Source organism: Paraburkholderia sp. UCT70 (genome assembly GCF_050434085.1).
Classification (GTDB): Bacteria; Pseudomonadota; Gammaproteobacteria; order Burkholderiales; family Burkholderiaceae; genus Paraburkholderia; species Paraburkholderia tuberum.
Map to the genome: position 1 here is coordinate 685,823 of NZ_JBNPVZ010000002.1, position 57,671 is coordinate 743,493.

General features: G+C 60.5%; 45 protein-coding genes and 7 pseudogenes (2 of these 52 running past the window's edge). 20 read left to right on the forward strand and 32 right to left on the reverse strand.

Going from position 1 to position 57,671, the window contains the following annotated elements:
- From OKW41_RS05415 to OKW41_RS05440, 6 genes and pseudogenes are all read right to left on the reverse strand, one after another.
- Positions 1 to 307, reverse strand: the start of a protein-coding gene (locus OKW41_RS05415) for a hypothetical protein (RefSeq protein ID WP_342963573.1). The gene continues 338 nt to the left of window position 1, outside the view; the window shows 307 of its 645 coding nt (coding positions 1-307); the start codon lies at positions 305 to 307; its stop codon lies off the left edge, out of view.
- Positions 308 to 396: 89 nt separating this feature from the next.
- The gene (locus tag OKW41_RS05420; protein ID WP_429571785.1) at positions 397 to 1,200 is read right to left on the reverse strand and encodes a hypothetical protein; all 804 of its coding nucleotides are present in this window, start codon (positions 1,198 to 1,200) and stop codon (positions 397 to 399) included.
- A 566-nt stretch (positions 1,201 to 1,766) separates the two neighbouring features.
- Positions 1,767 to 2,114, reverse strand: a complete 348-nt coding sequence (locus tag OKW41_RS05425; RefSeq protein WP_429445260.1) for a lipocalin-like domain-containing protein — start codon at positions 2,112 to 2,114, stop codon at positions 1,767 to 1,769.
- Positions 2,115 to 2,321: 207 nt separating this feature from the next.
- Positions 2,322 to 3,969 (reverse strand): annotated as a pseudogene (gene mqo / locus OKW41_RS05430) (malate dehydrogenase (quinone)).
- A 22-nt stretch (positions 3,970 to 3,991) separates the two neighbouring features.
- On the reverse strand, positions 3,992 to 4,282 hold the full coding sequence (locus OKW41_RS05435) for a hypothetical protein (RefSeq protein WP_429571786.1): 291 nt from the start codon (positions 4,280 to 4,282) through the stop codon (positions 3,992 to 3,994).
- Positions 4,283 to 4,605: 323 nt separating this feature from the next.
- A complete protein-coding gene (locus OKW41_RS05440) occupies positions 4,606 to 5,058 on the reverse strand; it encodes a hypothetical protein (protein ID WP_429573438.1) in 453 nt (150 codons plus the stop codon).
- 461 nt (positions 5,059 to 5,519) lie between these two features.
- On the opposite strand from OKW41_RS05440, the gene OKW41_RS05445 reads away from it, so the two are divergent.
- A complete protein-coding gene (locus OKW41_RS05445) occupies positions 5,520 to 7,250 on the forward strand; it encodes a methyl-accepting chemotaxis protein (protein ID WP_429571787.1) in 1,731 nt (576 codons plus the stop codon).
- Between the two features lie 549 nt (positions 7,251 to 7,799).
- Here OKW41_RS05445 and OKW41_RS05450 read toward each other — a convergent pair.
- From OKW41_RS05450 to OKW41_RS05465, 4 genes are all read right to left on the reverse strand, one after another.
- Positions 7,800 to 8,315, reverse strand: coding sequence for a hypothetical protein (locus OKW41_RS05450; protein ID WP_429571788.1), 516 nt, complete (start codon positions 8,313 to 8,315; stop codon positions 7,800 to 7,802).
- Positions 8,316 to 8,394: 79 nt separating this feature from the next.
- Complete coding sequence (locus OKW41_RS05455) at positions 8,395 to 9,372, reverse strand: IS5 family transposase (protein WP_429449359.1); 978 nt, start codon at positions 9,370 to 9,372, stop codon at positions 8,395 to 8,397.
- 66 nt (positions 9,373 to 9,438) lie between these two features.
- Complete coding sequence (locus OKW41_RS05460) at positions 9,439 to 9,840, reverse strand: tyrosine-type recombinase/integrase (RefSeq protein ID WP_429571789.1); 402 nt, start codon at positions 9,838 to 9,840, stop codon at positions 9,439 to 9,441.
- A gap of 34 nt (positions 9,841 to 9,874) precedes the next feature.
- On the reverse strand, positions 9,875 to 10,195 hold the full coding sequence (locus tag OKW41_RS05465) for a hypothetical protein (protein WP_429445274.1): 321 nt from the start codon (positions 10,193 to 10,195) through the stop codon (positions 9,875 to 9,877).
- A 1,039-nt stretch (positions 10,196 to 11,234) separates the two neighbouring features.
- Here OKW41_RS05465 and OKW41_RS05470 point away from each other — a divergent pair.
- A complete protein-coding gene (locus OKW41_RS05470; protein WP_429571790.1) occupies positions 11,235 to 12,815 on the forward strand; it encodes an RICIN domain-containing protein in 1,581 nt (526 codons plus the stop codon).
- A gap of 1,829 nt (positions 12,816 to 14,644) precedes the next feature.
- Positions 14,645 to 15,371 (forward strand): annotated as a pseudogene (locus OKW41_RS05475) (IS110 family transposase).
- Positions 15,372 to 15,528: 157 nt separating this feature from the next.
- Here the strand turns inward: OKW41_RS05475 and OKW41_RS05480 are convergent.
- Entirely contained in the window at positions 15,529 to 16,923 is a 1,395-nt protein-coding gene (locus tag OKW41_RS05480; protein ID WP_429571791.1) for a TniQ family protein, read from the reverse strand.
- Positions 16,924 to 17,052: 129 nt separating this feature from the next.
- Positions 17,053 to 17,469 carry a nuclear transport factor 2 family protein gene (locus OKW41_RS05485; protein ID WP_429571792.1) on the reverse strand — a complete coding sequence of 139 codons (417 nt, stop codon included), beginning with the start codon at positions 17,467 to 17,469 and terminating at the stop codon, positions 17,053 to 17,055.
- 245 nt (positions 17,470 to 17,714) lie between these two features.
- Between OKW41_RS05485 and OKW41_RS05490 the strand changes: the two genes are divergently transcribed.
- The 5 genes from OKW41_RS05490 (at position 17,715) to OKW41_RS05510 (ending at position 24,699) form a co-directional block, all read left to right on the forward strand.
- Positions 17,715 to 18,665, forward strand: coding sequence for a LysR substrate-binding domain-containing protein (locus tag OKW41_RS05490; RefSeq protein ID WP_429445283.1), 951 nt, complete (start codon positions 17,715 to 17,717; stop codon positions 18,663 to 18,665).
- A gap of 393 nt (positions 18,666 to 19,058) precedes the next feature.
- Positions 19,059 to 20,765 carry a 3-(methylthio)propionyl-CoA ligase gene (locus tag OKW41_RS05495; protein WP_429445284.1) on the forward strand — a complete coding sequence of 569 codons (1,707 nt, stop codon included), beginning with the start codon at positions 19,059 to 19,061 and terminating at the stop codon, positions 20,763 to 20,765.
- Between the two features lie 769 nt (positions 20,766 to 21,534).
- The gene (locus OKW41_RS05500; protein ID WP_429571793.1) at positions 21,535 to 22,803 is read left to right on the forward strand and encodes an ATP-grasp domain-containing protein; all 1,269 of its coding nucleotides are present in this window, start codon (positions 21,535 to 21,537) and stop codon (positions 22,801 to 22,803) included.
- A complete protein-coding gene (locus OKW41_RS05505; protein WP_429445288.1) occupies positions 22,803 to 23,897 on the forward strand; it encodes a phosphoserine transaminase in 1,095 nt (364 codons plus the stop codon). Before OKW41_RS05500 ends, OKW41_RS05505 begins: the two co-directional genes overlap by 1 nt.
- 175 nt (positions 23,898 to 24,072) lie before the next feature.
- Positions 24,073 to 24,699 carry a tyrosine-type recombinase/integrase gene (locus tag OKW41_RS05510; RefSeq protein WP_429571794.1) on the forward strand — a complete coding sequence of 209 codons (627 nt, stop codon included), beginning with the start codon at positions 24,073 to 24,075 and terminating at the stop codon, positions 24,697 to 24,699.
- Positions 24,700 to 24,843: 144 nt separating this feature from the next.
- On the opposite strand, the gene OKW41_RS05515 is transcribed toward OKW41_RS05510, so the two are convergent.
- The 4 genes from OKW41_RS05515 to OKW41_RS05530 form a co-directional block, all read right to left on the reverse strand.
- On the reverse strand, positions 24,844 to 25,029 hold the full coding sequence (locus tag OKW41_RS05515) for a hypothetical protein (RefSeq protein WP_429571795.1): 186 nt from the start codon (positions 25,027 to 25,029) through the stop codon (positions 24,844 to 24,846).
- Between the two features lie 274 nt (positions 25,030 to 25,303).
- Complete coding sequence (locus OKW41_RS05520; RefSeq protein ID WP_429571796.1) at positions 25,304 to 25,819, reverse strand: DUF2867 domain-containing protein; 516 nt, start codon at positions 25,817 to 25,819, stop codon at positions 25,304 to 25,306.
- A 36-nt stretch (positions 25,820 to 25,855) separates the two neighbouring features.
- Entirely contained in the window at positions 25,856 to 26,065 is a 210-nt protein-coding gene (locus OKW41_RS05525) for an SDR family oxidoreductase (protein ID WP_429445296.1), read from the reverse strand.
- Positions 26,028 to 26,603, reverse strand: coding sequence for a TetR/AcrR family transcriptional regulator (locus tag OKW41_RS05530; RefSeq protein WP_429571797.1), 576 nt, complete (start codon positions 26,601 to 26,603; stop codon positions 26,028 to 26,030). Before OKW41_RS05530 ends, OKW41_RS05525 begins: the two co-directional genes overlap by 38 nt.
- Before the next feature lie 188 nt (positions 26,604 to 26,791).
- Between OKW41_RS05530 and OKW41_RS05535 the strand changes: the two genes are divergently transcribed.
- Positions 26,792 to 27,430, forward strand: coding sequence for a glutathione S-transferase (locus tag OKW41_RS05535; protein ID WP_429446912.1), 639 nt, complete (start codon positions 26,792 to 26,794; stop codon positions 27,428 to 27,430).
- 261 nt (positions 27,431 to 27,691) lie between these two features.
- Here OKW41_RS05535 and OKW41_RS05540 read toward each other — a convergent pair whose 3' ends face one another.
- From OKW41_RS05540 to OKW41_RS05550, 3 genes are all read right to left on the reverse strand, one after another.
- A complete protein-coding gene (locus OKW41_RS05540) occupies positions 27,692 to 28,972 on the reverse strand; it encodes an IS110 family transposase (protein WP_429573353.1) in 1,281 nt (426 codons plus the stop codon).
- 495 nt (positions 28,973 to 29,467) lie between these two features.
- Complete coding sequence (locus OKW41_RS05545; RefSeq protein ID WP_429571798.1) at positions 29,468 to 30,214, reverse strand: SDR family NAD(P)-dependent oxidoreductase; 747 nt, start codon at positions 30,212 to 30,214, stop codon at positions 29,468 to 29,470.
- A gap of 804 nt (positions 30,215 to 31,018) precedes the next feature.
- A complete protein-coding gene (locus OKW41_RS05550; RefSeq protein WP_429445303.1) occupies positions 31,019 to 31,936 on the reverse strand; it encodes an AraC family transcriptional regulator in 918 nt (305 codons plus the stop codon).
- 103 nt (positions 31,937 to 32,039) lie between these two features.
- Between OKW41_RS05550 and OKW41_RS05555 the strand changes: the two genes are divergently transcribed.
- Together OKW41_RS05555 and OKW41_RS05560 are read left to right on the forward strand one after the other, a co-directional pair.
- Positions 32,040 to 32,789 carry an SDR family oxidoreductase gene (locus tag OKW41_RS05555; protein ID WP_429571799.1) on the forward strand — a complete coding sequence of 250 codons (750 nt, stop codon included), beginning with the start codon at positions 32,040 to 32,042 and terminating at the stop codon, positions 32,787 to 32,789.
- 63 nt (positions 32,790 to 32,852) lie between these two features.
- Positions 32,853 to 33,611: an SDR family NAD(P)-dependent oxidoreductase gene (locus OKW41_RS05560; RefSeq protein ID WP_429571800.1), complete on the forward strand. Its 759-nt coding sequence runs from the start codon at positions 32,853 to 32,855 to the stop codon at positions 33,609 to 33,611.
- A 219-nt stretch (positions 33,612 to 33,830) separates the two neighbouring features.
- On the opposite strand, the pseudogene OKW41_RS05565 reads toward OKW41_RS05560, so the two are convergent.
- The 8 genes and pseudogenes from OKW41_RS05565 to OKW41_RS05600 form a co-directional block, all read right to left on the reverse strand.
- Positions 33,831 to 33,983, reverse strand: a pseudogene (locus tag OKW41_RS05565) (IS30 family transposase); the annotation flags it as partial.
- Positions 33,984 to 34,051: 68 nt separating this feature from the next.
- Positions 34,052 to 34,636 (reverse strand): annotated as a pseudogene (locus OKW41_RS05570) (IS66 family transposase); the annotation flags it as partial.
- Between the two features lie 530 nt (positions 34,637 to 35,166).
- On the reverse strand, positions 35,167 to 37,314 hold the full coding sequence (locus OKW41_RS05575) for a molybdopterin-containing oxidoreductase family protein (protein ID WP_429571801.1): 2,148 nt from the start codon (positions 37,312 to 37,314) through the stop codon (positions 35,167 to 35,169).
- A gap of 830 nt (positions 37,315 to 38,144) precedes the next feature.
- Positions 38,145 to 38,333, reverse strand: a pseudogene (locus OKW41_RS05580) (sigma factor); the annotation flags it as partial.
- A gap of 28 nt (positions 38,334 to 38,361) precedes the next feature.
- Positions 38,362 to 38,505 (reverse strand): hypothetical protein, encoded by a 144-nt coding sequence (locus OKW41_RS05585; RefSeq protein WP_429571802.1) that lies wholly within the window; start codon positions 38,503 to 38,505, stop codon positions 38,362 to 38,364.
- 652 nt (positions 38,506 to 39,157) lie between these two features.
- A complete protein-coding gene (poxB, locus tag OKW41_RS05590; protein ID WP_429571803.1) occupies positions 39,158 to 40,879 on the reverse strand; it encodes a ubiquinone-dependent pyruvate dehydrogenase in 1,722 nt (573 codons plus the stop codon).
- A gap of 571 nt (positions 40,880 to 41,450) precedes the next feature.
- Positions 41,451 to 41,741: a hypothetical protein gene (locus tag OKW41_RS05595; RefSeq protein ID WP_429447010.1), complete on the reverse strand. Its 291-nt coding sequence runs from the start codon at positions 41,739 to 41,741 to the stop codon at positions 41,451 to 41,453.
- A gap of 40 nt (positions 41,742 to 41,781) precedes the next feature.
- Positions 41,782 to 43,065: an epoxide hydrolase family protein gene (locus OKW41_RS05600; RefSeq protein WP_429571804.1), complete on the reverse strand. Its 1,284-nt coding sequence runs from the start codon at positions 43,063 to 43,065 to the stop codon at positions 41,782 to 41,784.
- A 208-nt stretch (positions 43,066 to 43,273) separates the two neighbouring features.
- Here OKW41_RS05600 and OKW41_RS05605 point away from each other — a divergent pair, with 208 nt between their 5' ends.
- Complete coding sequence (locus OKW41_RS05605; RefSeq protein WP_429571805.1) at positions 43,274 to 44,221, forward strand: GlxA family transcriptional regulator; 948 nt, start codon at positions 43,274 to 43,276, stop codon at positions 44,219 to 44,221.
- A 26-nt stretch (positions 44,222 to 44,247) separates the two neighbouring features.
- Here OKW41_RS05605 and OKW41_RS05610 read toward each other — a convergent pair.
- A pseudogene (locus OKW41_RS05610) lies at positions 44,248 to 44,643 on the reverse strand (PLP-dependent aminotransferase family protein); the annotation flags it as partial.
- Here OKW41_RS05610 and actP point away from each other — a divergent pair.
- The 4 genes and pseudogenes from actP to OKW41_RS05630 all read left to right on the forward strand — a co-directional run.
- Positions 44,634 to 46,106 (forward strand): annotated as a pseudogene (gene actP / locus OKW41_RS05615) (cation/acetate symporter ActP); the annotation flags it as partial. The pseudogenes OKW41_RS05610 and actP sit on opposite strands and share 10 nt — an antisense overlap.
- Positions 46,107 to 46,256: 150 nt before the next feature.
- Entirely contained in the window at positions 46,257 to 47,441 is a 1,185-nt protein-coding gene (locus OKW41_RS05620) for a thiolase family protein (protein ID WP_429571806.1), read from the forward strand.
- A 212-nt stretch (positions 47,442 to 47,653) separates the two neighbouring features.
- On the forward strand, positions 47,654 to 49,105 hold the full coding sequence (locus OKW41_RS05625; protein WP_429573354.1) for an NAD-dependent succinate-semialdehyde dehydrogenase: 1,452 nt from the start codon (positions 47,654 to 47,656) through the stop codon (positions 49,103 to 49,105).
- 643 nt (positions 49,106 to 49,748) lie between these two features.
- Positions 49,749 to 52,217 (forward strand): glucose/quinate/shikimate family membrane-bound PQQ-dependent dehydrogenase, encoded by a 2,469-nt coding sequence (locus OKW41_RS05630; RefSeq protein ID WP_429571807.1) that lies wholly within the window; start codon positions 49,749 to 49,751, stop codon positions 52,215 to 52,217.
- A gap of 75 nt (positions 52,218 to 52,292) precedes the next feature.
- Here OKW41_RS05630 and OKW41_RS05635 read toward each other — a convergent pair whose 3' ends face one another.
- Complete coding sequence (locus OKW41_RS05635; RefSeq protein ID WP_429571808.1) at positions 52,293 to 52,445, reverse strand: hypothetical protein; 153 nt, start codon at positions 52,443 to 52,445, stop codon at positions 52,293 to 52,295.
- A gap of 583 nt (positions 52,446 to 53,028) precedes the next feature.
- Between OKW41_RS05635 and OKW41_RS05640 the strand changes: the two genes are divergently transcribed.
- Complete coding sequence (locus OKW41_RS05640) at positions 53,029 to 53,550, forward strand: hypothetical protein (protein ID WP_429571809.1); 522 nt, start codon at positions 53,029 to 53,031, stop codon at positions 53,548 to 53,550.
- 374 nt (positions 53,551 to 53,924) lie between these two features.
- On the forward strand, positions 53,925 to 54,803 hold the full coding sequence (locus tag OKW41_RS05645) for a dienelactone hydrolase family protein (RefSeq protein WP_429571810.1): 879 nt from the start codon (positions 53,925 to 53,927) through the stop codon (positions 54,801 to 54,803).
- Between the two features lie 555 nt (positions 54,804 to 55,358).
- Here the strand turns inward: OKW41_RS05645 and OKW41_RS05650 are convergent.
- Genes OKW41_RS05650 through OKW41_RS05660 form a run of 3 tightly spaced genes read right to left on the reverse strand, consistent with a single transcriptional unit; the run spans position 55,359 to position 56,838 of the window.
- The gene (locus OKW41_RS05650) at positions 55,359 to 55,835 is read right to left on the reverse strand and encodes a Fur family transcriptional regulator (protein ID WP_429571811.1); all 477 of its coding nucleotides are present in this window, start codon (positions 55,833 to 55,835) and stop codon (positions 55,359 to 55,361) included.
- Positions 55,832 to 56,659 carry a metal ABC transporter permease gene (locus OKW41_RS05655; protein WP_429445324.1) on the reverse strand — a complete coding sequence of 276 codons (828 nt, stop codon included), beginning with the start codon at positions 56,657 to 56,659 and terminating at the stop codon, positions 55,832 to 55,834. Before OKW41_RS05655 ends, OKW41_RS05650 begins: the two co-directional genes overlap by 4 nt.
- Positions 56,660 to 56,661: 2 nt before the next feature.
- Positions 56,662 to 56,838 (reverse strand): metal ABC transporter permease, encoded by a 177-nt coding sequence (locus OKW41_RS05660; RefSeq protein WP_429445326.1) that lies wholly within the window; start codon positions 56,836 to 56,838, stop codon positions 56,662 to 56,664.
- Between the two features lie 160 nt (positions 56,839 to 56,998).
- On the opposite strand from OKW41_RS05660, the gene OKW41_RS05665 reads away from it, so the two are divergent.
- Together OKW41_RS05665 and OKW41_RS05670 are read left to right on the forward strand one after the other, a co-directional pair.
- The gene (locus OKW41_RS05665; RefSeq protein ID WP_429445328.1) at positions 56,999 to 57,250 is read left to right on the forward strand and encodes a metal ABC transporter solute-binding protein, Zn/Mn family; all 252 of its coding nucleotides are present in this window, start codon (positions 56,999 to 57,001) and stop codon (positions 57,248 to 57,250) included.
- A gap of 411 nt (positions 57,251 to 57,661) precedes the next feature.
- On the forward strand, positions 57,662 to 57,671 hold the 5' end (the start) of the coding sequence (locus OKW41_RS05670; protein WP_429445330.1) for a CobW family GTP-binding protein. The gene runs 998 nt beyond the window's last position; 10 of the gene's 1,008 nt are visible here — the first part of the coding sequence; the start codon lies at positions 57,662 to 57,664; its stop codon lies beyond the right edge, outside the window.

The window sequence follows — 57,671 nt, forward strand, 5'->3', positions numbered from 1 at the left end:
CTTCGGGAAACTCGGTGACAACCTCGTTTTTACCTTCCCTCACCCACTTCACGCGCCATGCCCGGACCATCGCCTCGCGCATGCGAGACACCGACTCGTAGCCAACAGGCAACTCGATCGCCATCGGAAGCGTAATGAGGTTGTCTTTCCAGAGTTTGGTTTCGTCGTCGACGCGCTCGACCACGTCGAATGCTCCTGCTTCGAATGGGTTCTCGGGCCGGCCCGATACTCTCACGTTGCCGCCGGGCAATCCCTCGAAAAGGCGCTCAGCATCATGGCGGGTAAGTTTTGTCTTTCCTTTCTTCATGGGTCTTCCTACAGCAAGGTTGTTGTCTCGCTAACGCCTGGGCCCTCATGATTCGGCCACTGCCGGCCGCGCGTTTCCCGCCGACTTCGTCAGGGTTTCGCATCCTCCGGCTTGGGGCTCCAGGCCGCAGCCAAGCGGCTTTGTATAGCGACGAGTTGGTCATCGGTGGTCGCCACCAGCCACAAACGCGAGTGCTCCGCGATTTGGCGGTTGTGGTCCTTCAACGGTCCCATTGTGGCAGCGGACTTCCAGGCCACTGGGCCAATTCGGCTGCTCCGGCCCGAGGGCGCACCCACCAGCAGGCAGTAAGGTCCAAGAGGAAGCGAGACGAACGGAAGGGCCGGACTAGCGCGCACGCGCCAGTCGATGAACGGCGCCTCGTTGATGAGCAACGGAGTGGGCAAGCCGTAAAGCACACTGAAATCGTACAGCGACAGTTGCTCGCGCGCGCCCGCGTAGATACGCCGGATATCGTCGACAACCGCGGCGCGGATTTCATCGTCGAACATGGGCTCCTGCGCATAGCGTGCAGAGGCTTCCTGAGCGTCAATCTGATATGAGCTGAACAGGCCAAGTTCCACGCAGTCCTGCACTGCGCGCTGGACCTCCACCATAGAGCCGGCTTCCTCCGGCTTGCCCAACTGCGCTGCCCTCAAAAACCGGGCAAGACCCGCCTCCTGGATCGGAGGACCCTCCACAGACGCATCGTCGTCAGCATCCTTGTCGAGCGGCACGAAAATGTATTCTTCGGCCGCGAAGCGCGACTTCTTCCCTTCGTCAAACTTGATTCCGCCATCGATGCAGTCCAGATAGCGAGTACCGATTCGGCCATGCTCCCAAACCCAATTCTTCAGGAGCGGACGTAGCGGATGCAGCCTGTCGTGATTAGCCATGGGTGTCTCCAACTGCCCAAGTATAGATCCAAGTGGCCGCTTGCTCTGTTGGGGTCTAGTCTGGCAACGTTCGAACTAGACGGACAATCCAGAGATACTCTGCGCCTTCGTGTCATGGCCAGCGGCATCGCGAACGACAGCAATCAGCCGAGCAACGGCCGTTCATGCACCGTTCCGTGAACGGCTCTAACTGGCCGCACTCTGCCCTCATGAGGTGACGGCGCCCGCTCGCCACCGGCGGGCCTTTGGCATAAAGCGACCTTGGCAGTCCTTCAGCGTTCGTCAAGCCAGTCATTCGTCGACTGACGAGCGTGAACATCGGCTCCCTAATCACACCGAGCAGGGGCAGCCCAAAGGCCGCAACGAAGAGATACGCAGGTTAGCCCGAATTGCCGATGCTTGCAGGAACGCGTGCCGGCGTCGCAGGTCGAGGAAACTTACTTGTCGCGCTCGAAGGTTATGATGGACCGGGCGATGCCGGCCCAGTTCGGCATCTGTCGCCATGGGGTCAGCACCTGCAGACGGTCGCCGGCGACGTGGAACTCCCGTCACTGTGTCGTGCCGACCTACTCGGAATTCCAGGCGGCCTCAACCTTGGTGCACCACTGATTGTCTTCGGCGCGCTCGATGCCAGTGTACGCCACCAGGGTGTTCAACAGAGCCGCCTTCTCGGCGTCGCCCTTTCCGGGTTTGCGCCCGTCGCGAGTCAACATGAACGCCACCGGGTGGTCCGCGGTGAAAATTACGCGACCGCTCGGGTGCTCGCCCATTGCTGCGATCTTGCCGCCAGTGACTTTGGATTCGACCTTATAGGAGACCAAACGCCACGCCCCCGACAGCGGGGATTCCTGCGCCCGCGCGGCACCGGACGCCGCTGCAACAGCAATAAGGGCGGCAACGGCGCCATCGACCATGATTTCACCGTTTACCTATGTAAAAAATGCGTCCCGCTCGCGCCAGTTTCTCGTGTGTTCAGACAGACAGGATGGGATGCAGGGCTTTACGGGTGGCTGGCCAACCGCTGGCCAGTCGCGAAACTCGCCATCTGCCGCCGGCTGTCCATGCATACTCTGTTTCGACCAGCGGCGTGTGGCCCGCGGTCGCCCCCGGTCCGTCCGGGGCTATAGCGCCATGTCAGTCGCAGCCTTGGCCGGCCGCGGTGCCGTGGCCTCGGGCTTCGAACCCGGCGTCGTGGCGAGGTCGATCTGCGGCGGCGGCGTCAGCTGCAGCACGTCGCTGGTGTAGGTCCATTCCTGGTAGACCTTGGCCGGGCTGTCGTTGAGCCTGGTTCCGTAGCTCGGGACGATCTGCCGGATCTTCTCCTGCCATGCCGGCGTAGCCACCTTGTCCTTGAAGACCTTCTCGAGCAGGCTGAGCATGATCGGCGCAGCGGTCGAGGCGCCCGGCGACGCGCCCAGCAGACCGGCGATACTGCCATCCTGCGAACTCACGATTTCAGTGCCGAGCTTGAGGACACCGCCCTTCGCACCGTCGCGCTTGATGATCTGAACACGCTGACCGGCTTGCCACAGGCGCCAGTCTTCCTTCCGGGCCTGCGGGAAGTATTCCTTCAAGGCATTGAAGCGATCGTCATCCGACAACATCAGCTGACCTGCCAGGTATTCGACCAACGGAAACTCGTCGATGCCCACGTGCGCCATAGGCATGACGTTATGCACATTGGTGCTGGTCAGGAGATCGAAGTACGAGCCGTTCTTCAGGAATTTGGTCGAGAAGGTCGCGAACGGTCCGAACAGAATGATCTTCTTGCCATCGATGATGCGGGTGTCCAGGTGCGGCACCGACATCGGCGGCGAACCAACGGAAGCCTTGCCGTAAGCCTTGGCGAGGTGCCGGCTCACGACCTCCGGATTTTCCGTCACCAGGAACGAGCCGCCGACCGGAAAGGCACCATAGTCCCTGGCCTCCGGGATGCCCGAAGCCTGCAGCAGGTGCAGCGCGCCGCCGCCTGGCGCCGATGAACACGAACTTCGCGTCGACGTCCTGCTCGGAATCACCGGTCTGGGTCTTCACGTAGGACACCCGCCACGTGCCGTCAGCGTTGCGCTTGATGCCGCGCACTTCGCTGTTGAGCGAGAGATTGAAGCCGGGCTGGCTCTGCAGGTAGCCGACGAACTGGCGCGTAATCTCGCCGAAGTTCATGTCGGTGCCCACGGGGGACCAGGTTGCCGCGACCTTCTGCCTGGGATCGCGCCCCTCCATCATCACCGGAACCCAGTGCTTGATCTGGTCGAAGTCGTCCGAGTACTTCATGCCGCGGAACAACGGGCTCGCCTGCAGCGCATCGTAGCGTTTCTTGAGGAAACGGACATTGTCGTCACCCCAGACGAAGCTCATGTGCGGCGTCGAATTGATGAACGAGTGCGGATTCTTGAGCACATCGTTCTTGACCTGCCAAGCCCAGAACTGGCGCGACACCTGAAAGGCCTCGTTGATTTCGACGGCCTTCGAAATGTCGATTGTGCCGTCCGGCTTCTCGGGTGTGTAGTTGAGCTCGGCCAACGCGGAATGCCCTGTGCCGGCATTGTTCCAGCCATTCGAGCTTTCCTTGGCCACACCGTCCAGACGCTCGATCATCATCATTGACCAGTCAGGCTGGAGCTCATGGAGCCACACGCCCAACGTCGAACTCATGATGCCGCCGCCCACCAGCAGGACATCTACCTTTTTCGTGTCGCCGGCTTGCGCGGAAAACGCGGTCACGGAAAGAACCACGCCCAACAAAACTGCCGTTATCGTTTTGATCACAGTGACTAACCTTTCTGAACTTTCACAACATATTTGCTAGGACTTCCAGCCGAATGGCTTCGGCAAAGAGCCGTGAATCCACGACAATCTGATTCTCAAGCTTGCCGTCGGCGATGTGGTTTGCAACGTCCACCGCCTTATTCAGCGGAATTGATATGGCCCGCAACAGATAGACCGACGCACCGGCAGCAACAATGACGCCGATGCAACAAGTGGGCGGAAAGCCGCACGGCTCGAACCTGTCATTGCAGAGTTGGCCGCTGCCAGATCCTTCATGCCGGGAATCGCGCCGTTCTGCACGGCCTCGAAGCATTGCTGCGCCTGGTAGAGCTGCCGTAGGCCGTAGCTGCCGGTAAGGTCAGCGCCATCAGCGCCATCGACAGGGTAAAGACCAAGTGTTTGATAATTGTCATTCTGAAAATCCTGAACCCGAAAATAATTTTGTAATGTCGCGAGCCCGAAGCGAGCAGAAGCCAGTTGCGATGACCTGCGTGATGGGCCAACTGCAAGAATTATGCCATGCGTTTCGAAGCGCTCGAAGCATGCTCGACGCGCATTTGCACGGAGACAGGCGCAGGGGCGTTCCGGGTATCCGTAAAAGCCGGCCTCGAATCTTCTGAAATTCCAGACATCGCCTTACCCAAACTTTAATGAGTAGAATTGAACTTCACGCCTGATCCTGACCGATCGCGAACCTTCGGCACGTTCACGGCAATCGGGCCGTCGGCCATCAACACTTCGCGCTCCGGCAAGTAGCCGTTGCGCAGCACAGCGCGCATACATGCCCACCTGTGCTTCATAACTGAGCGGGACGACCCCATCGATGTCCTGACCGTTAAAGTTCAGCTCTGTCGTATCGGCAATGCAAAGCACCACCGGCAACTGTTCCATGCGTGCAAGTTCTCTCGCGCGGTTCGAGCGCCGTGCCTTCACGCGGCGCTGCAGGGTGCGCAACTGGGCATCGCCAAAGCCTCGATGAACGGCAGGCACGATGGATACCGGCGGTATGACGCGGCTGCGCGGATTGAATACGGCCAACACCGGCGCGCTGATGTGAGCCGGCGCGGCCAACCGGCCGTCGATGTGCAACGTTCCGCGCGAGAACCGATCCTCGCGATATAGGTATTCGGCCCCGGTCGCGTGGCGAACTTCCGTAGGCGATCCGTTTCTGCCCCTTCAGCTAGCTTCTGCGATTGTCACCGCCGCGCTCCAAAGCCGCTGTTCCGCCCGCGCCGCCCGGTCTGACTTTCTGGAGGCTGCCGATTCGTGTTCGCTCCCGTCCATGCTCACGAAGGACTCTTCTGGCCACGTTGGACGAGCCGGTTGTCGATCCATCGGCTCCTGGTAGCTTGTCGACGCCACCGTTATGTAAAGACGGGCTGATGCCGGGACTGACCACAGGCAGAACCTGCGCGAAAGCCTGATGATAAAAAAATCACTTTAGATTAAATATATCATTCGCGTTGCCGATAACAGACTGAACGACCTGCTGCATTTCCCGGCTGGCCGGTCGGGATCCGCTGCGTGATATAAATTCCAATGGGGCAATCGTGCAGTTTCTCAAAAACTTGAAGGTGTTTTCCCAGCTCATCCTGGGTTTTTCTGCTGTTGTCGTCCTGATGGTCGGACTGGGCGCAGTATCGCTATTCGAGGTGAGCGGCGAGAACAGTCACGTCGCGGAACTCCGCGACAACTGGTTGCCGAGCGTGCGCACCAGCCTGCAGATGCAGGCCGCCCTCCGCGCTATACGCCTCGGTGAATTTCGTGCTGTCGGCGCGCCTACCCCCGCCGAAATACAGCATGCGGAAACGGTAATCGCTGCCGGCATTGCCGACTACCGGCGCGTGTCAGCCGAATACGAGAAGCTCATCGGCGAACCGGAAGAAAAAGTTGCCTTCGCAGACATCCAGACGCTGATGCCGCAGTACCTCGACCTCGATCGGCAGGTTGTGACACTGGCGGAACAGAACAAGACAGGCGATGCAATGGACTTGATGCGCGGTCAGTCCAACACGGCCCGCAATGCCATCGAAAAAGACATCCAGACGATCGTCGACGTCAACGTGGCGGGCGCGGCCCGCGAAGGCGAGGCGGCGAGTCAGGCGTATTCACGGGCGATAGCACTCGTGATCGGACTGGTTATCGCTGCGGCGGCAGTCGCGCTGGGCGTGGCGCTGGTCATTGCCCGAGCCCTCACACGACAGCTGGGCGGCGAACCCCGGGAGGCGGCCGCACTGGCCAGCGAGATCGCGGCCGGCAATCTGCGCGTCGCGGTGCGGCTGAAAGCAGGAGACCGCTCCAGCATGATGTTTTTGCTGGGCGCCATGAAAGACCAGCTGACCGCCATCGTGCAGGGCATCAAGACCTCCAGCGAGTCGATCTCGGTCGCCGCAGACGAAATCGCGCAGGGCAATACGGATCTGTCACAGCGCACGGAGGAACAGGCGGCCTCACTCGAGGAAACTGCCTCGAGCATGGAGGAGCTGACGAGCACGGTCCGTCAGAATGCGGACAACGCGAAGCAGGCGACCACACTCGCCAGCACGGCGTCGGGGATCGCACAACGGGGCGGCGAAGTGGTCGGACGGGTGATCGAAACGATGAACGGGATCTCCGACAGCTCAGCCAGGGTGGCCGAGATCATTAGCGTGATCGAAGGCATTGCGTTCCAGACCAACATTCTCGCGCTCAATGCCGCGGTTGAGGCCGCCCGCGCCGGCGAACAGGGGCGTGGTTTTGCCGTCGTGGCGGGCGAGGTTCGCACGCTCGCCCAGCACAGCGCAACGGCGGCCAAAGAAATCAAGGATCTGATCAGCGACTCGGTGACCCGGGTTGACGTCGGCTCGAAGCTCGTTGAGGAAGCCCGTGCCACGATCAACGAAATTGTCCAGTCGGTGAAGCGCGTGACCGACATCATGAGCGAGATCGCGGCGGCATCGGAAGAGCAGAGCACCGGCATCGGACAGGTCAATACGGCCGTCACCCAGATGGACGGGGTGACCCAGCAGAACGCCGCGCTGGTGGAGGAGGCCTCGGCCGCAGCCCAGTCGATGGCCCAGCAGGCCCAAGGGTTGCGTGACGCAGTGGCCGTCTTCAAAGTCGACGACCGGGGGGGATCTGCGTCACGATTAATCGCCCCGCTCAGCGAACCGCGCCGGCCGGTACCCAAGGTTCGCACGTCCCGTCCTGTAGCGTTAACAAAGACGATGCCAGCCACTACCGCAGGGAGCGGCACTGTGACTGCGACGGATATAGGTGCTGTGGACTGGCAGGCATTCTGAGCAGATCAGAAAAATGGACAATGCCAGCGGACGCGCTTGAACAAATGCGCAAGCTCGTGAACGCCAACACGAAGACAGTGAGCGCGCTGGGTACGCGGGTGTTGGTTCTGGGCACTTGTTCCATCGGAAGGCGTCATCGGCCAGAACGGCCGTCCAAATCGGAACAGCTGCCCGCGGCGCTTGAGAGTGAAGCTGACTCGTCCGACGAATTGTCGGTCGCCGTCGCTTCGCCAAAAGGGCACCTCGTCGCTCGTCAGCGGACGTTCGCCATGCGACTGCGAAGGACCGTTTATGGCCCGCAGGCAGCCATTCGCAACGGGCGCAACGTGTGCCAATCTTACCCTTCTGCGAATCCAACAAATTCGCGTCGCAAATCCGGCAAGTCCAATTTATTCGGTTCCGCGTCATCAAAGGTTTGACCGAATTCGTTCGCAAGTCTCTGAGCACTAGGCAGGCCGTTATGGGGCTGAGCGGCGAATCGCCTGAGCGCCAGACGAAGACTGCAAGCGTCCGCGCGTACGGCGCGCAGAACACCTTTCGCCGTAGGTTTTATGCGGCCACGGAGAGCGCGGCGTCCTGCCGGAGTGGCACGACGTTCGACGGGGTATCCATCAGGAGTTCCAGGCGTGCGCCGAGCAGGCGCCATGCGTCCGACTGTTCCTGCTGCCGGACCGCCCGTTGATAGGTGCGTTTGATCTTGTTCTGTTCGAGGTGGTTCAGGCACTTCTCGCTCACGTGGCCATGGACGCCGAGCTCGCCCATCGGCGTCGTGCCCGCTCGGCGCAGATCGTGAGGGGTCCACCGTCCGCCTGGCAAGATAAGCGCGTCGATGTGCTGGCTGCGGTGCTGCAACGGCGTGCCGCTTGCCGCGCCTTGGCGGTCATAGATCTGCTTCGTAATGGACTTGGAACACACTGGCCCGTCGTGCCGGGCGGCCGGGAAGAGCCAGACTTCATCGCCGCCGAGTTCGAGCAGCGCCCGCATGTGGGTCTTGGCAAACTCGCTTAGGGCAAAGCTGAACAAGCGGGTAAATCGGCGACGTGTCAGCGATTTGAACTTCGCCAAGTGATGAGGCCGAGCTTAAGCCCTTGCTTTTCGGCCCTCGCAGGCCTGTTGGGCGGGCACTTTGCCCGCCTTTCGCCCACTATGGGCGTACCGGTGCCATCAGTTTCTTGCGCGACAGGTAGACGTTCGCCAGTGCGAGCGCGACGAACGCCCGGTTGGCGTTCTTTGCCAGCCCTCGATAGCGCACCTTGGTAAATCCCCACAGGCGCTTCACAACCGCGAAGACGTGTTCGACTCGCGCCCGGATCTTCGACTTGTTGCGGTTCTTGCCGCGCTGCACCTCGTCGACTTCGCCGCCCGCACGGCGCGTGCGCTGATTGGTATAGTCGCGCGCCCTGGGCGCCTTGCTGTGGATCAGTGCCTTCTGGCTCGCATAGGCGCTGTCGCCGTAGACGCGCCGCTCCTGCCCGTGCAGCAATTGCGGCAGTGGATGCTTGTCATGCACATTGGCGGGCGTGAGCACCGCGCTGTGCGCCAGGCCGCTCTGGCTGTCCACACCGATGTGCAGCTTGGCGCCGAAATACCATTGGCGACCCTTGCGGGTCTGATGCATCTCGGGGTCGCGCGCCTTCTGCTCATTCTTCGTCGAGCTCGGCGCGCCGATGATCGTCGCGTCCACGATGGTGCCGCTTTTGAGCTTCATGCCGCTGGCCTGAAGGACCCGGCCGACTTCGGCAAACAATTGCTCGCCCAGTTTGTGCGTCTCCAGCAGGCGCCGGAATTTGAGCAGCGTCGTCGCATCGGGCACACCTTCGCAACCCAGGTCAATTCCGGCAAAGCGACGCAGGCTGGCGCTGTCGTAGAGGGCCTCTTCGCAAGCGAAGTCGGCCAGATTGAACCAGTGCTGCACGAAGTGGATCCGCAGCATGCGCTCCAGACCAATTGGCGGGCGGCCATTGCCGCGCTTCGGATAATGCGGCTCGATCACCGCGCACAACTGCGACCATGGCACGATCGCATTCATCGTGTCGAGAAACTCGTCGCGCCGCGTGCGTTTGCGGTGGGTCTCGAAACCCGCACCTTGATCGGCTGCCATCGCCAGCGTCTGCTGTTTCATCCTGTTCTGCCTTCCTCGTTCAATCCGATCTCTATAACGCTTCACGTGCCAGATTGGTGGACTTAATCAGTGTTGCCTTAGGTAGATCGTGTGCTCCTTCGCGTTTTTCGAGTGGTCCGCCGGAATGATCCAGGTGCCCGCTGCCAGATCGATGGCGGCACGGCGCGCGCGGGTCAGTTCGCCGATCCGCGTGAGCGTCGCGAGCATGACCCATACAGCGTGCTGCGTCGAGTTGAGCAGATTGGCGTCGGCGAGTCTGGCTGACAACGCGCGGATTTCGGCCTCCGACAGCACACGTTCGCGTTCCTCCTCCTGACCACCAACGTGTTTCTTTTCGATGCCGGTCGTCGGATCGGCCGCCACAATCTCGCGCACCAGTGCCAAGCCGAACATCTGCCTCAGTTCGGCGGGCAGCCGGTTGGCCAGACGCGCGGCACCGCGCGCCTTGACGGTATCCAGCACGGACATGATGTCGGCCCGTCGGATGCTGTCAGCGTGACAGTCACCGACCTTTCCCGGCCTTTGCGGCGTCTGTTGCACCGAGCGCCCGCAGGTCTTTGAACTGGATGCTGTCAGTGACATTGGCGCGATCCTTTGCGCGGCGCCACATCGAATGAAGCCCGGTCTTCGAATACGCCCCGCCTTTCTGCGTGGGGAACAGGTATGGGCTGGTGATCAAGTACTTCTTCTTGATCGCCTTCGCGCGATCGATCACCGCGCGGATCTGCAGCGTGATCTCAACGTCCAGTACCTTGCCACTCGTGCCGGCCGTCTTTGACGGCTTGAATCGGATCGTGTTGTCGGTGATCTGCGTCTCGAGCAACATGCGAATGTCGATTCCCCGCTGGCGGCAAATGCCACACTGGACAACAGATCTGACAGGCCCACAACATCAAGATCGGCAACCACGTCGCCTTCAGACTTCGTGAGTGGCATGCTGTCTCCCGGCAACGTCGGCACGGTCACCTGCGTATGACTGGCTCCCGTTACATCGCCGACTCGAACACTCACTTCCTGGATGCCTCGAGGTATCCAAACGTATGAATGCGCTATGCCAACGGAGGATTGCAGCGACCGTTCGTAGAATGGTTTTCTTTGGGGAGTCCATCTATCTTGATTCCATGGACTTTGCGATTTCATTTACAGTAAGTGGCGCCATGTTAAACGTTCTGCACTGGATTCATATCGGTAGCAACGCGTACGACGAGTACACGTTCGTCCCCTGACTGAACAAGAACGTGTATCGCCGGACTGTTGACCTTAGCCACATCTGTATCCAGTGAGGGCCACGATGAGCATGAACGCAAGTGATTTACTCGAGCTGCACCGAGATGATCCAACGTCGTCAGAACTGCGGAAGATGGCCGCGAACATCATCGCCGTCGGCGTCGCAGATCAACACGCGGGCTGCTGACATGAACGCGCTCGAACAGTGGCGCTCCCGACCGCTGCAGGTCAGTGTCCTGGATCGCTGCGATGAATGCGGCGAGTTGAAGGAAGACGTTCAGAAGCGCGTGAACTATTGGCCGAATATTACTGCCGTCTGCTGTGGGAAGTGCTTCACTGCAATGACCGGCCAATACAGCGGATCTTCAGCCCTATCAGGGGTCAGCGAGGAATGGCGCGCAACGCAATGCTGTCGCGACCGAGCTAGATAAGTCAGGGTTTCCTTAGTTCCTTTGGAATTGACGGTAAGGCCCGCTGGGCCTGCGGGGGCCGTTTTGGGTTTGCGTGGCATACATGCTCCTTGAGCTACATGTTATGCCTTGAACACAAAATTTATGAAAGGCCCCTAAAGTCCGGTCCGCGGATGACGATAAACCGCTTGATCGCGACGACGCATCGAGCACGAAGCATGGCTCTTGACGGTCCCAATCGTGCTCCTTTTCCTGGCCTCTTCTGCCGCCACCCCACGGCGCCTCCATCTCAATACGTCGATTTTTTCAGAGCTCTCCATGAAAAGTAAACGATGGTCAATTAGTCTGGTAACGTCTCTGGCTCTCTCTGCTTTGTTGCCGATGCAGGGCGCGCACGCGCTGGACGCCACCGTTCAGCCCGGACAGAGCATTCAGAGCGCACTTCAATCGGTAGCGGCAGCGGGTGGCGGCACTGTTACGCTCGGCGCGGGCGTCTGGACCTTGAGCAGTTCGATCCAGATCCCGGGCAGCAACATCACGTTGACGGGCCAAGGTGCCGCAACGGTGATTCAAGGACCGTCGACGCCCTATGTATGGAACCTAATCCTTGTGAATGGCCAGGGGAGCCTGCACGACATTACCATCTCGAACCTTGTGCTTGACGGACAGGTTCCGAAGTCGGCGGCTTTTGATCCTAACAACGCCTACTCGGTGGCGGGCGGTGGTCTCAACGAAGCCGCGAAGGGTTTGGAGCTTGTCGACGCGAGCAACCTGAAGATTCTGAACGTCGAGGTGAGGAACACGGCGGAAGGAATGGCAACCGGGTCCATCAATGGACTGACCATCGATCGCTCCTACTTTCACGATAGCGGCATTATGGTGCACGGTAACGACGGCCTTGCCTGGCACAATGCGTATTTATGGGGCTCGACGAATGTGACGATTACCAACTCGCGCTTCTTGAACTCGTGGGCGGGCGATGGCTTGCATATCAACGGACCGGGGAGCAACGCGATCACTGTCGATAACTCGACATTCGTCGGCAACTATCGGCTGGGTATTCATGCCCAGCAAACTCCTGCCAATCTCACCGTCTCGAACAACGACCTGAGTTTCAACGGCTCGACCGCGCCAGGCACTGCGAACTACAACGGTCTGTCCATGAGCGGTCTCGACATGGAGTCCACGACTGGAACGATAGTCGGCAATACAGCCATCGGCAATACCAATGAAGGCATCATCACCCGCAGTGGAACCGGCACGCTCGCCGGCAATACGGCGCTCGCCAATAGCTGGTGGCAGATCGACAATTTCGGCTCCTACACGGTCGGTGCGAACTATTCAGTGCAGGGTCATGGTAGTGCACGAGGTGTCGGGCCGATTCCGGACGGGACATATCAGATCGTATCCCGATCGAGCGGGCTGGCGCTGGCACCGGCCGGCCAGGCAAACGGCAGCTTGCTGATGCAAACTCCTTATACGAGGTCGACAAGCCAACTGTGGAGCTTCGTCAATCTGGGCAATGGCGAATATGAGGTCGCCGCCGCCAGTAGCAGCCTGGCGATGGACGTGAGCGGAGCGGGTACCGGAGATGGGGCGCAGGTTCTGGTGTGGAATTACCGCGGTGCCGCCAATCAGATCTGGCGTGTGATCTCGACCGGCTCGCAGTATTACCGTCTGTGTCCGGCCCACGCGCCCGGTTCGTGCATCGATGTCAAGGGTGGCTCGACGGCCCCTGGTGCAAATGTAGACCTTTGGCAATACGAAGGTTTGCAAAGCCAGCAGTGGCAAGTTCTCGCCCCCTGATCGCAAGCTGCCAGGCAAATCTGAAGATGCGGGCGTTCCAGGCGGGGCTTTATAGCTCCGCTGCCGGGTGAGTCGACACGGAAAGTTGTTGCGGCTTCCGTCTCCCCGCCTGCATCCAATTATGTCAGGACTCCTATTCGATAAGCGTCAGTGCATCCCGTCTTGAATATGGCAAGCCCCGAGTATGAATGTATTGTTTTCGTGAGGATGACAGTGCGCCAGCTCATGCTCATTGAACACGACAACCTCTGCGATGTAGGGCGCCCCCTGATACCAGTTCGGGTCGTCCTGACGTCGGAACCGCATTAGTTGAGAATCTCGCCGTACTCCGGACCCCATTCGATGAGAACGGGCCCACACTGGGTGAGAACAGCCCGATTACATCGGCGCGGAACCACGTTCAGCAAGAATGTCCGAGCGGCTCAGCCAAGGTGCGTGTCAAAGTCAGCTAACGACCCGCCCTTGAAAGCCGACGTGGAGCGCGCCGGGACGACGGCTCGCCATGGAGGCGAACTCCGACTCAGCCCGACGCGTGCTAGCGTGTCCTGATCGGCTCTGAGAATCGCGCGGGCTCTCCGATGCGGGGTTTCGCGATACGCACAATTGCCCTTGACATGAGTTTGATCGCGCCTGCTGAAGATTGAGACACTTGCCAGTCGTGGTTGCGCAGCATCTTCCGGTCGAGCGGCCGCTGCGCTGCGCTCGCCGGGGTTGCAGCACGGTTTGCATCGTTTCCGGTCGGTAACGTGGCCGCAGTTGGGATCATGGCTTCTTCAAGCTTTGCCAGGATCGCGCTGGAAAGTGCCTGACGGTATCGAAGACGGTATTCCTGAAGAAGTCGGCATTCGGATGCCCTGTGTTGGCGATGTTTGAACGAAAGTGCGCGTGGATTCTCTGTTGCGGTCTGTCCAGAGCTGAAAACTGCCGAATGGATTTTTCGGTATTGCTGACGGTATCGTCACTCCAGACCAGCCGGAGAAGCCGTATACACAAGGGTCCCCGTCACCGATTGACGATCGAGTGGGGATAGTTTCATTCAGGCGATTGACGGCGCATGCTATCAGCATAACGAAACACGAAACACGAAACACGAAACACGAAACACGAAACACGAAACACGAAACACGAAACGCGAAGAAGTCGAGCGGAGAATGGATTTCAAGGTGGCCGGCCCGGTGACCTTGTCGCGGGCACGGACCGGTCGCGCGTCGCGTGGTCGACCGACGCACTCAGGAGAGTGGGTGGTGCCGGCTGATGCGGTGGAGACCAGCGTAGATGCCGCTCTGGGCATGTCGCCGCGAAGTATGGGTAGGATGATGGGTATGTGGTAGTCGGGCAGAGTGGGAGTCAAACCTGGCGGCGCTTTGCGGGCAACTGTTGGAGTCGGCTGCCTTCCGCCCGGCAAGCCTTCCGGGGTATTCCGACACCTTGTGGAAGAAACCATATAACTTCCGTTTGGAAGCTTTATGGTGAATTTTGCGCCGCCAGTTGTAACACGCAACGTTGGCGGCAAAAAGGCGCCGGCGGCAGCGACGGGAACTCCGTCCGACGAGTGGTTTTCGTCTGCCTTCAGGGGCGGGCTGGTTGCCTCCCCGCGAAGTCTTCCCCGCTATGCCTCCGGCACTACGGGGGTGCCTTGGAGAGCGCGAAGCTGTGCCTGCCGGATGCAAGTACGGTCTGCCGGTTTGTCCGGACCCAGATGGAATGGACACCGTCCTCCCCTCGGGGACGAAGGGCCTTGTACGAACGTTGAGGCCCTCCTGAACCGATCGGCATCAATGTGCCAGAGTGGAGTTTCAACACGTCCACTTGAGGAACGGAGGGCTCAAATGAATGCTACGACATACGGACTGGATGTTGCAAAGCAGATCTTCCAGATGTACTGGGTCGACACACAAACCGGCGAGATAGCTAATAGGCGGTTTCGACGCGACGAGCTCATAGCGTTTCTGGCGCAGCGTCCTGCAGGTCGTGTCGCGCTTGAAGCATGCGGCAGTGCGCACTGGCGGGCCCGCAAGATCAAGGCGATCGGGCACGAGGTGGTGCTGTTGCATGCAAAGTTCATTCGGCCGTTTGTCCAGACGAACAAGACCGACGCAGCTGATGCGCGGGCGATCTGGACCGCGGTGCAGCAACCGGGGATGCGCACCGTAGCAACAAAGACGGAAGACCAGCAGGCCATGCTCGGTCTGCACCGAATGCGCTCCCTGCTGATCAAGTTTCGGACCATGCAAGTGAACCGACAGCCTGCAAGACCAGTTGAAGCGTATCGACGGCATCGAGCAGGATATCAATCTACTAGAGACGCAGAAGGTATGGTTGGGAGGGGTATCGAAGCGGGGTGACCCGTACCTGCGCACACTGCTAATCCATGGTGCACGCTCGGTGATGTGTCATACCAAAGTGCCTGGCGAATGGCAGAAGGCAATCCAGGAGCGACGACGAGCTAACGTCGTCGCGGTGGCCATGGCCAACAAGATGGCGCGCACGGCCTGGGCTATTCTTGCGCACAACAGCACGTACGAGAAGAATCATGTCAGCGTAAAACCCGCTTAACAGGCAAGCATCAAAGGAAAGACTAAAGTACCGATAGGTTGCTGAGGTTGATTCACATGTGATGGCGAAACAGGTCGGACCGCAGGAACGCAAACCTGAACACGGCCTTGCGCTTAAAAGTGCGTGACCCAGATGAGGACGTTCCCGGCGAATTCCATCAGGGCCCGCAGGCTTCGGCTTGCATGAAAGGTCGGATATAAGTCTGCAGCCGGTACCTCGCTTCAAGATCACATCTAGATCGATCTGGCAAACCGGGCGGTGTCCATATAGGACCGTGTGATTGTGCGAATCTGAGCAGCTTATCGATGGTGGGTCGCTCGCCACCCGAAATCATGCGTGTCGCCTTATGAAAAATGGCGTTATCAAGCCGGCTTCTCCGTTCTTCGCGAGCACCTTGGATAGCCTCCTTACGTTTAGCTTTGGTGTTTTTCGTTACGTGGCGACATAGGTTCGGAAAGTGGGCGTACGCCCGGGTGGGCTGTAGGTGTATTGCCTCCAAGGCGGACGTAAGGCTATCAAAGTCGAGTATCCCGTTTGCGACTTCCGTCAGGAATTGCTCGACTTGTTCCCAGTCTATTGGCCGGGCGATGGCACGTATATGCTTACGTGTTAGCTGCGATGGTAAGGGAAGTGGCCGACTGCGTTTGAAAGCATCAACTCCCTCCACGAGCTCGTGGAGGGGAACTTGCAGACAATACGAGATGGCCATAAGCGTGCTTGCGTGCGGCGGCCCCGCAGTTCGCCAATTTTGAGGGCAGCTCTTCGACACGCCTATGTGTTCACAAAACGCCGCTGCATCCCCGTCGAAGTAGCGGGAAATGCCTCGTTCAATTACTTGCGAAATGCATCTTCTGGCGTCGATCCTGGTTGAGGGTGGGGCGCGGGCTACAAGATCTGCGGAGCATTTTGCCGCCCATTCTTCGTATCGCAGTGCCGTTGTTTGTCGCGGGAGAAGAGGCTGTGCGTTTGCTGCTCCAAGCCATCCTTCACATCGGGAACAAAAGCCGCACAACTGTCGCGGAGAAATCTGGGATGGTTGCCGGTATCCGCACGTGGGACAAGCGTCGGTAAGGCGACATCGATGACGCTCGCAAATCTTGACCCATTGAACTGACCAGATCAGGCGTTCGTTGATCGTGCTACCAGATTGAAGATCCTCCTCGAGGCACAGTGCACACCACTGACGATTCTCGTTCATCAAGCGGGCAAATGGGCCGAAGCGCTGCGCCCATGGCAGCAACGTAAGAAACTTAAGATCGCTACGGCCTACCATTCGATTCAGGCTATCGACCCACATCTCGGCCAACTTTCCCTTTGAATTTGCCAGCGACATCCACTCCCTCGCTGCCATAGGGTAATGCCTTCCAAATGCCGCCGGTCGTCGGTCGGACGTTGTGCGGCGGCTGACGATCGCTTCACTGACATTCACAAACAGGCGCCAACGAACGTCGGCTTTCACAAAGTCTGAATGAGCCTTCCCGACCCCTATCGGCCGTTCAACTACCGACGCTACCCAGGACCGCTTTGAAGGCGAAAGCCGCCAATCGTTCATCGCGAACACCCTCTCGATGGCTACGAGCTAACCTTTGTACTGATTCCACCGTCAGCCTTCACGACCGATCCACGCACCTTCACCATGCGCAGCCAACGCCGCGATGCCATTGCGGTCGGGACCGATGATTCAGGCAGATTGATCCGCTGGAACCAGCATCATCGCCTTTCCTCCCAATTTCGGGGCAAGCTTCTGCTGGACCGCGACCACCGACGGAAGCGGGCGCCATGCCACGGTCATGCTATCGACAAGGCCCTCTTCGTTCAGATGCATGTGATCCATTCCGTCAATTGCGTGGTCACCGAGTCGGATCGTGAACACGGCGACAAAGTCAGCACCATCGCGCAAGAGAAGCTTCGGCTCGAAGGCGTCCACAGTAGCGAGAAGCTGCGTCAGGACGTCTGCGACACGCTCCTTCCCAACGAACGGCGCGGGCACGATTGGACTTCTGAGGACGACATTATCTGCCATATGGATCCTGGTCCCTCCGACGTCGCGATTGCCCATGGCTTTGAGGTAAGCGTCGAGATGTTCAGCGGTGGTCATAAAAATTTTCTCCTGATAGAACCGGTGCGCCGGCACGGCGCGTTGAGTTGCCAAAACACTGGCGCTCCCGTTGTTCGATCACTGCACACCGGTGCGCCAAGGACTGGTTGAAGCGCGGCCGGCATGGTGCTCATGCCGGCCGCCTCTCAAATCCATCGTAAAGCCATTGACCCATCATCATTAATCGGGGTAGCGTTCACATTGGTCATGACAAAAATGTCACGAATACCGCGTGGGGGGCTAATGTGGAAAACCTGAGTGCGCTGGGCGGGCTGGAAGTCTTTGTTCACACTGCGCGAACGCGGAGCTTTGCGGCCACTGGGCGGGAACTCGGCATCTCAGCGTCGGCCATCAGCAAAAGCATTTCGAGGCTTGAAGAGCGCGTTGGCGTGCGGCTCTTCCAACGCAGCACGAGAAGCGTCCGGCTTACGTCCGAAGGCGAGGTGTTCCTGGAAAGGTGCAGACGGATTTTCGGGGAAGTTCAGGCGGCCGAAGACGAACTCAGCGCAATGGCCCAACATCCGCGAGGGAGGCTAAGGGTGGGGCTGTCACTTTCGGCGGGATTACCATTTCCAGTGCTTTCAGCCTTTATGGAGCAACATCCCGAGATTGAACTCGATCTTGATTTCACCGATCGAATGGTCGATGTAATCGATGAAGGATTTGATGTCGTCATTCGCGGGAGCGCGCTTCGGGATTCACGGCTAGTATCTCGCCCGCTGGGTTACTGGCGCGCCTGTCTGGTCGCCGCGCCGGAGTATCTGAAACAAAAGGGAACTCCCACGAATCCGGATGACCTTTTGAATCATGCATGTCTGCACTATCGCTGGACACCCACTGGAAAACTGTACCAATGGCCGCTGCGGCATTCGACATTCACAGCGGCAGGCTCGTCGCTGCCATTGACGGTGGTGTGCAACAGCCTGGACATGTTGCTTTATATGGCTCTGGCAGGGCGCGGGATCGCATGCGTGCCTGACTTCTCTGTCAAGAACGCGCTCGCCGATGGACGCCTGAAAACCATGCTGGACCCGTACGTCACCGACTCCAACAGTATCCATATGGTGTGGCCCAGCAGTCGGAAAATGACGCCAAAGGTGCGGGTATTCGTGGATTTTGTGCACGCTCATTTTGGCAAGTACCTGGTCACCAAAGTAGATGAGCCGAAACGGCAAAAGGTCCAGCCACCCGCTTGAATACAGACTTCACAGGAACGGTGCTCGAAAGTAAAGGCTGCGACGAACTCGACCAGCGACCTGTTTTGCAAATGAGCCACGCTGCGACGCACATCGCGAATGACCGCTGCCGAAACACGTTATGACACTCGAACGTCGCTGACTGTGCACAGGTGACGGTCCCTTCATGGCCGGCTACGGTCTGACATGCGCGTGGGGCTAGTCTCCGTGTGCGGATTGCGGGTGCTACAGACGCGAGACATTAGCAATATCCATCTTATCTATTTGCAACACTCGCAGGCCTCAACTATGTTGAATAGCCGGAAGGCTCGGCTACCGGGCGGGTGCCGCGTCCGATATTTCTAGCACTCTTACGCGATTCCGAGTTCGCGGCAATAGCAGGGAGACTCGGCTATGACGACACCGCTGCTCGGACAGATGATGGACGTGCCGCTGACGGTTTCCTCACTGCTGGCCCATGCGTCACGTCACTTCGGCACGACCGAGATCGTGTCAAAGCGCATCGAAGGCGACGTGCATCGCTACACGTATCGCGACTGCGAAAAGCGCGCGAAGCAACTGGCGCAGGCGCTTATCGCGCTGGATGTGCAGCCGGGCGAACGGATCGGCACGCTGGCATGGAACGGTTACCGCCATCTGGAAGCCTATTACGGCACGACGGGCTTCGGGGCCGTCTGTCATACCATCAACCCCCGGCTCTTCCCCGAGCAGATCGCATGGATCATCAACGACGCCGATGACAGCTACGTGCTGTTCGATACGACGTTCGCACAGCTGATCGATTACCTTGCGCCCCTCTGCCCTAAGGTGCGTAGGTGGATCGCGCTTGCCGACGACGCGCATCTGCCTGCGGTGCAGACGCCCATACCGCTCATCAGCTATGAGACGTTTCTCAAGCCGCACGACGGCGCATTCGACTGGCCGCTCCTCGACGAGCGCCAGGCATCGTACCTTTGTTACACCTCGGGCACGACGGGCAATCCAAAGGGCGCGCTGTATTCGCATCGCTCCACGGTGCTGCACGCGTACGCCGGTGCGCTGCCGGATGCGATGTGTCTATCGGCGCGCGACTCGGTGTTGCCCGTCGTGCCGATGTTTCATGCGAACGCATGGGGCATGCCGCATGCCGCGCCGCTCACGGGCGCGAAACTCGTCCTTCCGGGCAAGGATCTCGACGGTAAATCCCTGTTCGAACTGATGCAGGCGGAGCGCGTCACGTATTCCGCCGGCGTGCCAACCGTCTGGCTTGGCCTGCTCAACTACATGAAGGAAGCGGGGGTGCGGTTGTCGTCACTGCAACGCGCGGTGATCGGCGGGTCCGCGTGCCCGCCGGCGATGCTGCGCACCTTCGAGGAATACGGCGTCGAAGCCATTCACGGATGGGGCATGACCGAGATGTCACCGCTCGGCACGCTCGCAAAACTCAACTGGGAACAATCACAGCGGCCGTCGGAAGAGCAGCGCAGGCTGCGCGAAAAGCAGGGGCACGTGATCTACGGCGTGGACATGAAGATCGTCGGCGACGATGGGCGCGACCTGCCGTGGGACGGCGTCGCGTTCGGCGAACTGCACACGCGCGGTCCGTGGGTGATCAAGCGGTATTTCCAGAAGGATGACTCGCCGCTCATCGACGGCTGGTTTCCGACTGGCGACGTGGCCACGATCGACCGGGACGGTTTCATGCGGATCACCGACCGCAGCAAGGATGTGATCAAGTCGGGAGGCGAGTGGATCAGTTCGATCGAAATCGAGAACATCGCGATCGCGCATCCGGCCGTCGCAGAGGCGGCCTGCATCGCCTGCGCCCATCCGAAGTGGCTGCAGCGGCCGCTGCTCGTCGTCGTCAAACGCAAACGCGCGGAGGTCACGCGCGACGAACTGCTCGCGTTCTACGAGGGAAAGGTCGCGAAGTGGTGGATGCCCGATGACGTGGTCTTCGTCAACGAATTGCCGCATACGGCCGTTGGAAAGCTGCACAAACTGAAGCTGCGCGAGCAGTTCCGCGATCACCTGCTGCCGTCGGCGCTCGAAGTTGAGAACTGTCCGCTTGCCGACGAGCGCGCAATGGTAGGCGGCGGGTCGAAACCTGCGGCGGAATAATCGAAAAGGAGGCTGTCAAAGAGACCGCCACCGCACCGCCATTTGGTGTAGCCGGCCGTAGCCGGCCATCTGCGGACGATCGTTCGCGCTCCCGCGCGGACATTTGAATGTCGGCTTCGCCCCAGGTACCGGACTTTGCGTTTCGACGACGCCCGACGTGCAGTCGCCCTTCTCAATTGGTTGGACAGCGTGGGAAGTCGCCGGGAAGCCGCAGATCCACCCGTTTATTCAGGATTGCCGCTAACAGCGGTCAGCCCCGTGAGATTCACACTGCGGGTCGTGAACCATGCTTGAGTTTAGGGACGGAAAACGGTCACCGTTGACCTGTCGTCGCCTCAAAGTCCTCTGAATAGGTGGTCAATCGCCCCTCTTTTCCCTCGTTTGGTTTAGCCCCAAGCTCGTATCATGGGCTGCACATTGGGGTTAATGCAGTATGTCGGACACGTTGTGGGTTACAAAATCCTGACATTTCTATCGAAGGAAAAGATACATGTCAATTGCAAAGCGACGCGCGAGCTCGGCCAGATTGTCCCTCGTAGCCAACACATCGAGTGCTGTAGCGATTCCCGCGGACTGTAAAGCAACGACATCCGGGCCGATGCCAGAAGCATGGTTCGAGGAAGAGATCGGCTACATCGGCGAAATGCCTGCGTGTACCCGCATCCCGACTGACACCCACCGTCAATGACCTGAGTGAACTTCACGTAAAAGTAATGCCGGCGAGCGCATTCTTTCGCCCCGGGTATCGCTCCACCGAAACGCGCCATTCATGAATACTGTTCGAACTGAATTAACGGGTGATGCCGGCCTTCCATCGATGCATCAGCCACTGGGACTGGCTGCGTTGCTCCGGGCGGCAACGGCCGGGAGCGATCTGACGCCGCTGGGGGAAAGCCTGCTCGAGCACGTAAAGCGTCATGACGACCCGTACGCTCTGCTCGATTTGTCGCTAGTGTTGCAATTGAAATACCAGAAGGTGGCCGCTCTCGCCGTCCAGCAGCAAGCGCTTCAAATGACCAGACATTATCGGTTAAAGAGCGCCCAGACGATCAAGACTCCTTTGAAGGTGCTGGTGCTCAAGGCTCCGGGCGATCTGATGGCGAACACGCCTTTTGAGTGCCTGCTTGAGAACGCCGACCTGCAGATAGAGGTCCTGTATGTCGACGCGCGGCCGCTGGGGGATGCCGAGTTGCCCGAGCACGACGTTATCTTCGTTGCGGCATGCGCGTCGGATGAAACCGCGGCCGTTCTTGCCCAAATCGCGTCGCTGACGAGCGGGAGGGGTTGCCGCGTACTAAACCGGTCCGAACACATTGCGAAGACAATGCGTGACACCGCCTATGCTCTGCTGGGCGCTGCCCCCGGTATCTGTATGGCCCACACGGTGCGCCTTTCCCGTGAGCGGGTCAACGAAGCGGTTTCGGGAGCGTTGCAGTTGTCCGAGGTACTAGGCGCAAACTATCCGCTCATCATACGGCCGATAGGATCGCACGCGGGACAAGGTCTGGCAAAAGTGTCTGACGCTCAGGAACTCGCGCGCTACATGGCTGAGTCTGACGCCGTGGAATACTACATGGCGCCTTTTATCGACTACAGCAGCGCCGACGGTCTGTTTCGCAAATACCGGATCGTGATGATCGAGGGAACGCCATTCGTGTGCCATATGGGCATCTCGAAGGAATGGATGGTTCACTACCCTTACGCGGAAATGTCGACGCATCCCGACCGGCGAGAGGAAGAATCGCACCTGATGGCGAGCTTTGACACCGATTTTGCTGTGCGTCACCGCGAGGCGTTTCGCAACGTCGCGGAATTGACCGGTCTCGATTACGTAGGATTCGATTGCGCTGAAACGAGCGATGGCCGGCTGCTCATATTCGAGATCGCGACGGGCATGGTTGTGCATGACTTGGACGACCAGAGCATCTTTCCTTATAAGGTTCCGCAAATTCGCCGGGTTGCTGACGCCTTTCATGAAATGCTGCGCCGCGCGGCTGCGAACGCATACAAAATCCAACGGCTGGCCTCGGAGGCATAGTGAAGTCCAATGCATTGAATTTTTCCGGTGGTCCCGGAGCGCTCCCTGAAACGGTGCTGGAACAGACGCGCATAGCGATTACCGCGTTACCGGAAACCGGCATCTCCGTACTCGGCATGAGCCATCGCTCGGACTGGTTTCGCTCCATACTGGACGAAGCGGAACAGAATCTGCGCGTTCTGCTCGGTATATCCGACGACTACGCCATTACCTTTCAGCAGGGCGGCAGTAGTCTGCAGTTTGCGATGATCCCGATGAATTTTGCCGCGAAGGGATTCGCCCCGCCCGAATATGTGACGTCCGGCTACTGGAGCGGTCGGGCGACTTCGGAGGCGGCCAAGGTGACTGAGAGGAAAGTTGCGTGGGACGGCCACGCGACGGGCTACCGGCAGTTGCCCGCCCTCGATAAACTGGACATCTCCGGCTCTGCCGCCTATCTGCACTACGTGTCGAACGAGACCGTGGAAGGTTTGCAATTTCCGGTTTGCGAAGAGGCGACGCGGGTACCGCTGATCGCTGACATGTCGTCCGATTTTCTGTCGAAGCCCATTCGCCCAGACGCATACTCGATGATTTATGCTCACGCCCAGAAGAACCTAGGTCCGGCTGGGGTAACGGTAGCGGTAATCAAGCGTTCGCTGCTTGAACGGATCCCCGACGGCTTGCCGGCGATCCTCGATTTTCGCACCCACGTCTCGCACAGTTCCAACTACAACACGCCGCCGGTATTCGCGATCTATGTGCTGACGTTGATTACGCGCTGGCTGCGCTTCGATGTTGGCGGTCTGCACGCGATGCAGAGCATCAATGAGAGAAAGGCGCGGCGGCTGTATGACACGCTGGACGCTTTGGAGGGGGTCGTCACCGTCCACGCGGACCGTCGCTGGCGCTCACAAATGAACGTGGCTTTTAAATTCGGTGATTCTCGGCTCGGCGATGCGTTTATCGGGGCGGCTCGTGAACAGGGTATCGTTGGACTAGAGGGGCACCGTTCAATTGGCGGGTTGCGTGCGTCTCTATACAACGCCGTTACAGAACAAGCCGTGGACATTCTGGCAAACGCACTAACGGAATTCAGTATGCAACGGGCCTGAACAGCAATGCCGGTTCTCACGTTGACGTGCCGTGCGACTCAAAGGAATAAATGACCGCTGCACCCCAAAAAGCTGCCGATGAGGTGGCGTCTGGTTTAGAGTCCGGAGTGGGTCGGACAGCGCCCGCTGACTGCGGGCACAGACTGGATCTCCCTTCAATTGAAAGGAGATCGCCATGGAAACACCTGAGAAAGGAACCGCTGCCAGAGTGCCGTGGAACAAAGGCCGGTTGACTGGGCAGAAACCCCCGCTGAAGCTCAAAGAAATCTGGGCCATTCGCATCCGCCTGCAACTTTCGGCGCGCGTCCGCGACCTCGCCATGTTCAATCTGGCTATGGACAGCAAACTACGTGCATGCGGCCTGACGAAGCTGAGGGTCCGCGACGTATGCCACGGCGAGTACGTCACCAGTCGGGCGACGATCATGCAGCAGAAAACGCAACGACCGGTTCAGTTCGAGATTACCGAACAGACGCGGGATAGCGTCGAGACATGGATCGAGGCGGCGGGGCTGGCGGCGCCAGACTTCCTCTTCCCAAGCCGGCTGCGTGAATCGCCGCACCTCTCGACGCGCCAGTATTCGCGCCTGGTGCATCGCTGGGTCGCGTCGATCGGACTGGACGACGCGGCGTACGGCACGCACACGATGCGTCGGGCGAAGGCGTCGCTGATTTATCGCCGCACGAAAAACCTCCGCGCCGTTCAACTGCTCCTTGGGCATCCCAAGCTCGAGAGCACCGTACGTTATCTTGGCATCGAGGTCGACGATGCACTGGAGATGGCGGAGCAGACTGAGGTTTAAGCGCAGGCACCGCCGGATGGCGATCGACTACCGGTCGCTGTCCGGCCAAGAGGCGTCAGTTGCCCACGGTAGTAGTGGGTCGCTCAAACGTCGGCTACGCATCTCGTTTCGGCCGTTTGGTGCCGCCCTTCGATACCTCGGAATTCAAGCAGTTGATATCAACGGCGACGGCAGGCGGCGGTGCCACCGCCTGCTGCGAAAACGTCGCTGCAAATTGTCTGCTTCTGATAAGGTCTTGCTAAAGCCGTCTAAGTTGCGCACAGAATGGGCAAGCGCTGCACCTACATTCAGGTTGATGGAAATGACGAGTGCCACCGACAGTTCTTCCACCGTCGCGCCCGCTTCGTCGCTTCACTCGCGTGAAACGCAATGCAGCCATCGCGGCGCGTAGTCATGGCAATGGCGAGAGAAACTAATTCTGACAGTTAGTCGGCACGGCTAGCACCGCGCGGTCACACACTTCATCGGGTGTTGGCGAAACCTTTGCCCTGTGCGAGAAATCGATCGTCAGCAGTTTGATGACAACCAGGCACGGAATGACTGCCGGATCGCGAGCGGGTTGAAGTCTCTGGCTGCGCCGCGCAGACGGCTCAGTGGATCGCCGTTATGCATTGGGCCATCCTAGCCGCTGCGCTCGATGAAGCGAGGCTCGTACGACAACCCGATGAAAAGGTGCGATGAGCGTAATATAGGCTCGCCCCAGCGGACGATTGTAGAAGACGAGCGTCGTCACTATGAGGCGGGATCGCCCGTGAGATGACGGCTGCACGAGGACCGACACGCGGAAGTCCAGATGCGTGTCATCCTCGCCGAGAACGATCTCGTCGTCATATCGTTCGAATACGTGAAATAGGCTTATCCTGTCGCCTCCTTTCTCCTTGAGGTCAACTGCTGTCTTCAAGCCGAACGGCCGCACGAGAATGTCCCGGAATCTCAGCAGCATGCCAATCCATGCCGGCTGCCTGGCAAAGACGTGTCGTGCGAGAGCCTCTGCGTCGTGGCAGGCTCTTTCTGGCAGGTCCACCGAGAATGCGTCCGCGAAATCAGCCAGGCCGTACGACCATTTCAGCTGTGAGGCCGGCGGCAAATCGGACTGTTCGATCTTCGGATAGCAATACATGTGCGATCACCAATGCGAGGATCCTGGGCTGAGACATTAGAGCAGCGAGATGCCGCCGTCGACCACCGACTCCGCGCCCAACATGTACCGCGAAACGTCAGTCGCCAGAAATAGCGCCGCTGTGGCGATATCGCTCGCTTCGCCCATCCGGCACACCGGCACCTGCACCTCGAAGGCCAGGAGGCGTCGTACCGACTTTTTTCTGCCGCTATGCCGGCAAAAGACCAGCAATACGATAGCTTTCAATTAACCCATCATAGACAGAGATATCCGCGCGACTTCTGGCGATGAGTTGAGCGCCAGCGACGGCTGCGAAGATGGCGCGAGCACGCCCCTCGCGCTCCTCGGCGCGGACAATGGCCGTGGCGGATAGCACCTTGCTCAGCCATGCAACATTCACATCAGCAAAGGTTTGGACCTCTTTCGTCACCGCGTCCGGCAAGTCATCAGATTCGGCGGCCATGAAGCTGCAGAGGCATATGCGATTACCACGCTCCAGTGCCTTGCGAAATGTATCCGGATACAGGCGCAGACAGTCGATCGGATTCGCGGATTCGGCCCAAAGTGCACCCAGCGTGGCTGCCGAGTCCTCCCAGTAACACCTCGCCACCGCCGCTCCGAGATCGGACTTGCTTGCGAAGTGATGATAGATGCTCGCGGCCCTGATGCCGACAGCCTCAGCAAGATCACGAAAATTCAGGCCGCTGTAGCCGTGCGCTTGCGCAATCTCTGTAGCAGCCACCAGGATTCGTTCCCTGGAGCTCAAGCCCGAATCGTTCTTCACTACGACCGCCTCCGCAAACTGGGATGACTGTTGACACAGCGAATTATACCCTCTATGGTAAACCTAACAAACGTTAGGTAGGTTGATGGAGATACTTCCCCATAACCTCCGATCCCGAGTAACAGCCACCTGGAGAGGTAAGCATGACATCGAGCATCATTCATTCCGATGTAACCCAACTCCCCATCATGACGATTTACGATTTCCCCAGGGGACCTTATCCGACACGCGTGCGCATCGCCTTGGCCGAAAAGAATCTGCAATCGCGCGTCGAGTTCGTGATGGTCGATCTTTACAGGGGAGAGCACAAAAGGCCCGAGTTCACCTCAGGGAAAAACTACTCGGGTACGCTGCCGGTCCTCGAACTCAATGACGGAACCTGCATCGCCGAATGCACCGCCATCACCGAATACCTCGATACGCTCGATGGCGCACCCACCCTGACCGGCAAAACACCGCTCGACAAGGGCGTGATCCACATGATGAGCAAGCGCGCCGAGCTGGAATTGCTCGATGCCATCAGTGTCTATTTCCACCACGCCACGCCTGGGCTCGGGCCCGAAGTCGAGCTTTATCAGAACCCCGAATGGGGGTTTCGTCAGCGCGACAAAGCCCTCAGGGGCATGCAGTACTTCAATGACGTCCTGAAAAAGCAGCCGTTTGTCGCCGGGGATGCGTTCTCGATGGCCGACATCACCGTCATTGGGGGCCTGGTCTTTGCGTCGATCGTGAAGCTGCGGGTGCCCGCAGAGTGCGAAGCCCTTCTCGCCTGGTACGCGAGAATGCGCGAACGCCCGAGCGTCAAGAGCCAGCCGGCATTTGCCTGAAATCGCAGCTGTCGTCGGACTTCATTGATGAGCGACCAATCTTTGGTTGCAAAACTGGGGCGACCGGTACGCATGAGTTGGACGACTGGTGATCTCAGTCGCGACCGGATGGCTACGACGCCAAGGTCGCGCGGCGGATCAGTAGTCGTTGCGGCATCACGTAATGCGTTGCCGTGCCTACCTTCCGGGCGGCTCGTTCCAGACCGCAGCAAATCAACGGCATAACCGCCGTGAAGTTCGACGGCCGATTCACGCCCTGAGTCAGTCCGTCAAGCGTTTCGAGGCGGGAAGCGCGAGGCTTCCAAGAAGGGGGGAGCCCCGCTTCCTGAGTGCATTCAGATAGATGCTTTCGTCGTACCGGGTCCCGGTCTGCCAGCAACGGTAGAGGATGCGTATCCATTTGAATGCCAGCGCCCGGACGGCAGCCTGATATGAGCTGCCCTTCGCGCGCTGCTGCCGGTAGTAGGCGCCGGCCCAGAACGATTTGTCGATGGTGTGACCGGCCCATTCGACGAAGGTCTGGCGCAGGAATTTTGGGCTTTGCCAGCGCCAATGCACCCAGCATTTCTTCCCGCTGCGCTCAGTGACCGGTGCAATGCCCGAATACTTCTGCAGTTCAGCCGCGTGCCGGAAGCGCTCACGCTGTTCGCCGAATGCGGCAAGCAGCCGCGGTGTCAGATGCGGGCCCGCCCCCGGCAGGCATTCAAACAGGGCGAAGTCCGGTAGCGTTCGCGCGACCGTCGCAATCTCCCTGTCGAACACATCAATCGCAGCCAGCGCGGCTCGCAGTTGTGCGACCAGTGCCAGCGCGTGTAGCCGGCAGGGTGAGACGATGCCGGGATCCTCGGTGAGTGAAGTAGCCGAGCGGATGGATTCCAGACGCGTTTCGATCAGCCTTGGGCGGCGACAGTTGTGCGCATGGAAGAATGTCTCAAGGGTACTGCGGTGGGCGTGTTTGACGGCTGGAAGCGTCGGCCAGCGGGTGATGAAGTCGCAGAACGGTACCGTGTCGATGTGCTCGAACCACTCCAGCGCCTGCGGGTAATACTGTTTGAGCGTATTGCATAAACGGTTAGTGAATCGCGTCTTGTCGCCGACCATTTCACGGCGCTGCTCGATCAGGCTCATCAGACAACGCATACCCGCGCTTTGCGGCCTCAGCGGAGCGAACCGCTCGGGATGGCAAAGCAGCAGATCGAGTGCCAGTTCGGCATCGGTGGGATCGTCTTTGGCCCGACTCGGTTTGAACGCCTCACGGTACGTCGCGAGGATTGAGGGATTAACCGGAAAGAGGACAAAGAAATCATATTTCTGCAGCGCGGAGACAATGGGTCCCCTCGCCAGTTCGAGGGCAACTGCGATCGGCCCATCAAAACGCTGATGCAATCCCTTTGCCCACTCATCAATGCATGCGACCTGATGGGGAACGCAACTGAACTCGCGCCGGGTGTCGCCCGCCGCCTGCAGGCGGACATCGTGTTTGGTGTCCGCCCAGTCGATGCCGACATACGCAGCGAACTGCTGATCCGACAGAGGTGACATGTGAGCCTCTGCAAGTGATAGATTATCCAGCAGGGACATGCATGCTTGTGCTCTGCGAAGGCAATATAGTGAGCCGGTGCGACGGCGAACCCTGAGTATTCGTTGACGAGCGCAAGCGCACCCGCGGACTCGAAGCTAAAACGGCAAACGTCCAGGCGTTTGGGTCGACTTATTCGTAATCCGCAGGTGCATGTCCCGCTTGCACTGGCAGCAAGCTGCCAGTGCCACCAGTATTAATGAAACCGGGACGGACTATCTATACGGGGTCGACTGCGGAAGCTCAGCACCACGAGAGGACCGCGGGTCACCGACCGACGACGAACTTCCGGGTTCGGCCAACATGCGTCGTTAGATGGGGCGTGTACTGCGTTGCTCGCGCGACCATTCTCGCCGCCGAAGCGGCCCACGATCCGGCGATAACAAAGGACGTCGGTGCACTGAGCGGGCGCAACGCTCGCGCAGCGGATCTTGCCCGCGCGCGATGCGGCCAAGGATCTATATGAAGCTTGCGCCTCCGTTGACGGGGATCGTTTGGCCCGTGATGAATGCGTTGCCGACGACCATCAGCACGACCTCCGCGACCTCGCTTGCTTCGCCCAAGCGCCCGACGGGCAGCCTTTCTGCGACATTGGACGCCTTAAGCGGTCCAGCCATTTCGGTGTCGATCGGTCCCGGTGCAACGGCGTTGACGGTGATCCCTTCGCGGGCGAGCCGTGCAGCATAGCCGCGCGTCAAGCCTTCGAGGCCGGCTTTCGATGCGTTGTAGTGAACGCCAACCAAGCCGGGGCCGCGGGCGGCGGCCGACGAGACGTTGACGATGCGGCCCCAGCGCCTCGCGCGCATGCCGGGCAGCACTGCCTGCGTGCAGAGAAACGCCGATTTCAGATTGACGGCGAGCGTTCGATCGAACTCCGCTTCCGCGAGATCGTCGATGTCGACGATCGTCGCGGTGCCCGCGTTGTTCACGAGCACGTCGATCAGGCCGAGGCGGTTTTCCACCTCGGCGATCATCGCTTCGACGTCGTCTCCGACCGATACGTCGGCGCATACCGCGATCGCGCGGCCTCCGGCGCGTTCGATTTCCGCGACGACGTCGGCCGCGTCGTTCTCGCGTTGCCGATAGTTGACGACGATTGCTGCGCCGGCTGAGGCAAGCGCGATCGAAATGGCGCGTCCGATTCCGCGCGAGCCGCCGGTCACCAAGGCGACACGATCGTTTAAGTTGAGCGAATGAGCTGGCATCGTGGAACTCCTCAGTTGCGGGGGGCAGAACCGGTTGTGGCCTCGTCTGCGAGCCGTGGTGTCGCTGAGCGGGCGTTGCCGGAAAGCATCCTAGTTTGCCCCCTTCAAAGCGTCTTCGCCGGAAAGTCGCCCTGCTGCTTTCATTGATCTTTCGGCCGTTCTGGCTTCAAAGCCGCCGTTGCAGCTAGACTGGGCCGAAGGGCAGTTCAGGGTCGTGAGAGGTCCTTTGCATAGGGAGCCAGCCGGCGATGTCCCGTCCGTACCGTGCTGGCGCGAACAGGGCACAATGACCAAACCCACGGGTGCCTGCACCGCAGGTGTGAAGGTGTGCATCACTCGCCAGCGTATGGTCGGAAAAATCGCCCGACACAGTGGCGCGGACATAGCAGCCGGTGTAACGCCCGGCCGCCCGTGGCATTCCACTCCACGCCCATGGAACCGAGTGGCTATTTCATGCGGCGGACGGCAGATGCACGGTCAGACTTTGGATACGTGCTCGCGGCCACGAAGCGCCATTCGTTTATCCCGTCGCTCGGATATTCAGATGGCTGCTCCGCTCAGATACTGTTGAAAAAGTCGCTGCGTGGCTTTTTCAGTTCTCCTGCACGAAAATTGACCTCTCAGATCGGCCTACAAACCGCTGGCACACGTCGGTCAAGGGTAAGAAGACCCCCTGAAACCTTGCAACAGAGACGGCCAGCGACTTTTTCAACAGTATCCTCAAACAGCCGTCATTGATGAGTTGCCTTGACCCAACGAGTTCCCTGGCCTTAGCGCCATCAGAAACAGCATGTTTCCGATGGCTTACGTATCGTCGGTGGCCGGCTGACCTTCGCGCGCGTACTGTGAAGGCGGCCGCCCTACGTGGCGCGTGAAGGCGACGCTGAAGGTGCTGGCGGAGCTGTAGCCGACCCGCTGTGCAATCTCGGCGACGCGGCCTCCGTTGCGGCGTAGCAGATCCTTTGCTAGCGCCATGCGCCAGGTGAGCAGATATTCCATCGGCGCCACGCCGACCGCGCGGTTAAAGCGTTCAAAGAAGGTTGAGCGCGACAGTGCGGCCTCTTTCGCGAGTTCAGCAACCGTCCACGCGCACGTAGGGTGTTCGTGCATAACGCGGATCGCGGCCGCGAGGCGGCAATCGGACAACCCGCGAACCAGGCCCGGTGACGCAGTCGTTCCCGCCGTGGACCGCAGCGCCTCGATGAGCAGCACTTCCAGCAGTCGTGACAGCACGAGCTCGCGCGCGGGCCGCTGCTCGCGCGATTCATCCCGTACAAGTTGTACGAGGGTGGCCAGCCGCTCTTCACCGCGGACATGCACGAGTTGCGGTAGCAATGAGACCAGCAAGGCTGCATCCGGTGAACCGAAGCTGCAGTGGCCGACCATCATTCGCGAATCGACAGGGTTGCCGGACTCCCCGATTCTGAATTCATTGTTGCCGAGCGCGATTGGCTGCGGCGTCTGAACGGCTGGCGGTGGCGGCACGAGGCTGGACATCGCGACGCCATAGGCCGCGGGAATCAGCACGAAGTCACCCGAGACCAGCTCAATGGGTTCGTGCCCGTCGATCGCCATGCGGCACGCGCCGTCGAGGATCACGCAATAGAACGGCTGACCGGCATCCGAGCGGCTAACGCGCCAGGGACTGGCGCCGAGGACCAGCTTGGAAAACCGGGCGCCCGGCTGCAGCAAGGTCACGACTTCCGCCAATGGATCGATCACTGCCGGACTCCTGCAAACGAAATTCGGACTTCCGATTGTAGCGCGTACAGTGGCCGCGGTCTATCGTACGGGCATACGCAAACCATCTCACCTAGGAGTTCGCATGAAAACCGTGCTGATCACCGGCTGCTCTTCCGGATTTGGTCTCGAAATCGCCCGCTACTTTCTGACGCGCGACTGGCAAGTCGTCGCCACGATGCGCACGCCGGGCGCAGACGTGTTGCGGGCTTCCGAGCGCTTGCGCGTGCTGGCGCTCGACGTCACAGATCCGGAAAGCATCCGCCAAGCTGTCGAGGCGGCCGGCCCGATCGACGTGCTCGTCAACAACGCGGGCTTCGGCGCGGCGTCCCCCGCGGAACTGGTCCCGATGGCGACGGTGCGCGAGATTTTCGAAACCAACACCTTTGGCACGATCGCATTGACGCAGGCGGTGCTGCCGCAGTTTCGGCAGCGTAAGGCCGGCGTCGTGGTGAATGTCACATCGAGCGTCACACTCAAGGCCCTGCCCCTCATCGCCGCTTACCGCGCGAGCAAGGCGGCGGTGAACGCATTTACCGAGTCAATGGCGCTGGAACTCGAACAGTTCGGCGTGCGAGCGCGGCTGGTGCTGCCGGGCCGCGCGCCCGACACCCGGTTCGCAGAGAACGCCCGCGCGCAGATGCATGGCCTCGACCACGAGGCCTACGCTGATCTCGTCAGGGATGTCTTCGCGCGGTTTCGGGACACCTCTACACCGGTGACCCGGGCACAGGACGTCGCCGACGCCGTGTGGCGCGCGGCGACCGACCCCTCGTCTCCAATGCGCATCCCGGCCGGCGCTGACGCCGAAGCATGGGCGGCTGAGCTTCGCTGAGCGGGCGGCGTGGATGGATCACGGCTTGTACTCGCGCGAGCGCATTACGATAAGGAGATTGCTATGCAGGACAAACCCGTCGCTCTCGTAACCGGGGCTAATCAAGGAATCGGTCTCCAGATTGCAAAGGATCTCGCGGTACGCGGCTTGACTGTGTTGGTAGGGTCGCGCAGCCTCGAACGCGGCGAGGTTGCGGCCAGGGAAGTTGGGCTGGGCGCGTTCGCGCTCCAACTCGACGTGACGGATCAGACTTCGATCACATATGCGACGGAGCGCGTCCGAAACGAGTTTGGCCGCCTTGACGTGCTCATCCAGAACGCGGCCATCTCGAATACGAAGAAGCAACCCGGTCAGTCCGTCGAGGAGTACGCAAAGACGACGCGCCCGAGCAATGTGGCTCTAGATGAAATGCGCGCGATATGGGACACCAACGTGTTTGGCGTGCTCGCTGTGTACCAGGCGATGCTGCCACTTTTGCGCAAGACGCCTGGCTCCCGCATCGTTAACGTGTCGAGTGGCGTTGGGTCGTTGACGACGAACTCGGACTCGGCCTTCCCCTACCGCGCGATCTTCGGCCCCGTCTACCCGGCATCCAAGACGGCTCTCAACGCTTTGACGGTCGCCATGGCGATCGAACTTGAGCCAGAAGGTATCAAGGTCAATGCCGTCTCCCCGGGTTTTACCAGGACGAACCTCAACGGATATGCGGGCACCGAGACCGTCGAGGAAGGCGCTCGCGAGGTGGTGCGCGTTGCGCTGCTGGGTCCGGACGGCCCCACAGGGACGTTCACGCGCTGGAAAGGGGAAACGATCCCATGGTGATTTAAGTTTGTGCGCGTGTTCGGAGGGACCGATGGATTGGGTCGGAGCGCATGAAACCAGACCGTTCGCCTGAGCCTTGGTAGCAGCCTTAAATTTCGCTGTTGTTGAATTGCTGGCGGCTGAGCGTCCGCTCGGCGCATGCGATGAGCAGACGGCAGGTGCGCCTCCGAAGGAGCCGTTCCGGTGATTTGAGTTGAACGGCGGTTCAGGGTGGCGGATTCAACCGGTCGATGCAATAGTTCGATGGAACCGTTCAGCCGGCGTTTCGTAGTCCAGTGTCTTCCTTGGACGCTCGTTCAGCCTTCGAGCCACGGCATTGAGTTTGGCCTGTGAGTAGACCGACAGGTCGATGCCTTTCGGGAAGTATTGTCTGTATGCGGTCCACGAACGACGCCACTCAGAGGTGCTCTGAGGCGTAAATTGTGTGGCCGGGAGAAGGGTCAGCGGAGATTGGCGGGCATCCTCCACGGCAACAGCGCGTCGTAGTCGTCGACGGTCTTCGCCAGTGGCAGACGTTGGAACAGCCAGGTGAGGTAGCAGTACGGGTCGATGCCGTTGGCCTTTGCTGACTCGACCAGCGAATAAAGATTCGCACTCGCATGTGCGCCAGCAACTGTATCGGCAAACAGGAAGCTTTTGCGTGCGACGACAAACGGGCGAATGGAATTTTCGCAGGGATTGTTCGATATGGGCCAGTTGCCGTTCTCGACGTATCGGATCAGCTTGGGCCACTGTCCATACAGATAGGTCAGCGCCTTGCCGAGTAAGCTTTGCGGCACGACGCCGGGCAACTGTTCAAGCATCAGCTTTTCGATGGCATCCAGCACGCGTGGACTGTATCGTCGTCGCAATCGCTGTCGTCGTTCAGCCGGCCACGTTTCACTGCGCGCCTCCGCTGCGAACAGCTTGCCGATCAGGTTGATGAAGCGTGTGGCGAGCAGATCGGCGGAGCGGGCCGCCTTGGGCACGTTATCTTCGGCCTTGACCAGATACCGTCTCGCATGAGCCCAGCATCCGAGGTGCACGCTCAGGAGGGCGCTGGCGCCTCGTCCTCCGTCGTATGTGGTCTAGCGGATGTCACTGCCAGAAGCGGTTTCAATTTGCTATGCACCACGTTTCTGTCCGCTGTTGTGGTAGGCGAGGACAGCGGGCAACGCCCTTTTATCTGTTTTTGAGGAAGCGCTGGCTACGGTTTGGATGTGTTTCCCCTCCGGGGCCGGGTGCCTACTTACCCTTGCTCAAGCGCGCTCAATTGCGCCTGCCGGATGCAACGACGGTCTGTCGTTTTTTCGACGCCAAGTCTTAGCAACTTAGCGAACTGAAGGAGTTGCTTAACGGTCGGATACTCCCCTTCTGAAATCATGCGAGTCGCCTCGATCGATACACTCTCGCTAAGGAACGCTTCTCGCTTTTGGCGAGCTTCTTCGAACATCTTGTTGCGCTTGTCGTGGGTCGGTTTCGCAATCTCTCGGCACAGGTCCGGAAAGTGAGCGCAGCTGCATCGTCGTGCTCGGAAACAAATCGTTCGATTCGAACGGGGGTTCTCTCTTGCGATTCAGTCTACAGCTTCGATGCGTACCGGCATCGCGCTCATTACCGGCATGGCGTTGATCGGATCAAGACCAACTGTAGTGCTGAGCAACTGGTTTGGATTGGCGCCGGCGTAGGTTTCGGGCTCCTCGTCGGGCATCGGTCCCCAGCCGTGCGGAATGGAAACGACGCCTCGGCGCAGTGCGGCGTCCGCTTTGACGATAGCTCGAATGCGGCCGTGCGGCGAAACAATGGCCACGCACTGGCCTTCGGTCAGTCCTTGAGCAGCCAGGTCATCGGGATGCACAAAGGCCGGATTGAACGGCATGCGTCGGCGGACCGCGGGCAAGTGGTGGTACATGGTGTTCTGCACGTCGCGCACGCGCCGCACCGCCAGGCGATGCGTGAACCCCGGCGGCGCCCCCGCTTCGTTCAGTACGCCCGCCAGTTCGCACTCGACGTCGTCCGGCATCACGTCGAAGCGCGCGGGGTTCCCTGGCTCGCCGGGCTGCACGATCATCGGTTCGATCTCGTAGATTTTCCCTTGTGGGTACAGCTTCAGTTCGTCAAATGAGATCGAGCCGTGGCGAACCAGGATCGCAAGCAGCTCTTCGGTGGTCGGAGCTGCGCGCATATCGAGCGGAACTTCGTCGAATATGATGGTCTTGCCCAGGCGCCGCGCCAGATCCCAGAATACGAACCAGTCGTCCACGACTTCGGATCCCTCCGGCGGCGTCGCCACGGCGGCCGAGTATTGTGCGTAAGGCTGAAACATGATGTAGGACTCATAGTCGCGCGAATGCAGGTCGGCGCGCTCGAACATCAGCTTCGGTGGAATCACATAGTGCGCGAGCCGCGCAGTGTTAGTCATGAAAGGCTCGATGCATACCAGCAGTTGCAGTTGGCGCAGTGCATCGGCGATGCGGCGCTGGTCGGGCACGGCATCGACTGGATTGCCGCCGTCGACCAACAGCGCGCGGATCTGGCCGGCGCCAGGCGTAGTGATTTCCTGAGCCAGCGTGCCGCTCATCTTCTGGCCGAACAGCATGCCATAGCCGCCGACACGGCTCTTCCAGCCGGATTCCCAGGAACGGCGTGGCGGAATCACTTCGGCGCGGCGCTGGTAGCGTGGGGCGATCACACCGGGATTCGGTACAGGGTCGCCGGGGCGAGCGAAGCGGCCACACACGACGTTGAGGCATTCGACCAGATGCTCGGCCAGATTGGAGTGCGGCGCCATGTTGGGCCCGGTTCCCGACGCGGCCGAGCCACGCTTGCGGCGCAGGCCGCCGGCCTCCCGGACGGGTTCCGCGAAGGCCGCAGCGGCGGCTTCGAGCCCTTCGACGCTTACGCCGGCGCGCTGGGCGACGTATTCGGGCGTGAATGGCTCGACCGCGCGCGCCAGTCGTCGCAGGTCCTTGACGTAGCGCGCGCAGAATTCAGCATCGTGCCAGCCGCGACACAGAATGATGCGCAGCAGGCCAGCCAGGACGGTCGGGTCCTCGCCCGGCAGCACCTGCAGGAAGACATCGGCATGGCGGGCGGTCTCTGTCTCTCGTGGATCAATCACCACCAGCTTCAGGCCGCGCTCCTTCGCTTCGTGGAGTTGCTTGACCGGATTCTGCAATGCAAAGTTGAACGTGGCTAGCGACACCAGCGGATTGGTGCCGACGAACAATAGCGCGTCGGCGAGCGCATACGGATCTTTGCCGGCAGCCCAGCCGCCCAGTCGCTCAAATGCCACCCATTTGGCCGACTGGTCGATGGTCATTGTAGAGAAAAACGAATTCGAACCCAGCGCCGCGAGGAAGGCGGGCAACATATGATTGGCGGCGAGGTTAGAGTAGTTCATGGTGCCGCGATAGGCTGCGACCGCATCGGCGCCGTGGCGCTCGATCAGTGCCTGGAGTTGCATCGCGATCTCGGCCAGCATCACGTCAAGCGGCATCTGCACGAAACTGCCATCGCGCTGCCGTTTCATCGGGTGCAAGAGCCGCTCCGCGCTGTTATGCGCCTCATGCAGATACGCGCCCTTGATGCAGGCGTAGCCGCGCGTGAGCGGATTGTCGCGGTCGCCGCGCGCAGCAACGACGCGTCCGGCGTTGTCCAGGGTCAAGCGCAGTGAACAGTTGCCGGCGCAGATGCGGCAGGCTGTGACGGCTTCGCGTGGCACGGCGAGCTCCTCCTGTAGTGTGGCCCACACCTCGTAACCGCCCACAACTTTCGGCGTAAAGGTTAAAGCCGAGCCGGATACCTGCGCGATGACAGAGCACCCGCATACGACTAGCGTTAGATCGCCGCCAGATTGCGGCCGTCCATTCGCTATTATAAACGACGTTCATATTTTGACAACATGGCCCGACGACCTGTTGCGAGCGCCGCTGCCCGCAAGTCCGGCACGCCGCGCCCCGGCGGGGACATCGGGCCTCGCGACGGCCCGTCGCACGAGAAGCACGCCCTCACGAAGATGGGAGGTCGATACGAACGTCAGCCAAAGCGACGTGAGTGGGATAAAAGTGGGCACCAAAGCGACGTTTCACTGCCGAGCAAATGTACGAGCCGCGATCCCCCGGCGGCTGCTCCATTGGGTCAGATCTATATTGGGCTATTTCGTGCATGTATGGACCCGACGCTTCTCTATCAGCGCTCATAACGCGCTCGCTCCAACCAGCCTCGCAAATCTGATCGAACAGCCAGCGTGCGCGTCGGTCAAATGACCGGTTTCGGCGCGTAACGCGACACCTGTCGATAAAGGGCGAGCGGCGCTTCATGGCCGGCTGTACGCATTCGGCCGGGTTGACCGTAAGCTGCCATCCAAAAGACCCCGCGTAGGCCAGCGGCAGCTTTGCGGTACTGCAACTCAGCAGGTGCAGTCGGCCACCTACGGTCGTTCGCCCTTGCGCTTAATGGTCATTCAACCGGCTGCTCTACTCAAGAAGCGGCCCGAAAGCCAGATTCGTCCCAGAAGAAGATGTCGGCATTTTCCTCACGAGCCTGTCAGACAATGTGTCGCAGGATCGTCAGCAGCCACGCACGCAGATTGCGGTCGGGCCAAAAGCCTTTCCAGCGCGCGAGCGCCCGCTCGGCCGTATCGTGAACCAGATGGTCAGCCCAGACTGAGTCGCGCGTCAGCGCACGCGCATAGCGCCGCGGCTGCGGGAGCCGCGATATCACTTCCGCTTCGAAGTTCACGCGGCGCTGACGGTCGCGCGAGCGCGCATCAATAGCCGCCGCTGCTGCTGGTGCCGCTGCTGCTGCCCGACGAGCTCGTGTCGCCCGTGGACTGGCACGCGGCCAACGACAACGATGCGACTCCTAGCGCGATGATCACGCATACGGCCGATAGCAGTCTTGATACTTTCATTTAGAACTCTCCTGCACGGCCAACGCGACTGACTTGTCGCGCGGCCACGCGTTGAGCCGGCGAGTCGCGGATCGCTGGCGGCAAGTGCCGCGACGCCGGTGAACGTTTACAAAAAGGACAGACAAACCTCCTGCAAAACGGAGACGCAACCGCTGTGCGCGGCCGACGATTCCATTTCGCGGTTCCGCGGCTTCGCGGTCTTGCACGCGACGCCTAATCTACAAACGCCCACGGCGCGCCAATATTCCACCACATTGATTATTTGTGACACGTATCGCCTCGCGAGGATGCACGCTCGACGCGGCACGGACTTTGCGCAAGCTCCGCGACCGTTTGCTGGCATAGCCCCGCATCGCTAGAACGGTGTTCGCGCGTTGCCGACGATTCCTTGTTCGTGAAGCGCGGCGGATGTCCGAAGCACCCGCGTGCTGCCGGATGAGTCGGGTTCATGTCGACCGTGAAGAGACCCTCGCTAGCTGGAGCCGCGAGGCCGTTGGTCCCGCATCGGCTGCCATTCGCGCGCGATCGATGAAGGGAACCAAGACTGGCCTATTCTGTTGAATCGTCGCGCAGCGCCTTCGACCTGCCCGTAAAAACGGTCGACCACTCTGATCGGTCATCTCCGCGGCATGCTTTCTGCGGTGCGCGTGCACTAGCGCAAGTTCGTTTTGGCGAGCTCGATGATTTCATCGCCTCGCCCGCTGAGGATCGCGCGCAGCATGAACAGGCTAAACCCCTTCGCATGCGCGAGCTCGACCTTGGGCGGCATCGCAAGTTCGTACTTCGATGTCACCACATCGACGAGCGCCGGCCCCGAATGTGAAAATGCGGCTTTCAGCGCGTCCGGAAGACTTTCCGACTCCTCAACCCTGATACTGAAAATCTCGGCGCCTTTCGCAATCGCCGCAAAATCGGTCTTGCTCAGATCCACGTTGGTATCCACGAATCCGGCAGCCTTCAACTCCATCGAAACGAAGCCAAGCAAACTGTTGTTGAACACGACAACCTTGATCGGCAGATCCAATTGTCGCGCCGATAGAAGATCGCCGAGTAGCATCGACAATCCGCCGTCGCCGGAAAGCGAGACGACCTGGCGCCCAGGATTCGCGCCCTGCGCGCCGAGCGCCTGCGGCATGGCATTCGCCATCGATCCGTGATTGAACGAGCCATGCAACTGCCGCTTGCCGTTCATCGTCAGATAGCGGGCCGCCCAGAGTGTCGGCGTGCCGACATCCGCGGTAAAAATGGCATTTTCGTCGGCCGCTTCGTCGATGAGCCTGGTCAGGTATTGTGGATGAATTGGCCTGCCTGGAGCGGACGCGACAGCGAGGTCGTCCAGCCCTTTTCTTGCCGAAGCGTAGTGCTTGCGCGCGTTGTCGAGAAACCCACGATCGGTCTTTCTGTGCAAACGCGGCAGTACTGCCTTGATCGTATCCTTGACCGTTCCCACCAGTCCAAGTGCAAGCGGCGCACGATGGCCGAGTTGCGAGCCCTTCCAATCGATCTGGACAACCTTTGCGTTGCTCGGATAGAACGGGCGATACGGAAAATCCGTGCCCAACATGAGCAGCGTGTCGCACGATTGCATCGCGTGATAGCCCGAGCTGAAACCAATCAAGCCCGTCATGCCGACGTCGAAAGGATTGTCCCATTCGACGAACTGCTTGCCGCGCAAAGCGTGAACCACGGGCGCAGCCAGCGTGTCCGCCAATGCTACGACTTCGTCATGGGCGCCTTGCGTGCCGCTGCCGCACAGCAACGTCACAGCCGCGGACGTGTTGAGAAGATCCGCCAGTCGGTCGAGGTCGTTATCTGCCGGAACGATGGACGGCGGAGCCGATTCGGTCCAACTCGCGGTTTCCACGGGCCCATCGCTCAACGCTACGTCGCCCGGTAAGACGATGACGGCGACTCCGCGCTGCTCGACGGCAGTGTGCATTGCGCGCGCGAGGACGCGAGGAAACTGCTGCGCGTTCGACACCAACTCGGCGAAATAGCTGCATTCCCTGAACAACTCCTGAGGATGCGTCTCCTGAAAGTAGCCGAGGCCGATTTCCGTCGACGGAATATGCGCTGCAATCGCGAGCACGGACTGATGATTGCGATGACAGTCGAACAGTCCATTAATCAGGTGAAGATTGCCCGGACCGCAGCTGCCCGCGCACACGGCGAGCCGCCCTGTCGATGCAGCATCGGCACCGGCCGCAAAAGCGGCACTCTCCTCATGACGTGTGTGCATCCAGCGGATCGAGCCGAGTCGGCTCAGGCTAAACGCCAGTCCATTCAGACTGTCGCCCGTCACGCCCCAGATGCGCTCGACCCCTGCGGCCTCAAGCGTTTTTGCCAGATATTCAGCGATCGTCTGCTTTGCCATGGTCAACTCCTCACTGAAAAAGGAATGCCGGCACCCGCCAAGCCGGCCCGTGGCCAGCCGTAACGTGCAAGAAGGCGGTTAGCGGCGCGTCGGAATGCAGTTCCATCGGGTCGTGCGACTCGCGGCGCTACCGCCGAGGCTCAAACGCCTGCCTCACACATGCTCGGGCCACGCAGGCACCAGTTCGCCGCTCAACTGATACCTTAGTGCATATCAGGCATATCAGGCATGTCGGCACTTCGAAAGGAAGCGGGCGAAAATCGTGCGGGCTGCGGTTGGATTGGCCCGCGCGCTTGACGCCGACAACGACCAGGAAGCGGTGCAGATCTGCTTGCCCTGCACGACTCACTCGCCACGCAGCGCACCCTGGGAGCCATCGGCTTCATACGGTGGCGAAATGGAACGTGGCCGTGGCTTTATCCGGCGGTAGACATCCTTGCGGCGAATGGGCTTTGCTTGTTCATGCTCGCTCGGCGTCGCCGGGTGCAAGTCCCTGGGAAAATGAGTTCGATCGAGTGCATGTTCGCGCGCCGCATACTGAGGTGCGCGAACATGCACATTGGCTTCGACGCTAGTAGCGCGCCACGTCGATTATCGCCTCCGCAAACGCCTGCGGTGCTTCTTGCGGCAAATTGTGACCGATGCCGCCTCCGATGGTACGTTGCGTGCCGATGTTCAGAACGCCGGCGTCGATCTGCTTGATCGTCGCGAACGATGTTGGTCGCGGCGCAGCGCTACCGTTTGTATCTCCTGCAACAGACTGCGCATTCGCCCAGCCATTCAAACCGAGGTTGAGCGCGGCGGCGCCGATGGCGACGCTCCCGAGAAGGCGTCGACGACGCCTATTGATTTCATCCGACATTGCGAATCTCCTTCGAACGTTACGCTGTGCGCGACAGCGATCAGCGCAGCGACCTGAAGGCAGCGCGAATTTCTTCCGAGAAAAGTTGCGGTTGTTCCCATGCCGCGAAGTGGCCGCCCTTGTTCACTTCGTTGAAGTAGATGAGGTTGTGATAGCTGCGCTCGGTCCAACTGCGGGGCGCCTGATAGATCTCGCCGGGAAACACCGTCACGGCGGCTGGGATCGAGATGTTCACGCTATTGAAGTTGTTCGCGTTGTTGGTCCAGTAAAGCTGCGCCGCCGACGTGGAGGTATTGGTCAGCCAGTACAACGTGATGTCGTCGAGCATCTCGTCTTTGCTCAATGACCGTTCAGGATCGCCGCCGCTGTAGGTCCAGTCCGCGAATTTGTCGTACATCCACGCAGCCTGCCCGACCGGAGAGTCCGCGAGCGCATAGCCGATCGTCTGCGGACGTGTGACCATCATCGCCGCATAGCCGCCGCCGCGCGTGTACAGATTGTTCAGCGACTGGTAGGCGATTTTCTCCTTGTCGGAAAGTCCGCGCGGCGGCGGATCGCCTGCCTTCAGCCGCTTTGCGATTTCGGGCGGCACGGTCGCCGGCATGTTGACGTGAATGCCGAGCAAGCCCGGCGGCTTTTGCGCGGCCATCTTGTCGGCGATCACCGAGCCCCAGTCTCCGCCCTGCGCGACGTAGTGCTGATAGCCCAACCGCCGCATCAGTTCTTCCCACGCTCGCGCGATATGATCAGGCGTCCAGTCGGCCGTTGCCGGCTTGCCCGAAAACCCATATCCGGGCATCGATGGCAGAACCAGATCGAACGAATCCTCCACCCGTCCTCCGTACGCTACGGGGTCAGTCAACGGTCCGATCACCTTGAGCTCTTCGAAGACCGAGCCGGGCCAGCCATGCGTCATGATGAGCGGCAACGCACCGGGATTTTTCGAGCGTACCCAGATGAAGTGAATATCGACCCCGTCGATCGTGGTTACGTACTGCGGCAGCGCGTTGAGCTTCGCTTCAGCGGTCCGCCAGTCGTAGTCGGTGCCCCAATACTGCACGAGCGCCTGCAGCTTCGCGAGCTGCGCGCCTTGCGACCGATCCGTCACCGTCTCCGGTTGCGGCCAGCGCGTCTGCGCGATGCGTTTCTTCAGCTCGGCTAGTTGCGCGTCGGAAAAGTGCGCCGTGAACGGGCGGATCGCCGTGTCTTCCGTCGACGCAGCCGACGTCACGGGCGCCTCGGCCGCAAGCGCGGTCGCCGGCAAGTTCGCGATGGCGGGAGCCGCCATCAGCGCGGTGACGAGTAGGGATTTGAGGACTTTCATGAGGAGTTCTCCTGACCTGCGATAAGGAAACGGTGACTAGAATGGGAACTGATAGAGTCAGTCGACCGCTGGTGCGGAAGGATCGTCGAGGTCCGCTTGTTCGCGTTCAATCAAATCCGCGCATCCATAGCGCATTTATATGGGCGGCCGCCGAGTTCGCAAAGGACGTAGAAACTACGGTTTCAGGACACCACTCAAAGGAATCGCCGTGCCGTCAGTCGCGTTCGTCGTGTTCGATGGGTTTCACGCCATGTCGCTCGCTGCGCAGCCGGTGTTTTCGTTTGCTAATCAGAAATTCGGTGAATCGTTCTACGAAGTACTCACGCTGTCGGAACATGGCGCGCCGGTCAGACCGATCGGTGGTCCCACGGTGATGACCGAACCCTTCGAAGAGCGAACGTTCGACACGGTTCTTTTCACGGGCGGCGATCCCGGCGCGGTGCGGCCGTCCCATGGGCTGCTCGCCTACGCGCGTCACAGCGCGGCGAAGGCCCGGCGCGTCGCCGCTATTTGCACGGGCGCCTTCGTGCTGGCGGAAGCGGGCCTTCTCGACGGCAAGCGCGCCACCACGCACTGGGTCTATGCGTCCGCGCTGCGGAAGCAGTTTCCGCGCATCCGTGTGGAGGAAGACCGGATTTACGCGGTCGACGGTTCGATTTGGACGTCGGCGGGCATGACGGCAGGAATCGATCTCGCGTTGGCGCTGGTCGAGGCCGATCTGGGGGTGGACGTTGCGAGATCGGTCGCGCAAACGCTCGTCGTTTCCCATCGACGCGCCGGTGGTCAGTCCCAGCATTCGGCGTTGCTGGAACTCGATGCGAAATCGGATCGCATTCAGTCCGCGCTGACGTACGCGCGGAAGAATCTCGCGCAACCGCTGCTGGTGGAACAACTGGCTGAAGTCGCGCGGCTCAGCCCGCGTCAGTTCAGTCGCGCGTTCCGGGCGGAGACGGGGCAATCGCCCGCCAAGGCCGTCGAGAGACTGCGTCTCGAAGCCGCGCGGCTCATGCTGGAAAGGAGCCGCCATACGGTCGAACAGATCGCCCAGCAGACTGGATTTTCCGACCCGCGCCGCATGCGCGATGCGTTCACTCGAGCGTTCGGACAACCGCCACAGGCGATACGTCGCAATGCTCGCTGGGCCGCGCCGGGATGATGGGTGCGGCGCAGCGCAGTCTTCGATCAGTAGGTCTGGTCGGCAATGACCCGCGCGACCGTTTGCAGCGACTGCTCGAGCGTCGTCAAGCTGACCGAGCCGAGCGCGAGCCGGATCGCGTGCGGTACGTGCGCCGACGCGGCGAACGGATGCGCGGTCGAAACGGCGATCTTCTCGCGCCTCAGGGCCATGGCGATCGCGTCCGCGCGCACTTCCTGGGCAAGCGGAAGCCACAGAAAGTACGACACTGGATGGCCAATCCGCTTCACGCCGCCTGGCAAACGGCCGGCGATCGCCTGGCGCAACGCGGCGTCGCGGCGTTTGTCGGCCGCGAGCATGTCGACCGTGCCGTCTTCGATCCAGCCGCATGCGATGGCTGTGAGGGTCGCCGGCGTGTTCCAGGTGGTTGCCCGGATGGTTCGGCTTTCAGAACGGGCTTGCCATCGCGGGCGACTACATGTCCGCGGCCTCGTTTCTCGGTCCCTCCGGGATGGTCTTCATGTTCGGCTTCGACGGTCTGATCTATTCGATCGGCTTTCTCGTCGGCTGGCCATTCGTGATGTTCGTGCTCGCGGAGCCCTTGCGCAATCTCGGCAAGTTCACGTTCGTCGACATGGTCGCCAATCGTTTCGAGCAAGCGCCGATTCGTCTGCTGACTGCCAGCACGTCGCTAGTCGTCGTGATCTTCTATCTCGTCGTGCAGATGGTCGGCGCGGGAAAGCTCATCCAGCTGTTGTTCGGCTTGCCTTACTGGGTGGCCGAAGTGATCGTCGGCGCGCTAATGGTCATCTACGTGTTTTTCGGCGGCATGACGGCGACGACGTGGGTGCAGATCATCAAGGCGGTGCTGCTGCTGTGTGGCGCCACGTTCATGGCTATCATCGCGCTCGCGCAATTCGGCTTCAGTCCCGATCAGATGTTCAGGCGCGCCGTCGACGTTCATCCCGCCGCGCTCAGCATCATGGCGCCCGGCAAACTGCCGAAGGATCCGCTCAATGCGCTTTCGCTCGGCATCGCGCTGATGTTCGGCACCGCCGGTTTCCCGCATATCCTGATGCGCTTCTTCACCGTTCCCGACGCGAAGGAAGCGCGTAAGTCCGTATGCGCCGCGACCGGCTTCATCGGGTACTTCTATCTGCTGACATTCGTGATCGGCTTCTCGGCGATCGCTTTGCTCGCCCAACATCCCGAGTACTTCAAAACCGCCGTGGATGGCCATTTCGATCTCACGCGCGATCTGCTCGGCGGCTCGAACATGGTCGCGGTCAATCTGGCGCATGCTTTGGGCGGCAATCTGTTCTACGGCTTCATCGCTGCCGTGACTTTCGCGACGATTCTCGCGGTCGTCGCCGGGCTCACGCTTTCCGGTGCGACCACGGTTTCGCACGATCTCTACGCGTGCTGGCTCGCGCGCGGCAAGGGCGACGAAGCTCGCGAAATGCGCATATCGCGCGCGGCAACGTTGATGCTGAGCGTCGTCGCGATCGGATTCGGCATTCGCTTCGAGCATGTCAACGTGGCGTTTCTCGTCGGTCTGGTCGCCGCGGTCGCGGCCAGCGCGAATTTTCCGGTGCTGGTATCGTCGATTTTCTGGCGCGGCATGACGACTCGCGGTGCTGTCGTGGGCGGCGGCCTCGGACTCGTGTCCGCAGTGTTTCTGACGCTGTTTTCCAGGTCGGTATGGGTGGACGTGCTGCATCAGGCGCATGCGCTCGTGCCGCTCGACAACCCGGCGGTGATTTCAGTGCCGCTTGCGTTCGCGGGCATATGGATCTTCTCGATGCTGGATCGCGGCGCGGGCGCCCAGCGGGAGCGCGAAGCTTTCGCCATGCAGGAGTTCTATGGCCAGACGGGTCTCTTGCCCATGAAGGCGGTCGATCATTGATCGTGGATCGGTGCTCGTGAAATCGACAGGACGCGACGACGTCCTCATCGGCGGCGAAATCGGCGGGCTCGCCGCGAATTGCGACTACAGAAACTCCACCTGCCTCCGACGGAGGCACATCCGTGCAGCACATCATTCAAAGGAATAGCGATGAATACCCGTGAAGTTGTCATTGCCCATGCCGTTCGCACGCCGATCGGCGCATTCGGCGGATCGTTGAAGGACGTCCCCGCAACTGCACTCGGCGCGCTCGCTGTGAGGGAAACGTTGCGGCGCGCCGCGCTCGATCCGAAAGCGCTGTCGTCCGTTGTAATGGGCAACGTCGTCCAGGCCGGCAACAGGATGAATCCGGCACGACAGGCCGCCATCGGCGGCGGCGTGCCCGTATCGGTACCCGCGCTCACCGTCAACCGTGTCTGCGGCTCGGGCGCGCAGGCGATCGTCTCGGCGGCTCAGGAAATCGCGCTTGGCTACGGTGAGGTGGCGGTTGCCGGCGGCATGGAAAGCATGGAGCGCGCGCCGTATCTGCTGGACACTGCACGGTGGGGCAGCCGCATGGGTAATGCGCAAATGCACGACAGCATGCTACGCGATGGTCTTGTAGATGCATTCTCGGGTGAGCACTCGGGCTGGCACACGGAAGATCTGGTGACGAAATCCGACCTGACGCGGCGCGCCCAGGACGAGTGGGCGGCGCGTTCGCAGCAACGGTTCGCGGCTGCGCAGGAACGCGGCGCATTCGACGCCGAACTCGTCGCCGTCGAAATAGAAGGGCGCAAGGGCAGCATCCAGTTCACGCGCGACGAGCAGCCGCGTCCGGAAACGACCGTGGAAACGCTGGCAAAGCTGCGTCCCGCGTTCCGTCCCGATGGCACGATCACGGCGGGCAATGCGCCCGGCCTGAACAGCGGTGCGGCGGCAATGGTCGTGGCCGAGCGCGGTTATGCCGACGCCAAGGGCATCGAAGCGAGTGCGCGCCTTGCGGCTTTCGGCATCGCCGCCGTCGAGCCCGGCATGTTCGGTCTCGGTCCCGTACCGGCCGTGCATATCGCGTTGGAGCGAGCGGGCTGGAAGCTCACCGATATCGAACGCATCGAGATCAACGAGGCATTCGCCGCCGTGCCACTCGCGGTTGCCCAGCAGCTCGGACTCGCGCACGACATCGTCAATGTCGAAGGCGGCGCGATCGCGCACGGTCATCCGATCGGAGCAACGGGCGCGGTCCTGACCACGCGTCTCGTCCATTCGATGCGCCGTGACGGCCTGAAGCGCGGCATCGTCACGCTGTGCATCGGCGGCGGTCAGGGTATCGCGCTCGCGCTGGAGATGCTGTAACGGCATGAGTGGTGGACTTGATCAGCATTGCCGACTTTGTGCCGCTCGTGTCGCCACGCCCAGCCGAGGATCGCGAAGAAATGCCTAGCAACGCAGCAGTTGGACGGGGGCGCGATCAATCCAGGTCGCTGATCCGTCAGAACGAACCGGCTAGTCGCACGTCGAATTGTCGGGACATCATCAAGGTGCAACAAGCAGCGTGGGGATCGCTCATGAAACTCCAGTGCTCGAGTCTATTCCAGCAATCGGCCTACGTCGCCGGCTCGTGGGTTGATGACACCGATCTTCCCAGGATTCCAGTCACGAATCCGGCAACGAGGGAAGTGCTAGGCTCCGTACCGCAAGTAACCATGGAACATGTGGAGGAGGCTATTGCCTCCGGTGCGGCCGCATTTCAGGAGTGGCGTGACTGGAGTAGCCGCGAACGCGCTTCCGTGCTGAAGGAGTGGGCGTCATTAGTCCTGGCTCATCGTGATGACCTGGCAATGGTCTTGTGCCTGGAACAGGGCAAGCCTCTGCACGAAGCCCGTGCGGAGATTTCGCAAGCCGCTAACTATCTTGAGTGGTTTGGGGAAGAAGCGCGTCGAATCTACGGTGACAACATTCCTGCGCCTCGCCGCAATCAGCGTATCCGGGTGCTACATCAGCCCATCGGAGTTTGCGGCGCGCTCACTTACTGGACGTTTCCGTCGTCGATGGTAGCGAGACGATTAGGAGCGGCACTCGCTGCAGGCTGCAGCGTAATACATCATCCCGATCCGAAGACGCCATTCTCGGCGCTTGCGCTATGCCTGCTTGGCGAAAGCGCAGGTTTGCCCCGAGGCGTGCTATCGGTGCTCACAGGTGAGAGCGATGCGATCGGCCGTGCGCTTGCGTCGAGCCCGACGGTCAGAAAAGTCTCTTTTACCGGGGCCATTGAAGATGGCAAGCGTTTGATGGCCATGTGCTCTTCCACGGTCAAAAAGGTGTCGCTCGAACTGGGAGCGAACTGTGCGTTCATTGTGTTCGATGACGCTGACGTCGATCTGGCTGTCAAAGGAGCGCTAGATGCGCGTTTCAGGCACTCTGGCCAGGCAGCCATGTGCGCGAATCGGTTCTTCGTCCACGAAGATGTTTACGAATGCTTCGTCTCTAAACTGGTGTCCAGAGTCGCTGCATTGAAAGTCGACGACGGCCTCTCCGAAGGTGCTCAGATCGGCCCACTCATCAATGATGACGCAGTGACACGCGTCGAAAATCTCGTGAACGACGCGGTGCAGTCGGGTGCGTCGATTTTGACTGGCGGGTCGCGTCTGTCTCCCGGATCAAACTTTTTCCGACCCACTGTGCTGACGAACGTTGAGCCAGAGATGAGCGTTTGCGGCGACGAAGTTCTGGCTCCGATTGCAAATGTGCTTCGTTTTACCGACGAGGCGCAAGTGATCGAACTGGCAAACAATACGCGGACCGGCCTTGCCGCCTATTTCTATACCTCGGATATCGGCCGCGCCTTCTGTGTGATGGAGTCTCTCGAGACCGGCGTTGTTGGAGTCAACGATAGCCTTGTGTTTAACGAGGTAGCACCGTTTGGTGGCATTAAGGAATCAGGCATGGGGCGTGAGGGCGCTCATTCCGGAATCGAGGCATACCTCGAAGCCAAATACGTCTGCTTCGGAAATCTTTGAGCCGATTGACAGCGGGGACGCCGGAGCGAGGGACGCGAGGAGCTTCGAGAGGCAATCAATCACCCCGGATCCTGCTGTCGACGGTCTTCACACGGTCCGTCAACCCCGCGGAAAGCATGTGAACAGCGCACTTCGACGCGCATTGCTGCGAATGGAGGCGAGGGCTGCACCTGACCGAAAATCAGTCGAATTCATCCTGCAGAAAGACAAGCGCGGCACGATTCTAGCTACACCGTTGTCGCAGATGGCCGTTGCAGGAAGGAACACAGTTGTGAAAAAGGCGCCCTCAAAAGATCTCCCGCCTCCTGCCCAGCGGGCGCCAAGGGCTTTTATGCGGGGCTGACAGGCAAGGGGCCCAGATGGCTCGATGCGTCATCATCGCTGTGGCGCAGCATGATTCAATTGACCGTCGCCAACGAAGCGGCATATCTTGAGCATTGCCGACGCTATGCTCTCGACCACCTGGGCCAACAGGTCAGATAGCGAGGTATCGGTTGGCACGTCCGCGGCAGGTTCGATCTCATCGCTGCACGCGCGATAACCCGTGAGAAGTCAGGCGCCTGCATCGAACAACAGGACAGACCAGGCCCATCTTTTGCGGTCTGCGCGCGCACGTCGTTCTTGATTAGGGTGGAAGATCATCATGTCGAGACAGCCCGGTTGGTCAGTCGTCATCGGTGCAATCACACTTGTGTTTCTCGCGCTCACTTCGCTTTACCTCGTGATCGGCGGAGCATGGCTGATTGCCGTAGGCGGGTCGTGGTACTACCTGATCACGGGCCTGCTGCTCGCGGTAGTGACGTGGTTGCTTTACCGGCGCAAGCCCGCTGCGCTCGTTCTCTACGCGCTCGTGATGATTGCGACGGCGGTCTGGGCACTGTGGGAGTCCGGCACGGACTTCTGGGCATTGGCTCCGCGCTCCGGGGTGCTGGTCATTTTCGGCGTGTGGCTACTGCTGCTCGTGAGCTGGCGGATGGAGGGCGCACGCGGGCTCGGCATTGGTTCGCTCGTCGTTGCATTGGCTGTCTGGGCGGGCGTGCTCATCTACGCGAACTTCAACGACCCGCAAACGGTCAACGGGAGCTTCAGTGCGGCATCGGCGGCCCCCGCAGAGACCGGTGATGACGCCGCCGACTGGCCGACCTACGCGCGCACCCAGGCCGGTACCCGCTATTCCCCGCTGACTCAAATCACGCCTGCAAACGTCAAGGACTTACAGGTCGCGTGGACCTTCCGGACCGGGGATAGCAAAGGCCCCAACGACCCCGTCGAGATTACGGACGAAGTCACGCCGATCAAGATCGGCGAGACCTTGTTTCTATGCTCGCCGCATCAGATCCTATGGGCGTTGGATGCGCGGACCGGCAAGTTGAAATGGAAATTCGATCCGCAGCTGAAGGCCGATCCGTCGTTCCAGCACGTGACCTGCCGTGGTGTGTCTTACGTCGATCTTTCCGCGGCCGGTCCCGCGCCGACGGCTGATCAGCCCTCGGGCGCATCGGCCGCCGCGCCGGATCAGCAGGCAGCGTCGGCCGCGGCGCCCGCTCAGCAACCAGCGTCTGCGCCCGCTGCGACTGCCGCGACCCCCGGGGCCTGCATGCGCCGCATCTATCTGCCCGTCAACGATGGCCACCTGTATGCGCTCGACGCTGAGACAGGAGCACTGTGCAAAACCTTTGCCAACGGCGGCGATCTCGATCTCCAGCACAACCAGCCGGTGACGACCCCCGGCATGTATGAGCCGACCTCGCCGCCGGTCATCACGAACGACGTGATCGTCATCGCGGGCGCGGTCGAGGACAACTATTCGACGCGCGAGCCGTCGGGCGTGATCCGCGGCTTCGATGTGCGTTCCGGCGAACTGCTGTGGGTGTTCGACCCGGGCGCGAAGGACCCGAATCAGAATCCTCCCGCCGGCGGTCACTACACGCTCAATTCCCCAAACTCGTGGGCGCCCGCTGCATACGATCCCAAGCTGGACATCGTCTATCTGCCGATGGGCGTGACCACGCCGGACATCTGGGGCGGCAACCGGACGGCGGATCAGGAGCGTTTCGCGAGCGGCCTGCTCGCGCTGCACGCGTCGACGGGCAAGCTCGCGTGGTTCTATCAGACGGTCCACCACGACCTGTGGGACATGGACCTGCCATCGCAGCCCACGCTCGCGGACATTACCGACGTCAAGGGCAATACCGTGCCTGTCGTGTATGCGCCGGCCAAAACCGGCAACCTGTTCGTGCTCGACCGGCGCACGGGCGTGCCGGTGGTGCCGGCTCCGGAGCGCCCGGTGCCGCAGGGTGCGGCGCCCGGCGACCATGTTTCGCCTACCCAGCCGTTCTCCGGACTGACATTCCGGCCATCGAAGGATCTCACCGATGCCGACATGTGGGGCGCCACGATGTACGACCAGCTGGTATGCCGGATCATGTTCCACAAGCTGCGCTATGAAGGCACCTTCACACCCCCATCAGAGCAAGGAACGCTGGTCTTTCCGGGCAATCTCGGCATGTTCGAGTGGGGCGGCATGGCGGTCGACACAGATCGCCAGATTGCGGTCGCCAATCCGATTGCGCTGCCGTTCGTTTCGCGGCTGATTCCGCGTGGCCCGGGCAATCCGATTCAGCCGGTACCGGGCGCGAAAGGTTCGGGGACGGAGACCGGAATTCAGCCGCAATACGGCGTTCCGTTCGGCGTGACACTGAATGCGTTCATGTCGCCGTTCGGTCTTCCTTGCAAGCAACCTGCCTGGGGCTTCATTTCGGCGATCGATCTGAAGACCAACCAGATCGTATGGAAGAAGCGGATCGGAACGGTGCGGGACAGCTCGCCGATTCCGTTGCCGTTCAAGATGGGGATGCCGATGCTCGGCGGCCCGATCATCACGGCGGGCGGCGTGGCGTTCATCGGCGCGACGGCCGACAACTACATTCGCGGCTTCGACGTGAACAACGGCAGGCAGCTCTGGCAGGCGCGTCTGCCCGCCGGCGGGCAGGCAACGCCGATGAGCTATTCGGTCAACGGACGTCAGTTCGTGGTGATTGCTGCAGGCGGTCACGGCTCATTCGGTACGAAGCTCGGCGACTACGTGATTGCCTATGCGTTGCCGCAATAGCAAAGCGGTAAAGCAGGGTGGACGTGCGTGGACAGGACTGCCACGTCCACGCACGGCAATGCGGTCATCTGTTTGTCACTGACTTGCGGCGGACGGCGAACTGCTCGCCGCCGAATCCGCGTTGGCTGTTCCACCCGCCTTATCGGCGGGCTTGCAGCCCGAGCACATCGCGGCGATAGCTATCGTGATCGCGCTCGCGAGAAGCCGGCGGTAGAGGATTGGTTTCATGACATCTCCTGGTTGGGTGGCATCCGATCAATACTTGCGACGCAATCAGACAGCACTCGTCGGGCTATCCTGCAGAGCTACGCATCTCCTATTCCCGCTACTTTGAATTCACGTCAGTGCGAGAATCTGTCGGTCACTCCGCGTACTGAGAAACCCAATATGGGCTCCGACCTTGCCCAGATAAATGGCTATCAATCCACCAGGTTCCAAGGCCGCTTTTGGAGTACTAGTGACGCTCGGATGTCCGACTATTCCTCACAGCGATCGTCCCCTCATGGCCGCGCGCTGTCCGATGCGTGTTGACTCATGTTGACCCACTGGAGACATCTGGGAGCGACTCACGACCGTCCGCAGTATGTTCAATGGTGCCGGCAGTTAGCGTATGCCCTGACATCGAACGCTACGAGTTTCTGCGGTAGCGACAGGCCGTACTACGAGCGCCGCATGGCGCCTTGAATAAAAACAGGTTAGGAGAGACTCCATGCGTAGCGGGAACGTGGGGTTGCGATTCCGGCACTTCGCCGTGCGCGCAGGTGGTTGGCTTCGTTCAGTGTTCGCATGGCTGTGGAGAAACGCGGACCCCGTGTCGAAATGGGCAACCACGCTCGGAACCGTCGCCGTGATCGGCGGGGCAATATTCGCGTATTACCAGTTCGACCTCGCTGGCGGTTCAGACTGGGCGATCGATTTATCCCTGTCTACCGAGGTCTTGCCATACAGCGACAATCTCGGATTGCTTGTAGTGCATGTGCGGTCGAAGAACGCACGCGGCAGTGAAGTCGATGTTGAACCACCCGATGACAGTTTCAAGCTGAAGATAAAGCGGATTCCAGACGGTTTTGCGGCCAGTAGCGTCATTAATCCTGACGACGATTCCAACACGCGCGATCTAATAAAGGAAATAAGCCTTCTCCCGAAAGAAGGCTACGTGTTCGCTCCCGGCGCCGATTTTGACGATGCTAGGGGAATCGTGCTGCCGCTCGGCAGCAAGGTGTCGGTTTCCGCGAAACTGGTCCACGATGGCGATGACGTTTCCGCGAGTCGCTTTCTGACAGTGGAACCTCCGGTGGGAAATCTTGGCACCGACGAAGGCCGTGATAAGTAGAGGGGCGTCGTGGCATGGACGGCCGCAACAGGCCGCATTACAAATACCGAATGGCAGCGTGTGCGAGCGTCAATTGAGCGATGTGCAGCACGGACGGCGACCGACCCACTTCTGCCGTTGGATGCCGCGTCAGATGAGCGACAGCTTTCGAGGCCCAACTGTCATCCACGCGTCGTCGACCGCCCGCCGGTCTGCTTGCCTACATGCCGTTCGCTGGACAACGAACACTGTTCATCCCGAGCGACCTTCACCGCCGGCGTCACGCGTCCGTCCGCGGTTCCGGCCTCAATCGAACTCCAGCCCTATCAGACGTCCTATTATGAGGAGGGGGCGGTCGTGAACCAACACGGGCGAAACATCCCTGGAGGGCCGACATGAGAACGCTTTTGCGCACGCTGTTTGGAGCGATTGTCCTGCTCGGTCATCTTTCAACCGGGCACGCCTGGGAAGATACGCCGCCGCTGCGAATCAACTATCTGGCCTACCCGGTCGACTGGAACGGCAAGCCGATCATGATCGGCGCGCGACTGCAGGTGCCAGTCAACGTGTCCGGCAAGCTTCCTGCTGTGATCCTCATGCATGGCACCTCCGGTCTCAGTTACCGTGGCGTCTACTACGCCGCCGCGCTCAATCGCGCCGGTATCGCCACGCTCGAAATCGACCAATGGGGCGGCCGGGGTCTTCCGGGAGGGGCGTCCAGTCGTCCCAAGGCGCTTGGCGACAATCTGCCCGACATCGTCGGCGCGTATCGCCTGCTTGAAGGACGACCGGCAATCGACGCCTCGCGCATCGGCATCATGGGCAGTTCGATGGGCGGCATCGAGTCTCTGCTCATGATGACGCACCGCCACAGCGATGCACTTCTCGGCAAGGATATCCACCTGAAAGCAGCCGTGGCGTTCTACCCCGTATGCTGGCTTTATAACCATGTGCCAGGCGCCGACTTCGGCGACCTCGTTGACGCGCCGATCCGGATCTTCGTCGGCACGGTGGACGACTACGATGGTGGCGCAGCCGCTTGCCAGGCGCTCTTGCATAGTCTCGCGCCGGCCGATGCCGCACACGTCTCACTGCGAGCCTTCCCGGGCGCGACGCACGAATTCGATGTGTTTGACGGTCGTCGTGAATTCAACGACCCGGGTGCGAATCGGCGAAAAGGCGGGGTAATTCATGTCCAGCCCGATCCCGAGGCGCGTCAGCAGGCGCGTGACGACCTCGTGCAATTCTTTACAACCGCCTTTAAGCAAAACTAGCCCGAGGGGCGTCACGCGCCCGGAGCCACACTTCCCGCGGTCGGTCGTATGCGATGGGGTACGGGACCACTGTAGCCAACGCGATAGACGTGATCGGCGCACAAACGTCCGTCGTCTGGGCGAAGCGGACGCTCGAACGTCCGTGACAAAGTATGGCCCAGCGTCCGTAGTTGGCCGATAGGACCTGTTCGATGAACGTTTTACAGAGCCGACATCGGAATCCTCAACGGCAGCTTTCCGGCGACTTGCGCGAATGCGTACTGCCGGCCAACAAGAGCCGTTGATGAACGGCCGGCAAACGGCTGAAGTCGGTTTGCTAGCGGTCGTTGGGTGATAGTCGAGGATATCAGGGGGCGAGGCTTTTCCGCACGCACGTAGCCGTTGATGGACACAGATTGGCAAGCTGCCTGCGTAGCCGTACTGTATCGCCGTACGTCGCGTGCTGCTTCGTCTCGATTGACGCCCGGTCATTGGCGGGGATGCGCTTTGAGGAACGGGCCTACTTCAGAAGCCTGAAACCGGTCCGATGAGCGGCCGTCAAAGGGAGCAGGCCAGTCAACCCTGTCGGCAGTCCCGACACACGACCGTGATTTCGGCGGCTCCATCGTCCGGTGCACAGCCGACGCGAGCGACCGACGCCGCGATCAGATCCCTTACTCCATTTGCTTCGACTTCTGAGACCTTGCTGCAGCGCCCGCAAATTGCAAAGAGACGATAGCCGTTACCCGTGGCACCGGCGCGCGCGATATAGCCGTTTACCGTGGCAAGCCGATGCGCCAGACCATTCTCCATCAGGAAGCCGAGAATCCGATTGACGGTCGCTGGATTTGCGCGCGGGTGTGTTTCCAGAATGCTGTCGAGAAGTTCGTAAGCAGTCACAAAGCGATAGTGCTGTAACAGCAACTCCGGCACCCTTGCGCGCATCGGCGTGAAACGGGCTCCGCGCTGCTCACATTGCACTTGTGCTGCTACGAGCCTTGCCTGCATATCGGTTGGGCCCGCGTCCCCCTTGCTTGCATCAGGCGCGTTCATTCTGCATGAACCTGGGTTCGCGAAACACCTGCCAGCGACCAGGCTCGTGCCCGGGTCCACACCTGCCCCACTCCGTAACAGGCGGCCCCAAGCATGCCAACGAAGAAACCGACTGGCCAGTTGGAGACATAGGAGAGGGCGATCGATGTCCACACCGTGACGAGCGAACTTCCAACCGACACGCATATCGCAAGAATCGGCCGGTCAGTCAGCGAGCGGGCCGCAGCCGCGGGCCCAATCATCAGGCTGAACACCAGCAGCGCGCCTACTACCGGGAGCGCCATTGCCGTCGCAAGCGCCAGGATGCTCATGAACGCAAGTTCCATCGCGCGGCTCGATACGCCTCTCGCCTTCGCCAGATCGGGCGATACCGAACTGAGCAGGAGTGGCCGGAAGAGCACAACCGTAACCGCAATCGAGAACCCGCTGATCGCGGCAACCGGCGCGAGATCGGTGTTGCTCACGCCCAATACTTCGCCGAAGAGAAGGGCATAGACCGCTTGTGAATACTCGCTCGTCATGCTCAGGAACAGCGCCCCGAGGCCTAGCAGCGTGACGAGGCACAGGGCGGTTGCGACTTCGGGTCTTCCGCGCCGGCCCAGCCAACTGATTCCAATCACGCCGAGACCAGCGAAGACGATCAGGCCGAAGAGCGGATTGATACCGAGCAGGCTTGCCGCTGCAGCACCGGGAAAGGTGCCGAGCGGCAAGGCGTGCGCGGCGAACGAGGCGCCTCGAATCACCACGAAGAATCCGATGAGTCCGGCGACCGCTGCTACGATGCCCGCCACGATCCATGTGTTGGTCATGAAGCTGGAGAACATGGTCAGGCCTCACCCGGTTCACGGGTGTTCAGGGCAATCCGCGCGCATAACGCGGACAGACCCGTGGCCCAGGCTGGCCGCCTTGCCACCCTCAAGGCGATCGCCGCCGGACCTATCAGGAGTGCGGTCGACAGGATGGCGCCGACGGTAATAGCTGATAGGGAAACGGCCAGCGCCAATACCAGCAGGTGCGATCATTCCGCTCGCACTGGCGGTGGGTACGGGAGCGTTGATTGCCGTGGGCGTGCTTTATCGTCCCTTGCTGCTCAGCTCCGTTGACCCAGAGCTGGCTGCGGTCATGGGCGTGCGGGTACGGACGGTCGGACTCAGTACGTTCAGGTGAGCGCGATCGAAACGGATCCCAATACGGATCCACACGCCTTCGAGGTCAACCCGAAGGTGGCAGCGCAGCTTGCTTCCGCCGATCTGATCGTCAAGAACGGCGTGGGATACGACGCCTGGGCCGACAAGATCATCGCAGCCGCGCCCAATAGCAAACGCAAGGTCATCGACGCCCAACACCTGCTCGGCCTGCCCGACAGCACGCGAAACCCGCGTCGGCGTACTCGTTTTCCACACCGATGGCGTTGATTACGCCAGCCGCCGCTGATGCCGCCATGGCGCTTCCCTGATGCACGGCAAGCAGTACCAATGCAGCCGAAAGGCTACCGATGGGCGTTCGTGCGCCGCGCCAAACAAACCGGTTTGGCTGTCCTGAATTCCAGGATACGCGGTGCTGAACGGAGTTGTAAAGCGCGGCGGCGATTTTTTTCATTGGCGTTCCTGGTCACGAAAAATAAAGTTCCGATAGATTTAGATACGTTATAACATAACAACTGTGGCGTCTAACGTTTCCACCGGACAGACTGGCCGTCCCGGACCGTGGCATCAGCGAAGCGGGCTGTCACGCATTGGGGCATCTCGACCGTAACCATTTGCTCAGCGCCCGCGCACCTCGGTGGGCGAACATGCTTGAGCGCGTGCCGCTCACAGGAGAATGCAATGCAAGATG

What these genes read in the sequence shown, in the direction of transcription:
- OKW41_RS05420 (WP_429571785.1), bottom strand. Translation starts at nt 1,200, where the DNA reads ATGGCTAATCACGACAGGCTGCATCCGCTACGTCCGCTCCTGAAGAAT.
- OKW41_RS05425 (WP_429445260.1), bottom strand. Translation starts at nt 2,114, where the DNA reads ATGGTCGATGGCGCCGTTGCCGCCCTTATTGCTGTTGCAGCGGCGTCC.
- OKW41_RS05435 (WP_429571786.1), bottom strand. Translation starts at nt 4,282, where the DNA reads ATGCTTCGAGGCCGTGCAGAACGGCGCGATTCCCGGCATGAAGGATCT.
- OKW41_RS05455 (WP_429449359.1), bottom strand. Translation starts at nt 9,372, where the DNA reads ATGAAACAGCAGACGCTGGCGATGGCAGCCGATCAAGGTGCGGGTTTC.
- OKW41_RS05460 (WP_429571789.1), bottom strand. Translation starts at nt 9,840, where the DNA reads ATGTCCGTGCTGGATACCGTCAAGGCGCGCGGTGCCGCGCGTCTGGCC.
- OKW41_RS05480 (WP_429571791.1), bottom strand. Translation starts at nt 16,923, where the DNA reads ATGAACGATTGGCGGCTTTCGCCTTCAAAGCGGTCCTGGGTAGCGTCG.
- OKW41_RS05485 (WP_429571792.1), bottom strand. Translation starts at nt 17,469, where the DNA reads ATGACCACCGCTGAACATCTCGACGCTTACCTCAAAGCCATGGGCAAT.
- OKW41_RS05495 (WP_429445284.1), top strand. Translation starts at nt 19,059, where the DNA reads ATGACGACACCGCTGCTCGGACAGATGATGGACGTGCCGCTGACGGTT.
- OKW41_RS05500 (WP_429571793.1), top strand. Translation starts at nt 21,535, where the DNA reads ATGAATACTGTTCGAACTGAATTAACGGGTGATGCCGGCCTTCCATCG.
- OKW41_RS05510 (WP_429571794.1), top strand. Translation starts at nt 24,073, where the DNA reads ATGGAAACACCTGAGAAAGGAACCGCTGCCAGAGTGCCGTGGAACAAA.
- OKW41_RS05520 (WP_429571796.1), bottom strand. Translation starts at nt 25,819, where the DNA reads ATGTATTGCTATCCGAAGATCGAACAGTCCGATTTGCCGCCGGCCTCA.
- OKW41_RS05535 (WP_429446912.1), top strand. Translation starts at nt 26,792, where the DNA reads ATGACGATTTACGATTTCCCCAGGGGACCTTATCCGACACGCGTGCGC.
- OKW41_RS05540 (WP_429573353.1), bottom strand. Translation starts at nt 28,972, where the DNA reads ATGTCACCTCTGTCGGATCAGCAGTTCGCTGCGTATGTCGGCATCGAC.
- OKW41_RS05545 (WP_429571798.1), bottom strand. Translation starts at nt 30,214, where the DNA reads ATGCCAGCTCATTCGCTCAACTTAAACGATCGTGTCGCCTTGGTGACC.
- OKW41_RS05555 (WP_429571799.1), top strand. Translation starts at nt 32,040, where the DNA reads ATGAAAACCGTGCTGATCACCGGCTGCTCTTCCGGATTTGGTCTCGAA.
- OKW41_RS05560 (WP_429571800.1), top strand. Translation starts at nt 32,853, where the DNA reads ATGCAGGACAAACCCGTCGCTCTCGTAACCGGGGCTAATCAAGGAATC.
- OKW41_RS05585 (WP_429571802.1), bottom strand. Translation starts at nt 38,505, where the DNA reads ATGAAAGTATCAAGACTGCTATCGGCCGTATGCGTGATCATCGCGCTA.
- poxB (WP_429571803.1), bottom strand. Translation starts at nt 40,879, where the DNA reads ATGGCAAAGCAGACGATCGCTGAATATCTGGCAAAAACGCTTGAGGCC.
- OKW41_RS05595 (WP_429447010.1), bottom strand. Translation starts at nt 41,741, where the DNA reads ATGTCGGATGAAATCAATAGGCGTCGTCGACGCCTTCTCGGGAGCGTC.
- OKW41_RS05600 (WP_429571804.1), bottom strand. Translation starts at nt 43,065, where the DNA reads ATGAAAGTCCTCAAATCCCTACTCGTCACCGCGCTGATGGCGGCTCCC.
- OKW41_RS05620 (WP_429571806.1), top strand. Translation starts at nt 46,257, where the DNA reads ATGAATACCCGTGAAGTTGTCATTGCCCATGCCGTTCGCACGCCGATC.
- OKW41_RS05625 (WP_429573354.1), top strand. Translation starts at nt 47,654, where the DNA reads ATGAAACTCCAGTGCTCGAGTCTATTCCAGCAATCGGCCTACGTCGCC.
- OKW41_RS05630 (WP_429571807.1), top strand. Translation starts at nt 49,749, where the DNA reads ATGTCGAGACAGCCCGGTTGGTCAGTCGTCATCGGTGCAATCACACTT.
- OKW41_RS05635 (WP_429571808.1), bottom strand. Translation starts at nt 52,445, where the DNA reads ATGAAACCAATCCTCTACCGCCGGCTTCTCGCGAGCGCGATCACGATA.
- OKW41_RS05645 (WP_429571810.1), top strand. Translation starts at nt 53,925, where the DNA reads ATGAGAACGCTTTTGCGCACGCTGTTTGGAGCGATTGTCCTGCTCGGT.
- OKW41_RS05650 (WP_429571811.1), bottom strand. Translation starts at nt 55,835, where the DNA reads ATGAACGCGCCTGATGCAAGCAAGGGGGACGCGGGCCCAACCGATATG.
- OKW41_RS05655 (WP_429445324.1), bottom strand. Translation starts at nt 56,659, where the DNA reads ATGTTCTCCAGCTTCATGACCAACACATGGATCGTGGCGGGCATCGTA.